The sequence below is a fragment of the Halioglobus sp. HI00S01 genome, from assembly GCF_001635445.1.
GTDB lineage: Bacteria > Pseudomonadota > Gammaproteobacteria > Pseudomonadales > Halieaceae > Halioglobus > Halioglobus japonicus.
Genome location: NZ_LWEE01000001.1, coordinates 173,015 through 230,685, shown reverse-complemented (window position 1 = coordinate 230,685; position 57,671 = coordinate 173,015). Strand labels below are relative to the sequence as shown.

The window sequence follows — 57,671 nt, the reverse complement described above, 5'->3', positions numbered from 1 at the left end:
CACTCTTTCACGCCCGGGAACTTGAACAGCGCCACTTCCACTTCCGAGCAGTACACGTTCTCGCCGCCGCGCAGCACCATGTCTTTGGCGCGGTCCACGAGGAAAATAAAGCTGTCCTCGTCGACATAGCCGATGTCACCGGTGTGCAGCCAGCCGTCGACAATGGTCTCGGCCGTGGCGTCGGGGCGGTTCAGGTAGCCCTTGATGACTTGCGGACCGCGAATGCAGATTTCGCCGACCTCGCCGGCGGGCAAGGGGTTACCCTCGGTGTCCACGGCGCGCACGTCAAACACAGGAACAAAGCGTCCGGCAGCGCCGGGCTTATCTTCGAGGAATATGCCGAAGCTGGCGGCGACGATGCCGCTGGTCTCAGTGAGGCCATAGCCCTGTGCGGGCGAGGCATTGCGGCCCTTTTTGGCCACTTTGTCCACCAGGTCAGCCTGGACCGGCGCACCGCCACCACCGAACATCTGCAGGCTTGAGGTGTCGCGCTTGGCGTAATCCGGGTGGGCGATCATCTCGCGGGTCATAATTGGCACGCTGGAAAAGCTGGTGATTTTTTCCGCTTCAACGATGCGCAGGGCTTCCCCCGCATCCCATTTGTACATGTGCACCAGTTTGCCGCCGAGGAAGGTTTGTACCTGGGCGCCACAGTTATTGGTGGTGACGTGGAACAGCGGTGCGGCAATAATCGACGCCTGTTGCTCCGGCGGCGGAGTGAGCTGCGCATCGGGGTCGGCCGCCGCACGCAGTTTGCCCACTGCCGTGACCTGGCTGAGATTGCCAAAGATTGTGGACACAATATTATTAGCGCAACTGCGGTGGGTCAGCTGGGCGCCTTTGGGGCGTCCGGTTGTGCCCGAGGTATAGAAAATACAGACGTCGTCATCGGGATCAATCTGGGCGTCGGGCATTTCAGCCGGGGCAGCCACCACGGTCTCCCAGGGCGTGGCCCATGCAGGCGTCTCGGCGCAGCGTACGGTCACTACCTGCATATCGGGGAACGCATCGCGAATCGGTGTGAAGCGGTCCAGACGCTCCTGGTCGCAGATCAGCATTTTAGTGTTGCTGTCCTCCAGCCCGTACTGTAACTCATCGGCCACCCACCAGGCATTCACCCCCACGGAGACGGCACCTACGCAGGCGATCGCCCAGTAGCTGAGCATCCACTCCGGGTAGTTGCGCATGGCAATCGCTATCCGGTCACCTTCCTTGATGCCGTTAGCGCGCAGCCAGTTGGCGATGCGGGCTACTTTTTCATGGGCCTGGGTGTAGGTCAGGCGTTCGTCGTTGTAGACCAGGTAGTCTTTGTCGTCGTGACCGGCAGTGGAGAGCCAGAATTCGCGCAGGTTGGCCGGAGCATGGGTCCATACTTTCAGGGTCTGGCCGCGCACCTCGGCTTCGGAGATGGCAAACATCTGATCGTCGGCGGTGAGCTCTTCGATGGTTTCTTGCAATACGTCGTACATGAGAATGTCTATTTACCTTTTTGGGTCGAGTTGTTGCCACAGCATTGCCGCGGTCGAATCGCAGAGTTTCTTCAGAGAGGTGGTATCCGTAAATACGCCGTCCAGCAGGAGTCGACTAATGCCGTGCAGGGTGCCCCAGTACATTTGCGAGAACTGTACCGCGTCCACCTCGGCGGCGATCAGGCCGCGCTGCTGGCCTCGCTTGAGGCGTTCGATGTCCTGGCGAAGCACGCCGCGGGCCGTTGATTTGAGTGTAGGAGTAAGCTTGCCGGAGCGCCAGAAATCACTGCCGTACATCAGGTCGTAGTATTCCTGATTGTTGCGAGCGAAATCCAGATAAGCTCTGACCAGGGCGCGGGTCAGCACTTCGCCACCCTGGCCGCGATGTTTGTCGCGCACGTCCTGCATGGTCTGGTTAAAGCGGGCAAAGCCCTCTTCGGCAATCGCACACAGTAGCGATTGCTTGTTTTCGAAGTGATTGTAGGGGGCGGTACGTGAGACCCCCAGATTGGCCGCGAGGGCGCGCAGTGACAGTGCGCTTTCGCCTTCTTCGCGCAGGATACGAGCGGTTTCATCCAGTAACGCCTGTTTCAGGTCGCCGTGATGATAGGCTTTTTTGTCGCTTGAGGGTGGCTTGGCCATAGGGGGTCCAGAGAATTCACTGTGCCACGCTATCACTGCATATTGACAGCGTCAATATGCGCCCGGGGCTTTGGCTTCCGGTACCACGCGAGGTCGCGATACCACTGGGCTGGTAGTGCCAATCTCTATTCAGGTGCTGGCCGCGCGTCGCAACTGGGTCAGCTCTGCCATGATGGCGACAGCAATCTCCAGCGGTGTCTTGCTGCCAATAGGAAGGCCCACCGGCGCGCGTAGTTTTGCAATGGCGCGCTCTTCCAGTTCCAGCGCTCGCAGCCGCTGCAATCGTTTCTCGGTGGTACGCACCGAGCCCAGCGCGCCGATATACCAGGCGTCCGTCTGTAATGCTTCCATGAGCGCCATGTCATCAATGCGTGGGTCGTGGGTCAGGGTGATGACGATAGAGAAGTGGTCGGCAGCATGTTCGCGCACGATGTCGTCGGGCATACCCTGCAGCAGTGGTACATCCGGCCCCATCCATTGGTCGAGCATGGCCTGGCGGGTGTCTGTGACCAGCACCTCGTAGTCCATGGCCAGGGCCAGTTCCGCCAGTGATTGAGCCAACTGGCCAGCACCCACGAGCAGCATGCGCATCCGTGGGCCGAAGCACTGCCGCAGGCTGGTTTCGCGCAATGCCAGGTGAGTGAAGTGGGGCACTTCCCCGGTGGTGCTGATGCCGGTATCGAAGTCCAGGTGACGCTCGATGCAATGGCGCTGGGTAATTGCAGCCAGCGCAGCGTCCAGCCAGGGCAGATCGGCGTCACCCAGTTGCTGTACCAGCACATAGAGGCGCCCACCGCAGGGCAACCCCAGCTTTTCGTTCTCCTCCGGCGATACGCCATATTCGATAACGCGGGGCAGGCTTGCGGCCAGGGCGCCGCCCTGAATACGTTCCAGCAAATCTTCCTCGACGCATCCCCCCGACAGGGAACCCACTAACTCGCCATCGGCGAGGCAGGCGAGCATGGAGCCCACCGGTCTCGGCGATGATCCCACTGCCTGCACAATGGTGCACAGCCAGGGCGAGCGTCCATCTGCGCACCACTGCCGGGTGCGCTCGAGAATATCCAGTTCAAGCGTGCGCATGAAAGGTAATCGCGCTCCCGTTTAAACCGTGAACTGTTTATTGAACGGGAATTCGCGCACGCGTTTGCCGGTGGCTGCAAAGATGGCGTTGGCAATGCTCGGCGCAACAGGTGGTACCCCGGGTTCGCCCACGCCGGCCGGGAGCGCTTCGCTGGGGATGATGTGGGTTTTGATCACATCGGGAGTCTGATTGATCCGTGCCACGGGATAGTCGTGAAAATTTGACTGCACGGCTGCACCGTCCTCAAAGGTGATTTCTCCCATTAGCGCCAGACTGAGACCGAAGATCATGGCCCCTTCCATCTGCGAATGTACGCGATCCGGGTTTACGACCGTGCCCGCATCGATGGTAGTGTGCATTTCCAGCACGCGCAGGCGTCCGTCCTTCACTTCGACCTTGCAGGCCACGGCGACATAAGCAAGGAAGCTGCGAGCGGCGGCTAGTCCCCAGCCTTGTCCTGCGGGTAGTTTTTCGCCCCAGGGCAAGGTCTCCGTCAATGCCGAAATCGACCGCTTGAATCGCGCCGTGTCGTAGGGATACTCCTCCAGGCTGCGGCCGTAGTTGCCGAATTCAAGGCCTTCTTCTGCGAAGGTAATATGGCGGTCCTCACCGATGCTTTCGAGCCAGAAGTCGCGGGGGTCTTTGCCTGCGGCGTGAGCCAGCTCGTCCATGAAGGAGCCGACGCCGAACGCGTAGGGAATGTTGTATACCGAGCGCAGCCAGCCAATGCGCATATGCGCTGGCGCCTTGTGACTTTCGATGCGCAGATTGGGCACCGCAAAAGGCACGGTACCGAAGCTCTGGCCCAGCGAACCACCGCTCTGGATGTCGACGCTGGCGTCGAAGGTGGAACTGATGGAGGGGGTGGCCTCACGGGCCAGCCAGGCTGAGAGAACGCCGCTATTGTCGAGACCGCCTTTGAAGTGTTGGGCCGAGCAGGAGTGGAAATAATCCTGATGAATATCATCTTCGCGGGTCCACACGACCTGCACGGGTTTGCCGGTGGCCTTGGCCAGCAGTGCCGCTTCGACACTGAAGTCCGGCTTGGATTTACGTCCGAAGCCACCGCCTAGCAGGGTAACGTGCACTTTGACCTGCGCCGGTTCCAGTCCCAGGACGTCGGCCACAGTGCGTTGGGTTGATTGCGGGGTTTGGGTGCAGGCCCAGATCTCACAGATGCCGTCGTGGATATGGGCGGTGGCCATGGGCGGCTCCATTGAGGCGTGTGCCAGATACGGCGCCTTGTAGGTGGCCTCAAGCGTTTTTTCCGCAGCCTTCAGGGCGGCATCGGTATCGCCGCGCTCGCGCTGGACAACGCCCGGGCCGCCACTGACTGCACGGGCAAGACCTTCGAGGTAGCTGGCTGAATCGTAGCTGCCGTGCTCACCGGTATTCCATAGCACATTGAGTTTGGATCGACCCTGCATAGCCGAGTAGGTATCTGTGGCGAGTACAGCCACGCCTTCCAGCGCATTGTAGGCAGACGGGAGAGGGCTGCCCTCCATCTTGATGACATCAACAACGCCCGGGAGCTTGCGCGCCGCCGCCTCGTCATAGCTGACGGCCTTACCCTGCAATACCGGGGTGCGCTCGATGCTCGCAAACAGCATACCGGGTACGCGCACGTCCACGCCGTAAGTGGTATTGCCGGTGCAGATATCGTCGAGATCGACAATGGGCACGCTCTTGCCGATGTAGCGGAAATCCTGTTTGTCCTTCAGCGTCAGACTGTCCAGCGCCGGCATTGACAGGCTGGCCGCCGCTGCAGCTAATTCACCAAAGCCCAGCGAACGACCGTCACGGTGATGGACCCGATGCTCACGGGCACTCACGTCGGAGAGTTTGGCCGACCACTGGTTGGCGGCGGCCTGTTCCAGCATGGCTTTCGCGGCTGCGCCCATCTGGCGCATGATGTGATAGAAGTTGCGTATCGAGCGCGAGCCATCGGTGTTCTGGCTGCCGTAATCGGCGTTCGCCAGGCCCTGAATGACCTTGACCTGCGCCCAGTCGGCTTCCATTTCGTCGGCGACAACCTGGGGCAGGCTGGTGCGAATGCCCGTGCCCATCTCCGAACGGTGAGCAATGATTTCTACCGTACCGTCGCCTTGCACGCTGACGAACAGGTTTAGCGACTGACCGGCGGGCTCATCAAGCACGCCTGCCAGCGCTGTTGCAGGCAGGCTGCCCATAAGCACCATGCCGGAACTGGTTAAACCGGTCAGTGCCAGAAATCGGCGCCGGGAAATTTTGCGAATGCTGTCCATTACTGGTCACCTCCCATGTCCGCTGCGGCCTGCTTGATGGCGCTGCGAATGCGCGGATAGGTGCCGCAGCGGCAGATGTTGCCTGCCATGGCTGCATCAATCTCCGCGTCGGTAGGGGCGGCATTGGTCGCCAGCAGCGCTGCGGCCGACATGATCTGCCCGGACTGACAGTAGCCGCACTGGGGTACATTCTGGTCTTTCCAGGCTTTCTGCACCGGGTGCGAAGCGTCGGTTGCCAGCCCTTCAATGGTCACGATCTGTTTGCCTTCAGCGAAGGACACGGGAATAGAGCAACTGCGCAACGGGCTGCCGTCGAGGTGCACGGTGCAGGCTCCGCACAGGCCCTTGCCGCACCCGAATTTGGTGCCGGTCAGGCCGATATGGTCTCGCAGGGCCCAGAGCAGGGGCATGTCGGGAGAAACGTCCAGAGTGTGAAGCTGGCCATTTATGGTTAATTTCATGGTGGTATTCCAATGTGGTTCGGTGAGCGACCGATGTCGTGGTGCGAATTATAGTACTTTGCCGCGCTTAAAGTGGGCTTAAGGTTGTCATTCGGTTGAAAGCCCGCGGCGATCTGCCTACCTTAAAGAGGTTACTGGCAATAAATATAACGAGGTAGTAGCAGTGTACGATTTGATTATCCGTAACGGTAGTGTGGTCGACGGTACCGGCCAGCCCGCATTTAGCGCCGATGTGGCGGTGAAGGACGGTGTCATAGCGGCCGTCGGCGAAGTGGCTGGCGACGCGGTTCGAACCATTGACGCCGCCGGCAGAATAGTCACGCCGGGCTGGGTCGATGTGCACTCCCATATGGACGGCCAGGCTACCTGGGATCCACTATGCAGTCCCGCTGCCAACCATGGCATTACCACTCTGGTGATGGGCAATTGCGGCATTGGTTTCGCGCCCTGCAAACCGACCGACGAGGCCCGCGACCAGCTGGTATCGGTGGTCGAAGACGTTGAGGACATCCCCGGCGCTGCACTCCACGAGGGCATTGAATGGAACTGGGAGACCTTTCCTGAGTATCTCGATGAACTGGACAAATTCCCCCGTGCCGTAGATGTGGCTGCCCAGGTGCCACATTGCGCAGTCCGAACCTACGTCATGGGCGATCGCGGCACGCACAACCAGAAAGCCACCCCCGAAGATGTTGAGCAGATGGCGCAAATCGTCAAGCAGGGTATTGAAGCCGGGGCCCTGGGCTTTACGACTTCCAGAACGGAGCTGCACACCACCCGCCACGACGAAGTCATGCCGGGTACATACGCAGATGAGGCGGAGCTGCTGGGGATTGGCAAAACCATCGGCGAGCTGGGCAAAGGTATTTACGGGGTGGTGTCCGACTGGACCAACTGGGAAGAAGAGATGGAGTGGATGAAACGCCTGTCTATCGACAACCAGTGCAAGGTGAATTTCGTACTGTTCTTCCGCGAGGAGGATGATTGGCCCCGGGTCCAGAAGCAGCTCGCTTATGTGCGCGATGCCCAGCGGGAAGGCGCACAATTGATTCCCCATGTAGGCGCGCGGCCCGTCAATATTCTGTTGAGTTGGGAAGGTACGATCAATCCCTTTAGTTTCAATCCCAGCTATGCAGAACTCTCGATTTTGCCGGACGCAGAGCGCATTGAGCGCCTTAAGGATCCGGAGGTTCGTGCCGCCATTTTGTCCGACGAGCCGCCGCTTATGGGCGATGACTTTATGGATACGATGATTGCCGGCTGGGACAAGCTTTATGTACTGGGAACACCTCCCAACTATGAGCCAGGGCCGGAAGATTCGATTGCGGCCAAAGCGCGTGAGGCTGGCGTAGACCCTGCCGCCTACGCCTACGACGCCATGATGAAGCGCGACGGCAAGAACGTACTGTTTTTCCCCTGCTTCGGTTATAGCGCGAATGATCTGAGCCGCCAGGTGGCCATGCTGGAAGATCAGGATTCGGTGATCAGCCTGGCTGATACCGGCGCGCATTGCGGTGTGCTGTGTGATGCCAGCGTGCCGACCTATCTGATCTCGTACCTGACGCGCGATCGCAAGCGCGGCAAGCGCTTTGATCTGGAGTGGGCGGTGAAGCTGCACACTCACGATACCGCGCGCTGTGTAGGGCTTGAGGACCGCGGCACGCTGGAGGTTGGTATGAAGGCTGATATCAATGTCATCGACTACCAGAACCTGCAACTGCATGCCCCCGAAATTGTGCACGACTTGCCGGCCGGGGGGAGGCGTGTGTTTCAGGGGGCCGATGGCTACGATGCCACGATTGTCAGCGGTGAGGTGGTCATGGAGAACGGCGTGGCCACGAGTGCCCGCCCGGGCAAGCTGATCCGCGGTTCGCAGGCGCGGCCAGTTGCAGCCTGATAGTCCGTTAATGACACGCCACCTGAGGGAGAGACCGCATTGAGTATTGCCACTGAATCCCGCGCTGCCCTGCGCGAACTCATCGATACCCTGGAAGAAATCGATGCCCGCTGGGCCGGCGAGGAATGGAACCTGTTTTCTCCCGACGACGTTGTGGGTGCGCATCGCAATCTTATGCATTTACTTGAGGGTGGGCTGGTGGGCCATTTTGAATATGATCCGCTCAATCCGCAGTTTCGCCGCATTGTCACGCCGTCGCGGAAATTCACCGGCGACAATGCAGATGCCCTGTACTTCGATGCGCCGGTGACCGACGCGGGGCAGTACCGCGTAGTGGGTGAGATGGATGGCGCTGTTTATGTGTCCATTACCATTGAGGCAGGTACGGAAAGTGGCAGCATGGGCACCGGAACCGCAGGTGTCATCAACAGCGAAATGTTTGACGTCAATGACGGCCGGTTCGAACTGTTCCTTGGTGGTGAACCCCGCGACCGGAACTGGCTTCCGCTGGACAATGCCTCACGTATCACAGTGCGCTACTACTGGGAGGAGGAGGAGTCCGTGGCGGCCGATCTCAGTCGCGAGCCACAGATTGTCATCGAGCCACTGCACGAGGTGGCTCCGGCGGCTCCGCCGAGCGACGCCAGTGTGGCAGCCGGTATGCGTCGCGTGAGTGAATTTCTCAGGGCACGCACGCTGGGCATGTTGCCCATGGCCCAGCGTGAGCAGCCCGAGTTTGTCAGCATTGTGCCCAATGAATTTCCGCCGCCGGTGAAACCGGGTGCGTTTGCGCTTGCGGCATTCGACGCCGCTTATTCCATGGCCCCTTATTACCTGGAAGATCACCAGGCGCTGGTCATCACCGGTAAGTGGCCTGAATGTATTTTTGCCAATGTGGTGCTGTGGAATCGATTCCAGCAAAGCTACGATTTCGTCACACGTCAGATCTCCCGCAATCGCAAGCAGACAGAGCTGCAAGCCGATGGCGGTTTCCGGATGATTATCGCCCACCGAGACCCTGGGCTACCGAATTGGATTGATACTCAGGGTACCCCACTGGGGTTGGTGTTCTGGCGATTTATGTTGCCGGAAGGGGAGATCGAAACGCCTCAGGCGGAAGTGGTGGACTTTGCCGATATTGCCTTGAGCACAGGTTGAGCAACAGCGCCTTCGGCGGGTAATGGGCCGTACTGGCCATTGACAGGTCCGCTATGGCGTTTTACAAACAAGGCATCCAGATAACAATAAGTAAGGATGGTGTATGCAACGGTTAGTGTGTAAGCGCAGTGTTATGGCAGCGGCCATCACTGCGATGTGTGTTACTCCTGCGACGGTCATGGCGCAGGGCGCCGCGCTTGAAGAAGTGATCGTTACCGCCGAAAAGCGCGAGCAGTCGCTGCAGGATGTTCCCATCTCCATTGTGGCACTCAATAGTGAGGCGCTGGCTAACCAGGGCATTGATGAACTCGATGACCTGAGCACGAATATTCCCAACCTGTACGTCAACAACTTCAATAACGATCCGGTTGCCGTGCGGCTGTTCATCCGCGGCATTGGCCAGAACGATGTTCAGCTCACTCAGGACCCCTCCGTCGCGCTGTACCTCGATGGTGTGTATATCGGCACAACTTTCGGTGCCGGTTTCGAGGGCGTCGATCTGGAGCGAATCGAAGTATTGCGCGGCCCCCAGGGTACGCTTTACGGGCGCAACGCGACGGGTGGTGCGGTTAACCTGATCACCCGGCGGGCGAACCCGGAACAGTTTGAGTTTCATCAGACGTTCACCGCCGGCAATCTGGATCTGTTTAAAAGCCGCACCTTTATCAACGTGCCATTGGGCGACCGCTTCGCCGCCAAGGTTGGTTACATCATGACCGACCGCGACGGCTACGTAGAAAACACGGGTGTGGGAGAGGACTTCGGCACTGAGGATCGCGAAAGCGCGGTTATCGATCTGCACTGGGATGCCACGGATACTCTGGTATTTGACTATCGCTATGAAACAGCGGAGATCGCCGACGCCGGGCGCATGGAGCAGTCACTGATCGCCGGACAGGAACAGGAACTGCCGCCGGGCGTGCCAGATCTGAGCTTCTTCACTACACCGGGTACTGTGTCTGATGATCGTCAGGACAAGGTCGAGTCACTGTGGCAGAACGGCCCGACGGATCTGGATATCAATGCACACACTCTGCACGTTGACTTGGAGTGGGGCGATGTTTTCACCCTGCGCTCGATAACCGCGCAGCGTGACATGGAATCTTCAGTGCAGGCCATTGTGCTGCCGGACTGGCGAGTCAATCTGATACCGGGCGGCGGCTCCGTCAGCACCATGATTAACGACATTGAATTTGAACAGTTCTCCCAGGAGTTTCAGTTACTGGGTAGTTGGGACAATGTCGAACTGGTTACCGGGCTGTACTACTACGATGATGAAGGTACCCACGATTCCAGCGGCAGTGCCACTCTGGGCCTGCCCGGGCCCGAATTCGATATCACCTTTACCGACAATACCTCCATGGCGGTTTTCGCCCAGGCGACTTGGAGCCCGGAAGCGCTGGACAGTCGCTGGCACTTTACTCTGGGCGGGCGCTACTCCGATGACGAGCGCGAAGCGTTCCGGCGCAACACGCGCTCAGCAGATTTTGCGGAAAGTGCCCCCGACGGTGCCAGCTACAAACGCGACTTCAGCAACTTCAATCCCTCTCTTACCGTGGCCTGGGACGTCAGCGATGACGCCAATGTCTACGCCAAGGTGGTCAGTGGGTACAAGTCGGGGGGAACCTCCACGCGCTCTGCGAATGCCGACCTGTTCCGCGCGGGCTTCGATGAGGAGGACGTTTTGTCCTACGAGCTGGGCCTGAAGGCCGACTTTTTCAGTCACCGGCTGCGCTTTAATGGTGCGCTGTTCTATATGGATATCGACGGCTCACAGACCAGTATCCAAACGGGTAGCACCGCCGGCGAGCGCGATTTCCTGCCCGTGGATGGCAACGTGATCCAGGGCGTGGAAATGGAGCTGACAGCGGCGATTTCTGAAAACCTCATCGGCAGCTTTAACTATGGTTACCTTGATACCAGCGTGGGCGAGGACTTTGTCGACAGTGCCGCGGGTGTTTTTTATCTCACCGATCGCTATTCCTATGCGCCAGAGAACAGTGTTTCTGCCGCGCTGGATTACGGGCGGGATCTGGCCAATGGCACTGTACACGCTCGTCTTGGCTTTTCCTACCAGGATGAAACAGTGAGCTCGGTCAATGAACTCGACCTGACCGACCAGGATGATCGTAGCATCTGGGATGCCAGTCTCGGTTGGTCAGGTATTAGTCTGGGAAGCCTTGCCGGTGAAGCCAGTGTCATGCTGTGGGGCAAGAATCTCACGGATGAAGAGTACGTGATTGTGTCCGCCGCTTCCTGGGGGTTCGTGGGTTCCAACTACACTGGCACGTTCGGTGATCCCCGCACGTATGGCGTGACATTGACTTGGGACTACTAGCGGCGTTTGCGCCGCCAATGGCGCGATGCTAACTTGCTCAGGCGAGTATCAAGGAGCGCCGCATGAGCGAGGAGGAAACGGTCAGAAAGGAAATCCACGAGGAATTTCCCGAGGAGCATCCTGACCCGCTGATCCGTCAGCTGCATCATGTTATCCGGGTGGCGGTTAAATTCATGTCGGTGCTGATGGCTATCGTCATTCTGCTGGGCGTCGCCGATGTGATCTGGGTGCTATACGAGCGCCTGAGCACACCGCCCTATGGACTGCTGCAAGTTGCGGATATCTTCCAGGTATTCGGTGCCTTCATGGTGGTGCTGATTGCCATCGAGATATTTATCAACATCCGGCTTTACCTGGGTACCAATACATTGCCGATCAAACTCGTGCTGGCCACCGCCCTGATGGCGATTGCGCGGAAAGTCATTGTGCTCGACCTGAACAACGTCGACGCTATCTATGTCTTTGGTATTGCTGCAGTGGTGCTGGCGCTGGGTGTGACCTATTACCTGGTTGGTAGAACGTCAAAATACTTTGCCTCAGACTCCACCGTATCCTCAGACTGAATCTGGCCGCCGGTTCCGGCGGCTCGAAAGACGGCGCCAACCGCAGTAAAATGTCGCTGTTTACCTGATTCTGGATCCACTATGCGTTACTTCAAGCTTTTCTCTGGCCTGGCGGCCGGACTGTTGTTAACAGGCCAAACTCTGGCCCAGGGGCCCACACCGGCCCAACTGGCCAAGTCAGAGGAGTTGGCGCAGTGGGCGCTGGGGCAGCACCTCGGCTATGAAATCGTCGAATCGCTGACCACGGAAGTGGGCCCACGGCTCGCCGGCACCGAGGCGGAAGAGCGGGCCCGGAATTGGGCGGTGGCCAAACTCAAAAAGCTGGGCTTTAAAAATGTTCGGGTGGAGTACTTCGACCTTCCTGTGTGGGAGCGCGGGCTGGAGCGAGCTGAAATCCTTGAGCCTTACCCGCAGCCGCTGGTCATTATTGGCCTTGGTGGCAGCACCTCAACAGGGCACCAGGGCGTTGAAGGCGATGTCGTCGGCTATCCCAGCCTCGCCGCTCTCAGAGCCGCTAAAGCAGACGAGTTGAAGGGCAAGATTGCTTATATCGGCGAGGTTATGACCCGCACCCAGGATGGCTCAGGCTATGGCGTGGCGGGGCAGAAACGCCGTGAAGCCGCCTATGTTGCCAAGGAGAAGGGCGCAGTTGCCGTGCTGATCCGCAGCGTCGGGACTACCAGCAATCGCTTCGCCCATACCGGACAAATGCGCCGGGTAACCAGTCAGCCGATTCCTGATGGCGTCCCCGCGGCGGCATTGGCCGCCCCCGATGCCGACCAGTTGGAGCGCATTCTAGACAGCGGCGAAACCGTTCGAATTCATTTTTTGTTGACGCCTGAGAGCCGTCCCGCGGGGCGCTCGGGCAATGTCATTGCCGAAATTCCCGGCAAGAAGAAACCAGAAGAGATTGTGCTGCTTGGCGCGCACCTGGATTCCTGGGATATGGCCACCGGCGCTGTGGATGACGGCGCTGGTGTAGGTATTGTGGTCGCTGCGGCGAAGCACCTGATGGACGAGACCAAGCGCCCTGATCGCACTGTGCGGGTGGTATTGTTTGGCGCCGAAGAAGTCGGTCTGGTGGGGGGGAAAGCGTATGTGGAGGCCCATAAGGACGAGTTGGCCCAGCATGTGATTGCCTCCGAGTCAGACTTTGGCGCCGGCCGTATCTGGCGCTTCGAAACGCGTGCCGGTGAAGGCCGCATCGAAGCCGCGCAGGCGCTGGGCCACGGCGTGAAGAAGCTCGGTGCTGCGCCCGGCGGCAACACCGCCAGTGGTGGCCCGGATCTGTTGTTTATGCGTCAGGCCGGTGTTCCCGTGGTCACGCTCAAGCAGAATGGCTGGGACTACTTCGACCTGCACCACACGCCCAATGACACCCTGGATAAGATCGACCCCGACGATCTGGCCCACAACGTGGCGGCCTGGTTGAGTTTCGTATACCTGGCGGCAAATACCGGCGAATACTATCGCTGAGTAACACCGCGGTCGGGCTAGTCCAATCTGTTGGACCGGCCTGCTACCGGCCCCCGCGTATAATCTCTCGCTGATTTGCAGGAGAGAATAACTATGCAGCGTTTAGCAGGTAAGGTCGCCATTGTCACCGGTGGCGCCAATGGTATGGGTGAAGCGACAGTGCGTACGTTCGTCGAGAACGGCGCCAAGGTTGTCATCGGTGATATCGCCGAGCAGCAGGGACAGGCCCTTGCCGATGAGTTGGGAGACGCTGCGGTCTTCCTGCGCATGGACGTGACCTCAGAGGCAGACTGGGCTGCAGCGGTTGTCGCCGCCGAACAACTGGGCACCCTCAATGTCCTGGTAAACAACGCCGCAATTCTGCACATTGCCTCGATCACTGATACCACGCCGGAAGACTACATGCGGGTGGTGAGCGTTAATCAGCTCAGCGCCTTCCTTGGAATCCGGGCGGTGATTCCTTCGATGAAGGCCGCGGGTGTCGGTTCCATCATCAATGTATCCTCCATTGACGGCTTGCATTCGCAAGCGGGTATTAGCGCCTATTCCTCGACCAAGTGGGCTCTGCGCGGTCTGACCAAGTCGGCAGCGATTGAACTGGGCCAGTACAATATTCGTGTGAATACCGTTCATCCCGGTGGCATCTTTACCCAGATGGGCGGCAAGGGTGCTATTGAAGAAGAAGACATCAATCGCACCATCTACAACAAGATGCCGATTCCCCGGGTGGGACAGCCGGAAGAAGTCGCGGCAGTCACTCTGTTCCTGGCCACGGATGAGGCCAGCTATAGCACCGGGTCTGAATTTGTCGCCGATGGCGGCTGGTTTGCCGGTCAACTCGGCAATGGGATGCCCACTGCCTGATCAGAGCTGGTATTCCAGCCGCAGCCCGTAGGTTCTCGGCGGGGTGAGCTCGCTACTCACTCCCAGATTGCGGCTGACAGTACCCGGCCGCTCTCGAAATACCCAGTTGCGTTCATCGCGTAGGTTTCTGACCCACGCGGTGACCGTCCAGGTGTCCCAGCTGAGTCCCAGTTGCGTGTCCCAGCGGTCCCAGGCATCCACAAGATCGTATTCATCCAGGTTAAATGGCGACATGTACTGTTCACCCACATACATGTAGTTCAGCATGTACTGCATGTCTATGTCGTTCCAGGTCCAGTTGAGTAGCGCATAGAGATTGAGCTTGTGCTCGGGGGTTAGCGGAAACGTATTGCCCTCGAGGTTCTGCTCATCGGTGCACAATGGATTCTGGCTGTTGCCCTGGGCCAGCGGCCCCAGCGCACAGGCGTTGGCATCCTTGGAATAGAAATCACCGTAGCGGGTCCGGTTGTAGGACCAGTTACCGCCCACGCTGATCAGTTCACTCAGCTGGCTGGCGGCTTCCAGTTCAAGCCCCCAGGCGGTGGCCTCCTCGGCATTTTCAAATGTCCGCACGCCCACGCCATTCACGACATCCTGACGGATGACTTGCAGATCCTGATAGTCGTAGTAATACGCCGCTCCGGACAGGCGCAGCTGCCCGTCGAGCAGTGCACCTTTATAACCGACCTCAAAAGAAAGCAGGTCCTCGGGCGCGACCTCGTCCACGTCTGTGGAGGCGGTGGGTTTCATCAGGTTGAACCCACCGCTGCGATATCCCGTGGCCAGGGTGGAGTAGAACAGCTGGCCGGGGAGGGGACGCCAATTCAGCCCAAGGCGCCAGTCGACGCTATCCCAGTCGTCCTCGACATCTCTGGAGATATAGCCGTCGCCGACCCACTGAACGAAGGTGGTATCGCCGCCGCGCTTGTCGTCCTGTGAATAGCGGAGGCCCGCAGTCAGGCTCAGCGCATCAGTAAAGTCCCAGTCTGCCTGGCCATAGGCCGCTTTCGATGTGGTAATCAGTTGCGACTGGCCCTCGTAAAGCCAGTTCTCGTCGCTGGTATTGCGGCCCACCAGGCCACCGAGAAACTGGTAGACCGCCATCATGTCGTCGTTTTCTTCCTCGACGGCAAAGTACTGGTTTTCATCGCTGCGATAATAGTAAAGACCAGCCACAAAATTGAGGTTGCCGGGCAATTCCGAATACAGCTGTAAATCGTGTGAGGTGAAGTCGGCTTGTTGGCCAATGGTATCGGTCATGCGCGGGCTGGTCTGGCTGATGCCGGTGAGCGCCGATACCGGCAGGCCGAACAGAAACAGATTGTCCCAGTTGAAATTCGACAGATCGCCATTTATCGCATCGTTGTCGACGTAGCGGTCGTATTCGTACTCTGAGTAGGCAGCGAGGTACTTAACGCGGTAGTCGCCAAAGGCTACCTCATTGAGTAGCCAGGCACCCTGGGTATCGGTCGCTTCAGAGGGCGTTACATCTGCCTGGGTTTTACTCTCGTCGCGCACCGCGGCGTTGGGCTGCGGATAATCCTGATGAGGATTGACAAAGTTCTGGCCGGGAAATGTGCCCGGTAGGTTGAGTACGGCACCGGTGTCGATGTCAGTAACGGGTTGCACGTAGTCAGTGCTGAAGTCCAGGGGGCGGTAACCAATTGAGGGGGTGCGGTCGAGTTTGACCTTGGTGGCCTGAATTTGTGAGTACCAGTTGTGAGTCCAGTGGAATTTGAACGAAGCCCGCAGTGTCTGGGTGTCACGGTCATCAAACTCTTCGCCCCGGGTGACCTCTTCCTGATAGCCGTCGCGGGTAATCGTCGACCCTGAGACAACCATGGAGAGCTGGTCGGTAATTGGGCCGCTCATCACGCCCTGCAGTACCTGATAGTCGTAGTTGCCAAGTTCGGCAATCACCTTACTGCGCCAGGTAGGGGTAGGGCCCATGGTTACCAGCTTGATGGCGCCACCCACGGCATTGCGGCCGTAAAGCGTGCCCTGTGGGCCGCGCAGAACCTCCACGCGCTCCAGATCGAAGAGGTTGTTGTATTCCATCAACCCGGCTTCAGTGTTGTAAACACCGTCGGTATAAATCGCGACCCCCGGGTCTGAGCCCAGCGCGTTGTTGGGGCGACCCACACCGCGCAGGCTGATTTTGCTTGGGGTGCCGGTAATGCTCAGGGAAGGCGTGCGCGATGCGAGGTCCTGACCGTTGTCGATACCAAAGTTGTCCAGCGCACTACTGTCATAGGCGGACACGGCCAAGGGAGTATCCATTAACCCAGTGGCGCGTTTGGTGGCGGTGACCACCACCTCTTCGAGTATTTGCGCAGCGATCGGGCCACTGGCAAGAGAGAGCGCTAGACTGAGCAGAACTGGCGGTAATGTTGTACGTTTCATACAGACTTTTTGTTGTTATTTCAGCCTGAGATAGTAACCGAATTCTGCATCGCGCGGGAAGTTAAGAGTCCTGTCGTTTGATTGCCTGCCCGTCGCGCAGGCGTTCGAGGCCGCGCACGGCTACCCAGTCGCCCGGCTGCAGCCGTCAATAGTTGTGAGACGGATAACCGAGCATACCCCTCAGCCTGAAAACGGGACTAGAGATAATCTGTCGGTTTCTCGTACTATACGGTCGTACAGTGAGTTGCAGGCATACACCCCGGGAGGTTTAATGCTGTCCAAATTCGATGACTATCCAATCCATCAGACCGCTGAGCCGGTGTTTCATACCGCCAGTAGCGATCGCTTCCAATACGACCGCTTCTGGTACAACGCCCATGCGCTGGATGGCAGCTTTTACTTCGGGGTCGGGCTTTGCCGTTACCCCAATCTCGGCATTCTCGACGGCAGCCTGAGTCTGGCAATTGATGGCCGTCAGTATGCGTTTCACGGTTCGCGTCGTGCGCCCCAGGAGCCTACTGAACTAAGCATTGGCCCTATGGAGTTGCAGATTCTGGAGCCCATGGGGCGTCATCGCCTGGTGATTGGCGAGAACGAAACCGGCATTAGCTGTGACCTGACTTTTACGCCGCGCACGGCCTGTATCGAGGAAGGCCGCCAGACATTGCGCAACGAGCGGCACATCGTGATGGATGCCACTCGCCTGGATCAATTCGGCGCCTGGTCGGGTTGGATCCGCTATGACGGCAAGGGGCTCAAAGTGGATGGCGCGACCACCTTCGGTCTCAAGGATCGCTCCTGGGGAATTCGCCCGGTGGGCGATGCCTATACCGGCGGAGCCCCCATGGCAGACTTTCAGGCCGTGCATTTCAACTGGTTGCCCATTTTCTGGGAAGACCACTGCAGTTTGGCAGGCTGGTTTGAAGACGGCGAAGGCCATCAGTGGCATACAGACCAGGGTTTCCTGCCGCTCTATGCCGGAGTGGAAGATGTGCCCGGCACCAACGATCCCGGCACGCGACTCTGGCAGGGCAAGGTGCAGCATAAACTCGACTTCATTCCCGGTACTCGTAGAGCGCGCAGCGGCGTGATTACCATGCACCACAAGTCGGGCGAGAGTATGGAGATCAGCGTGGAGCCGGTGCTGGTGCATCGCATGAAAGGCCTGGGCTATCAGCACCCCGAGTGGGGACATGGCAAATGGCACGGTGAGCTGGTGATTGGTGGCGAAAGCTGGACTGACGCGGAGCTCGACCCCCTGGCACTGGAAAATATCCACGTACAACAGATTGTGGTGGCGCGCTGTGGCGACAAGGTTGGCCACGGTGTGCTCGAGCAAATGCACATTGGCCCCTCGCCGACACACGGATTTGACGACTGGTTCGACGGAGCCAAATAGTGTGGATCGCGGCTTGGCCGCGGTTGCTGAGGTGCTTTAGAATGCCCATTGGTAGAAGAAGCCTGCTCCAATGGCCATGGACAGAATGACGGCGACAAAGGCTGCGACCAGCGCATTGCGGAACAGTGACTTCAACAGAATAACCTCTGTCAGACTGGCCCCTGCGCTGCCAATAATCAGTGCCATTACCGCACCCAGCCCCATGCCTTTTGCCGCGAGGGCAGCGCTCAGGGGGATGACGGCTTCCGCGCGGATGTAGAGCGGTATGCCGATGACCGCGGCGACAGGGATCGCCCAGGGGTTGTCTTCGCTCGCGACACTGGCGACCAGGTCTGAGGGCATGAAACCGTAGATAAAGGAACCGACCGCGATGCCGCCCGCGAGGTAGGGAAGGACTTTCTTGAAGTCAGCCCAGGTGGCATCCCAGATGAGCCGCCACTTACTGGGCACTACCTGCTGAGCGCCGCAGCTGGCGCTGCATCCGGAAGCCTGGGGTGCCATATAGGCCTCTGCCTTGATGTACCGCTCGAATCCCCGCTTCTCCAGGACAATACCGGCCATAATCGACGACACCATGGCAATGGCGAAATAGGTGGTCGCGACCTTGATACCGAAAGTCACCACAAACAAGCCGATGATGATCGGGTTTAGCAGCGGCGAGGCAAACAGGAACACCATCATGGTGCCAAAGCCGGCCTGTGCGCGCAGCAGTCCCTTGAGAAAGGGAATGGTCGAGCAGGAACAGAAGGGCGTAATTGCACCCAGTAAAGCGGCGATAAAGTAACCGCGACCGCCCCGCGAGGCGAGGATGGACTGAATACGCTCCGGTCCCAGGTGATGCTGCAGTAATCCCACGCCGTAGCTGATGATCAGGTACAACAGGGTCAATTCCACACTGAGGAACAGGAACATGTGTATGGCTTCTTGAAGCATTTGCATATCAAATGTCATGGGTTTAATATCTATAATTCTAGAAAAATCGAAATATAGTGATGCCGTGTTCTCTTGTCAAGAAATTTCTAGTAATATCGAATTATGAAAAACAACAAGACTCTCTCCCTCGAGGAGGCTGCCAAGGCGCTCAAAGAGCTGGGCCACCCGGCACGGCTTTCCATTTATCGGCAACTGGTGCGAGCGGGGGCCGATGGCACGCCAGTGGGCACTGTGCAGGCGCAACTGGATATTCCTGGCTCAACGCTTACCCATCATCTTTCGGGGCTGGTATCCGCGGGGCTGGTGACGCAACGCCGTGAGGGACGAACGCTTCATTGTGTGGCGCAGTATGAAGAGCTCGACGCGCTCATCGACTACCTGCAGGAAGAGTGTTGCGCCGGCAGTTGACGGCGCATCCGAGGCCTAAAGAAAGCCGGGATGAACGCCCGGGAAAAATTGCGCTACGGCAAACCCGGGCATGGAGTGCTGTGGATAGCTTTTACTGGTATTGGATTCATGCAGTACGTGCAGCACCAGGCCTTCCTCGTCCTTCATCGCGTGCCAGTTGAATTGCTCGATCGCCTGGAGAATAAAGGTCGCGTCCTCTGACCAGTTTTTGTCTGGAAAAGGAATTTGCTCGGCGACGTGTCGCCGGTAGGCATAGCTGAAGCCATAACCCCAGTACGCCTCTTTGTGGACTTGTGTCTTGCTCAGGTCCTTACGTGCCAGCCCAGAGGGCCCGTAGACCAGATCTGGCAATAGTCATCTTCGCTGCCCAGGTCCCAGTAACCCAGCTTGCGGTAAACGCTGCTATACAGGAAGAAACCACTGAGTTTGACCAGATCGTGGCCCTGCTCGAGTGCTTCGACCATGGTTTCCACGTACGTTGGCGCGTAAAAGTCATCGTCGTCCAGGTGGATGATGATGTCGCCTTGAGCTTCTCCAATCAGGAAATTACGCTTTCTGCCGATGCTCATGTCACCCGGCTGGTGGTAATACCTGATGCGCGTATCGTCGCTTGTCGAGAGCGTTTCGCTCGCAGCGTCGCTGCTATCGTGAACCAGCCACTCGATGTTGGAATAGGTCTGGTTTATGAGAGTCTGCGCTTGCAGCGAGAGACATTTTTCCCGGTCCAGGGTCGGGGTGATAAGGCTTACAAGGGGTTTGGTGGAACAGTACATGGGGCACCGCAAAAAGATCCGTTTAATGTGGTGAGGTCAAAGTTACCCTTCTCCGAGGTATTTGTCAGAATCAAAGTTTTTTACCGCTTCCGGATTCAGCACCACAATGACACTCAATATCATGCCGTTGATGAAGCCCTCTGGGAACGCAATGAGCGCTATCATAGGCCAGTTTTCCAGCGCGCCTCGGACGTAGCTGGTCTGGCCGGCCATGCTGAGGATGAACAGGCTTGCGGCGACCAGTGCGAATGAGGCGAGCACACCGCCGCCGAACCCTGCGCCCAGCAAGTAGATAAACAGGTTGCTCTGGGGGCGTTCGCTGAGCCACTGCACCAGCAGTCGGGTAACCCCTGCAGGCACGACGACATTTACCAGCCACGCCACTGGCGCACCTGCCAGCGGTTGCTCAATTAACAGTGCGTGAACGCCACACGCTATGGCGCCCACCATCAGGGTAAATCGCAAACCAATAAGCAACGTAACGGCTGTGACGCCCAGTAAATGCAGCCAGAGACCGTCAAAGGTGCGCACCGAGATCATCCACAGTGCTACCAGCCCCAGCAGGCTGCCCAGTACCAGGTGCTGACGCAAGGGAACGACAAGTGCTCGCCACTCGGCCGTTCGCACCAGAGCAGCCAGCCCAATGGCTGCCAGAATCGTCGCCGCCCAGGCGATTTCGTCGGGTATAAGGGCGATATCCAGATACATGAGCTAGTACGTTACCTTGCCGCGCAGTGATTTCACCTGGCCGCGTTTTGTCTTGCTGTCCATACGTTTACGTTTGGCGGCGCGGCTTGGCTTAGTGGGGCGGCGGGTTTTTTGTACCACTGCGACAGAACGGATCAGCGTTTGCAGACGCTGCAGCGCATCCTCGCGGTTCTTTTCCTGGGTTCGGTAGCGCTGGGCCTTGATGACTAAAACGCCCTCGTTGTTAATGCGACGATCACGTAGGGCCAGTAGCTTCTCCTTGTAGAACAGCGGTAGTGAAGAGGCATTGATGTCGAAACGCAGATGAATAGCCGAGGACACCTTGTTGACGTTCTGGCCGCCGGCGCCCTGGGCCCGGATCGCCTGCATGTCGATCTCCTCCAGTGGCAGGTGGACCTGATTGGAGATGGCCAGGGTATTGTCGCTAGGCGATTGGGTCGTCATGACTGCGTTGTGATCCGGGGTTTAACAAACTGCGCCGCGCGGTGTTTGGCGCCTAAAATGAACGTTAAGTAATACGGTGGTATTACATTTTATGGCATAGTGGACTCTTGATGCTCCCCGGAGGGATTTCCCCAATGCGCAAGCTGATAATTATGCTGTCCGCTGTGCTGCTGCCAATGACAGCCGCGGCGAATGACCGTCCTAATATTATCATTATGGTCGCCGATGACCTAGGCTGGGCAGACGTTGGCTTCCACGGTGGCGACATTGATACGCCGTCGCTGGACCGAATTGCCGCCGAGGGTGTGGAATTGAGTCGTTTCTACACGACCCCGATTTGCTCGCCGACCCGGGCCGCACTGATGACAGGCCGCGACCCGATTCGCCTTGGCGTCGCTTACGCGGTGATCTGGCCCTGGACGAATGCGGGCATTCATCCCGAAGAACATTTTATGCCCCAGAGTTTCCAGGCGGCCGGCTATCAGACGGCCATGGTGGGCAAGTGGCACCTGGGACACTCGCTGCAGGCCTATCACCCGAACGAACGGGGCTTTGATCACTTCTACGGTCACCTGCATACGGAAGTCGGCTATTTCCCGCCCTTTGCCAATCAGGGCGGTAAAGACTTCCAGCAAAACGGTGTCTCCATCGAAAAAGATGGCTACGAGTCGTACATCCTCGCCGATGAGGTATCGCGCTATATCCGCGATCGTGAACAGGACAAGCCCTTCTTTATCTACATGCCGTTCATTGCACCGCACACACCGCTGGAAGCCCCCGACGATCTGGTGGCCAAGTATGCTGACCTGGAGGACAAGCGCGGTCCGGCACGCAGTCGCAATACCGATGAGTCCCGCAAGATCAGTCGCCTGACCGGCCAGCCCAGTGCCAGACCTATGTTTGCCGCCGTGGTGGACGGCATGGATCAGGCCATCGGCCGGGTGCTGGACACCCTGGACGAGAAGGGGATTGCCGACAATACCATTGTGTTGTTCTTCAGTGACAACGGCGGCGCGGCTTACGCATCCGGTGGCGCCGATAACGCACCGCTGCGCGGCGGCAAGGGCGAAACCTGGGAGGGAGGCATCCGGGTGGTATCGCTGCTGCGTTGGCCTGCTGCGCTCGAGGGTGGTGCCAAGATGGATCAGATCATGAGTGCTATGGATGTTTTTCCCACGCTCGCTGAGGCTGCTGGTATAACGCCGGGCAATGAGCAGTTTGAACTCGATGGGCGCAGCATGTGGCCCGCTATCGCCGACGGCGAGCGTCAGCCTCGTGAAGACCTGTTGTTCTTCACCTCGGAAACCCCGATTCGCGGCCGCTTCATGTTCACGGCGTTCAACGATCACTGGAAGCTGGTGCAGGAGGTGGAGCAGGGGCTATTGTCAGCCACGGTGACCAATCATCTGTTCAGGATTTCCGAGGATCCGAATGAGTACAACAACCTGGCGAGTGAATACCCGGAGGTTGTGGAGGAACTGGCCGGTGAAATTCACTACTGGCGCACCCTTTACCCTGTCGCAGGTACCCGCTCTGAACTGGTGCCACCGCCGGGCTGGCGCGCTCCCAAAGACTGGGCGACTTATCCGCGCCCCATTGAAGAGACTCAGGATACATCGGCCCCGGGGATGCCGCCGCCCTATGCGCTCAAACCCCTGGACTGGCAGCACGGTGAAGCTGGCAGGCTTATTTACAACTGCGAGCCGTATAAGTTTGCTGGCGGCGGCCTTTGCAAGTAGTGAGCGAGCGGGTTAGGCCTGCTCCAGATGGCGGTCAATCACGGCGATAAAATCATCCCCGTACTTGTCGAGTTTGCGCTCGCCGATGCCGCTAATGCGCCCGAAGGCGGTTTTGGAGCGCGGCAGGACAACGCACATTTCCTGTAAGGTGCGATCGTGGAAGATAACGTAGGGTGGCACGCCCTGTGCTTCCGCCAGTTCCCTGCGGCACTCGCGAAGGGCTTCCCACAGTGCAACGTCGATGTCTTGAGGCAACGAGGTGCGGGTGGTTTGCCGGGCGGTTTTTTTCTTCACATCGCGACGCAGGTCTATCCGCTCTTCGCCCTTGAGCAGTGGCCGGCACTGCTCCTCAAGGCGCAGCGCCCCGAAGCGTTCCAGATCAACACTCAAATAGCCCCGTGCGACCAGTTGGCGAAACACCGAGCGCCATTGATTATTGTCGAGATCCTTGCCGACCCCGTAGGTGGGCAACTGGTGGTGATCGAACTGATAGATTTTCTCGCCTTCGCTGCCGCGCAAGACATCCACCAGGTGATTCACGCCAAACCGCTGACCAGTGCGATACACCACTGACAGGGCTTTTTGCGCGGCTTCCGTGCCGTCGAAAGTGTCTACCGGCTCCAGGCAGGTATCGCAATTGCCGCAGGGCTGTTTGAGATCGTCGCCGAAATACGCCAGCAGACTCTGGCGGCGGCAACTGGTGATTTCGCATAGCCCGAGCATGGCGTTCAGCCGGTGCTGCTCCGCGCGCTTGTGGGTCTCGCTGCCCTCGGAGCTGTCGAGCATCTGCCGCAACTTGATGACATCTTGCAGGCCGTACACCATCCAGGCGTTGGCGGGGTCGCCGTCGCGCCCGGCTCTGCCGGTTTCCTGATAGTAGGCCTCGACGGTTTTCGGCATATCGAGATGAGCGACGAAGCGCACGTCCGGTTTGTCGATGCCCATGCCGAAGGCAATGGTTGCCACCATGATGATGTTCTCTTCCCGCAGGAAGCGCGCCTGATAGTCAGCGCGAATCGAGCTGTCCAAGCCGGCGTGATAGGGCAGTGCGTTGAAGCCCTGCTCCTGCAGCCAGAAGGCGGTGTCCTCGACTTTCTTGCGCGACAGGCAATACACAATGCCCGCGTCTTGCGGGTGTTCCTCCCTAAGAAAGCCCAATAGCTGCTGACGGGCGTTGTGTTTGAGCGCAATGCGGTAGCGTATGTTGGGCCGATCAAAGCCGGCGATAAATTGGCGGGCTTCGCCGAGATCCAGGCGTTGAATGATTTCTGCGCGGGTACGCTCGTCAGCGGTGGCGGTCAGGGCGATACGCGGAATGGCCGGAAACCGTTGATGTAACAGGCTCAGCTGGAGGTAGTCGGCGCGAAAGTCATGGCCCCACTGGGACACACAGTGGGCTTCGTCGATGGCGAACAACGCGATTGGTGCTCGCTCAAGTAGTGCCAGGCTGCGTTCCTGGTTAAGCCTCTCGGGGGCGATGTAGAGCAAATCGAGTTCACCGCGCAGCAGGTCTTCCTCAACCTGCATGGCCTGTCCTGGATCCAGGGTGGAATTGAGGTAGGCGGCACGTACGCCGAGCTCCCGCAGTGCGCTGACCTGGTCCTGCATAAGGGCAATCAGCGGAGAGATCACGATGCCACAGCCACTAAGGGCCAACGACGGAATCTGGTAACAGAGTGATTTACCGCCGCCAGTAGGCATGAGTACCAGGGCATCGCCGCCGTTGATGACGGTGTCGATGATCTGGTCCTGGGGCGGGCGGAATTGGTCGTAACCGAATACGGTGTTGAGCAGGGATAAGGCGTCTTTCATGGCCGCGCAGTATACCGCTTTTGGCCGCGCTCGCGGCCATCATTTAAGCTGACGGGGGCTCGTTCAAATCCTGGGGCAGTTCCACCTGGAGGCTGCTCAGGGCGAGGACCGCCTGGGTGCGCGAATGTACGCCGAGTTTGCGAAAAATTTCAGTCATGTGGGCCTTAATCGTGGCTTCCTTGACGTCCAGCGCATAGGCAATCTGTTTGTTGAGCAAGCCCTCTACCAGCATAGACGCCACCCGGAACTGTTGTAGTGTGAGACTGGCCAATGCCTCCGCAACGTCCAGTGACTGCAGGCTGGCGCCGTCCGCTCGCGCGTCCAGCCCCGGGTGCAGACCACGCTCGCCGGCGATGACGCGCTGGATACAATCCTGCATATCAGTGATACCTGCCGATTTGGACAGGAAGCCTGCGGCGCCGTGGTCGATTGCCCGGCGCACGGTTTCGGGGTGGGCATTGGCGGAGATCATAATGACCGGCGTGGCTGGCTTGTGGCCCACGAACCACGAAAGCGCTGAAAAACCCAGCGCTCCCGGCATATGCAGGTCCAGCAGCAGCAGGTTGAGGTCGGGGTGTTGTTCCACCTGGGATTGCAGCTCGGCGACATTGGCTGCCTGATGGAGAGTGGCTTCGGCAAACAAGGGCCCAAGCACCTGCTGCAGGGCGCTGCGGAACAGCGGGTGATCATCGGCGATCAGAATGGAGTGCGGTGCATTGCTCAAAGGAAATACGCCTCGACTTATTATTGTATTTAGTTGTACGGTCTATCACCGCTTGTGTAAAGCAAAAAAACCGGGCCGTGGTCCGGTTCAACACATCGGCCCCAGGGGGGCTTGAGGGTGAGAAACACACTGCGAAGTTTAGGTGAGTGGTTGCGGCGCAACATTCAGTTACAGCGAGGGTAAGCCGGGTAATAATCTCATCGAGGATTTCCTGGTGCCGTCACTCATTCCCGTGTCCGACGGCTCAGCCGATTCTTATAGCTCCAGCAATTTACACGCGAAAACCTCTCGATTCTTCCTCACCACGGCGACCGATACTGATGTGGGCAAGATATCCACGCGCGTAGAACTCGACTTCCTGTTGGGGAACAGCGGAGATGAGCGTATCTCGAACTCCTGGAATTCTCGCCTGCGCCACGCGTTTGTGAGGTGGAACTACGACGAGGGCAAGTCGCTGCTGGCGGGGCAGACCTGGTCGACGTTCTTTAATGTGGGCGCCCTGCCCAACCAGATCGATTTCGTTGGCCCGGTCGGTACCTTGTTTAATCGCCAGCCCATGGTGCGTTGGACCAGTGGCGGCCTAAAGCTCGCGGCCGAGAATGCCACCACCCGCCTTAACTATGCCGTCTCTGACGGGAAGGGCGGATTTGGCCTGTCGGCCCCGGTAGATAACTTTCATGCGGGTATCCCGGATCTGGTCGCTCGGTACAACGGCAAGGCCGGTGACCTGAATTGGAGTGTAGCGGGGATATTGCGCGAGTTAAGCTATGACAGCAGCAGCGCCGCTGATGCCCAGATGGGCTACGGGCTGAGCCTGTCGGGCAAGTGGCTGCTGGGCGAAGACGACTTGCGCTTTATGATGAGTTACGGCGATGCGCTGGGTCGTTATCTGGGCCTGAATGCCTTTAACGATGGCTATGTGAATGCCGACGGTGATATCGAAAACCTCGATCAATGGGGAGCTCTCTTGTCATACCAGCATTTCTGGAATCCAGAGTGGTCCAGTTCGTTCACGCTGTCGATGGCTGCCGCGGATAACCCGGATGGCGGCGATTTTGCCCCAGCCGGCTCGCTGGGGGGGAATACCAGTCGGCGCACGCGTCGCTGTGGTATCACCCGGCGCCGAAGTACTCTGTGGGCGGCGAACTCATTTACGCCACCAAAGAGCTGGAAGACGGCCGCGATGGCGATATGAGTCGCCTGCAGTTCGCCGTGAAGTACGCATTCTGAATGCGTCGACCAAGGTCTAAATGATTAACCTGGCTGTCTTGGATAGTATCTGAGGCAGCATCAAACGATAAAAACACCACAGGAGGTGTGCGATGTCTCCACTTAATGAAGATCAGGCGAAGGAGTACTGGCGCCGCAACGTGGCCTTAATGGTCAAGTTGATGGTGATCTGGTTCGTCGTCAGCTATGGCTGCGGCATTATCCTGGTCGATGTCCTCAATACCATCCAGATCGGCGGGTATAAGTTGGGCTTCTGGTTTGCCCAGCAGGGTTCTATTTATGTGTTCGTGGGGCTTATTTTCTATTACGCCAAAAAAATGGGCGACCTGGACCGTGAGTTCGGCGTCGACGAAGACGAATAGGAGCCCGGGCCATGGAACTTCAAACAATGACTTATATCGTAGTGGGCATTACGTTTGCCCTCTACATTGGTATCGCGATCTGGGCGCGTGCTGGATCCACCAAGGATTTCTACGTCGCCGGTGGTGGGATTAACCCAGTTCAAAACGGTATGGCCACGGCGGCAGACTGGATGTCGGCGGCCTCCTTTATTTCGATGGCGGGCCTGATTGCCTTTATGGGTTACGGTGGCTCGGTATTCCTCATGGGATGGACCGGTGGCTATGTGATCCTGGCGATGCTGCTTGCACCCTACCTGCGCAAATACGGCAAATTCACCGTGCCGGAGTTTATCGGCGATCGTTTCTATTCAAATGCGGCTCGCGCCGTGGCGGTGGTCTGCCTCATCATCTGTTCGGTCACCTATGTGATTGGCCAGATGAAGGGGGTCGGTGTGGCGTTCTCACGTTTCCTGGAAGTGGATTACGATACCGGCCTGTATGTGGGAATGACGATTGTATTCTTCTACGCCGTACTCGGCGGCATGAAGGGGATTACCTACACCCAGATCGCCCAGTACTGTGTACTCATTCTGGCTTACACTATCCCCGCTATTTTCATCAGCCTGCAACTGACCGGTAACCCGATTCCGCAGTTGGGCCTTGGTAGCACCATGGTGGGCACTGATGTCTATCTGCTCGACCGCCTCGATCAGGTCGTGATGGAGATTGGGTTTAAGGAATACACGACTGATGTGCGCCTCAGTGGGCTCAACATGTTCGCCTACACACTGTCACTGATGATTGGCACGGCGGGGCTGCCGCACGTCATTATTCGCTTTTTCACAGTACCCAAGGTCAAGGACGCGCGGTCCTCCGCCGGTTGGGCGCTGGTGTTCATCGCCATCCTCTATACCACGGCGCCCGCGGTTGCCGGCATGGCTCGCCTGAATCTCATGCAGACGATTGAGCCTGAGCCCGGTAACTACCTGGCCATCGATGAGCGCCCGCAGTGGTTCAAGAACTGGGAGACCACCGGTCTGCTGGGCTTTGAAGACAAGAATGGCGACGGTCGCATTCAATACAGCGCCGACCCTGAAGTGAACGAGATGACCAAGGTCGACAATGACATCATCGTGCTCGCCAATCCTGAGATTGCCAAGCTGCCAAACTGGGTGATTGCCCTGGTGGCCGCCGGTGGCCTTGCCGCTGCACTATCGACAGCTGCAGGACTATTGCTCGCAATATCTTCGGCAATCTCACACGACCTGCTCAAGGGTATGGTTGCGCCGAATATCAGTGAGAAAACCGAGCTCAACGCATCGCGCGCCGCCATGGCCGTGGCGATCGCCGGTGCCGGTTATCTCGGTCTTAATCCGCCGGGCTTTGCGGCCGGTACGGTGGCCCTGGCCTTTGGCCTGGCAGCATCGTCCATCTTCCCCGCGCTGATGATGGGTATCTTCTCCAAGGGTATTACCAAGGAGGGCGCTATCGCCGGTATGGTGGCGGGTATCGGCATCACCCTGTACTACGTGTTCCAGCACAAGGGCATCATGTTTATCCCCGGTACTGCTTGGGTGCAGCCTGGTGGCGAGAACTGGTTCATGGGTATCGAGCCCAACGCCTTCGGCTGTGTCGGTGCGATCGTCAACTTTGCAGTGGCCTATGGCGTATCCAAAGTCACTGCTGCTCCCCCGCAAGAAGTGCAGGAACTGGTCGAACACATCCGTGTGCCGGTGGGGGCCGGAGAGGCCACTGGCCACTGAATCATCCAGCGTCCATCTTGATGGAGGTGCCGATAGGCACCTCCTTTTTCTGTCACTTTTGCCCAATCTACATTCGATGACGTTCCCACTAAGTGTGGATCGTGCAACAGTGAATCAACCGGCGAATGAGAGATAACCCAGGCAATGTTGAGTAACAAGCACGTTGTTATCGCCATGATCGTGGCCCCCATTCTGGCAGTCCTCGCCTGGATCGCGGTGGGGCAACTGACGGGCGAGCAGCCTCGGGCCGCGGTGGAGGGGCAATCCTATCCTTTGGTTGAAAAGAGCAACTGCCGCTATGCGAGTGGTGCCTGCGATCTAGAGAACGAGAGTTTCAAATTGCGTCTCACTATTCAGGACGGCGCTTCCGGGCCGGAATTTCTGCTCAGCGCATCCCACCCGTTGGAGGGGGTTGTTCTGGCCGTCGCTGCGACAGAAGTCGAGGGAGCACCAGAGGCTATGCGTGCACTGGATGGTCAGGGTCTCAGCTGGCTGATGCCTCTGCAGCGGACCCCCCAGCCCACTGACAGGATTCGGTTGGTCGCTCGTGCCGATGGCAGCAGCTTTTACGCCGAGGCCTCAACGGCGTTCCTGCAGCCGGCCCAGTAGGCAATCCAAATGTCTGGCCACTACCAAGATAAGCAGGCAAACCATCAGCAAGACGATATAACGCCTCCGGAGTTGGAGACGCCTGAGCTGGTCTCACTTGCGGAATTCATTCAGCAAACGCTTCCGTTCAATGCGCTGGACGAAGCGCTCTTGTACCCAATAGTGGGTAAAATACTCATTCAGTATCACTGTCAGGTAGACAGTTTTACGGCCGCGAACCCCGAGCGCGGTTTGCGCATTCTTCGCAGTGGCGCGGTCGAGTTGCGCGACAGCGACAATAAATTGCTTGACCGATTGGGGGAGGGCGAGAGCTTCCACATAGCGGGTCTTAATGCCGAGTGGGGTGAGGTTATCGCCACGGTTATCGAGGACGCTCTGTTCTATCTTGTTCCCGACGACATCTACCGTCAGCTGCGCGATAGCGATCGCAACTTCGATCGCTATTTCTCCGGGCAGCGCAATCGGCGCTTGCGACGCGCCGCGCGCTACCAACCCGAGCCCAATACCATGATGCAGTAAGTGAGTACGGTGATGAGCACCGAATTGCTGACGGTTCTGCCTGATGACACGGTACAGCAAGCGGAAAAAGCGATATCCCAGCGGCGTGTATCCTCCGCTTTTGTGGTGGAGAATGACACGCTGCTGGGCATTGTTACTGATCGGGACTTGCGGGTTCGATTCGTCGCCGAGGGCCTGCCTACGGACACCCCGGTGCGCGAGATCATGTCATCGGATATCGAATGGGTTGATGGATCGACCACGATCTTTGCCACCACGCTGTTGATGACCCAGCGCCGTTTCCACCATTTGCCGGTCAAGATTGATGGCCAGACGCGCGGCATTAGTGCTGGTAGGCGCCCTTGCCGTGCACCTCGAGCGACTGGCGGCGGGTGTCGTATCTGGTCGTCGATGCGGAGATGTCGTCGCTGGACGCGGCCACCGGAGAGCTGCTCAGTGTCGGTTGGGTCGTGGTCGAGAGCGGTTCGATTGTGCTGGGAATGGCAGAGCACCATCCGATCCGGGTTGAACGCTCCGTCGGCCAGAGTGCGACCATTCACTACCTGCGAGATTTCGATCTTATTGACGCCGCTAGTGTCGATCGCATCCTGACCCACTTCCTTGAGGTTGCTGCGGGTAAGGTACTGGTGTTCCACAATGCGGCACTGGACCTGGCGTTTTTGAACAAGATCAGCCGGCGTTACTTTAATGCGCCGATGTTGATGCCGGTCGTCGACACGCTGGCACAGGAGAAATTACTGCTGCGGCGCCGGGACGCACCTTTGTTGCCAGGTGCGCTGCGTCTGCAGGCATGCAGGGAACGCTATCAGCTGCCACACTTTCACGGCCACAATGCGCTGTTGGATGCCCTGGCAACCGCTGAATTACTGATTGCACATGCCTCGCATCGCAGTAGGAACGGAATGCTATCTTTGCGGTCTATGATGTAGCGTCTGCATGGCAGGCGATGGTCAGATTTACAATTCTTTCGCTTTTTTCAATCTGTAAATTATCGATCTCACGTAAACTAGCTATCTTTTTGAAAGGCGCACCCGGGACGGGCGTGCCGCTTTTGAGTGTCTGGAATGCCCAAACTAGCCAAAAACCTGCTGTTGCCACTGGTAGTGATCGCCCTGGCAGCCTTGATTGCTTTTCTTATGGTCAATAGCCGGCCAGATCTGCCCCGACGTGACCGCGTAGCAGCGCTGCCACATGTCGATACGGTGGTGGTTGAGCCCGGGCCCGTGGCGGTGCAGATTCACTCGCGGGGTATTGTGACGCCGCAGCACAGTATTGAGTTGGTGAGTGAGGTTAATGGCAGAGTGGTCTGGGTTGATCCCGGCTTCCTGCAGGGCGAGGAGGTGACTGCTGGCCAAATTTTACTGCGCATAGATCCGATTGATTACGAGGTGGCCGTGTCTGAAGCCAGATCGGCGGTGGCCACCGCGGAGTTGGCACTTCAAGAAGCGACCGTGCTGGTACAGAAAGCCTCGATGGCGGAGGCAGAAGCCAGAGTGGCTGCTGCCAAAGAGCGCTTGCGTCAGGCCGAAGTCGATCTGGCCAACACAGAAATTCGAGCCCCCTATAACGCGGTAGTCGATGTAAAGCGTGTGGATCTGGGGCAGTACGTGACGATGGGCGCCGCGCTAATGGAGCTGCTAAGCACTGATATTGCAGAGGTGCGTCTGCCGATTTTGAGCTCTGACATCGCGTTTGTACGCGCAGGGTCTGGTCAACCCATCACCTTGACCGCGTCTTTCGGTACGCAGCAGCTGTCCTGGGAGGCACAACTTGCACGTGTCGAACGGCGGGTCGACGAGCAGACCCGGGTGTTTTTTGGCGTGGCCCAGGTACGCAACCCCTACGATGTGAGTCTGCATGAGCAGATACTGGCACACGGTTTATTTGTAGAAGCCGTATTCCCCGGCGATGCCGTGCAGGATGCGGTGCGGCTGCCGCGTTCCGCCGTGCACAATAATGCCCACGTATACCTGGTGGAGGAGGGCAAGCTGGTGCGGCGCTCCGTGGCCGTGTTGCGGCGCGAGGGTGACGCGGTGGTAATCGGTGATGGCCTGGACAGTGGTGACCGGGTGGTATTGAGTCGTCTCGACCTGATGGTTGAGGGCATGGCGGTCGAAGCGAGTGAGTAGTATGCAGCCATCAGAGGAGACGGGGGCAATCGCCTGGATGGCGAACAACCCGGTGGCCGCCAACCTGCTTATGCTGGTGGTGTTTATCGGCGGCCTGGCGGCGATAAACAACCTCACCAAGGAAGTCTTTCCTACGTTTCCTACCGAGCTGGTCACCGTTACCGTTCCCTATCCAGGCGGTGCCACCGAGGAAGTGGAATCGGGCATTGTGCGGGTGCTCGAGGAAGAGTTGCAGGACATTGTTGGCGTAGAGGAAATTACCTCTGTGGCCCGGGAAGGTGCCGGTGTCGTGACGGTGGAAATGGAGACCGGTTCGGATATGGCCCAGGCTCTGGTGCAGATTAAAACCAGGGTAGACGGCATCACCTCGTTTCCCACCAATGCTGAAGAGGCGGTGGTGGAAGAAGTACTGGCGCGTACCCGGGCGATGAATCTTACCCTGTACGGCAACCTCGACGAGCATCAGCTCAAGGAGATGGCCGACGATATGCGCGATGAGTTGCTCGGGCTGCCGGGGATCACCCAGGTGGTCGTCGTGGGCACGCGCAATTATGAAATTGTTATCGAGGTGTCCGACGAGGCACTGCGGCGTTACGACCTCAGTTTTGATGATGTCGTCAACGCGATACAGGTGCGCTCGCGAGACCTGCCAGGTGGCAGACTGCGCACCAGCGAAGGATCTATCACCCTGCGCTCGGTCGGGCAGGCCTATACAGCCGAAGAATTCGATCGCCTCAACCTGATTACCCGGGTCGATGGCACGGTGCTGGAGGTGGGTGATGTGGCCACGGTTATCGATGGCTTTGAGGACCAGCCGATTCTTAACCGGCTCAATGGCCAGCCCTCGATCACCCTGCAGGTGGATCGAGTCGGCGACCAGGACGTGCTGGCAATGACTGACAACCTGCGTAAATTTGTCGATAGCAAACTCGACGAGCTGCCACCGGGTGTGGAGTTTACCGCCTGGGCGGATCGCAGTGAGATTCTCAAGGGGCGTATCAACCTGATGCTGAATAGTGCCTTTCAGGGTGCGATTCTGGTGATGATTACCCTGGCGCTGTTTCTCAATACGCAGCTCGCCTTCTGGGTGATTCTGGGCGTGCCGTTCTCGTTCCTCGGCGCGCTGCTGGCGATTGATGTGCTCAATATCGGTATCTCGATCAACGTAATGTCGGTGTTCGGCTTTATCCTGGTGCTGGGTATGCTGGTGGACGACGGTATTGTCACCGCCGAGAGTGCCTACGCGCAGCTGGAGGAGGAGCGCAAGGGCGTTGACAGTGTGGTGCGCGGCGTCCGGCGAGTGACCGTGGCCACCGTGTTTGGCGCGTTGACCACCATGATTGCATTCTCGCCGGCCTACGGTCTAACCGAGGGGATTGGCCGGCTTTTTTCGGTGATTACGCCGATTGTGGTGTTCAGTTTGTTGTTTTCCCTTATTGAAACCAAGCTGATCCTGCCCGCCCACCTCCGCCATATTCGCATCGATCACGACAGCGAACCCGGCCGCGGCCCGCTCGGTTGGCTTCAGCGCGCCCAACGTCGCTGTACCGAGGGCATGGTCAATTTCAGCGAGAATGTATACCGGCCGGTGCTGCAGCTCGCAGTGGAATTTCGCTATGTCACGGTGGCGATCTTTATCGGCTCGCTGTTGATCACCATCGCCCTTGTGCCCTCGGGCATTGTGCGCTTCGTGTTTTTCCCCAACGTGCCGTCCAACAGCGTTAATATCGATTTGCAAATGCCCAATGGCACGGCCTGGCAGCAAACCCATGAGTACGCTCTGAACATTGAACAGGCGGCCATGGCCATGAATGATCGCTACCGGGAGGAAACCGGCGAGGCCGACGGCGTGATAGTGGAGCTGCTGACCACCTCCAGCGCCGATACCGAGGCGCGGATTCAGGTAGAGCTGTTGCCGAGTACCGAGCGCGATATTACCTCCATGCGCCTCGCCGGCTGGATACGCGAGGCGCTGGGCGAAGTCAGTGGCGTGCAGTCGCTGACTTTTGATTCCAACGCGGGGCCGGGCGGGTCACCGATTGACGTGGAGTTGTCGGGCGACGATCTTGACGAGATGCGCTCTGCCGCACAGGCCCTGAAACTGGCGCTGGTGGATTTTGACGGCGTTTCCGATGTTCGCGATACCTTTGATGCCGGCGGCCCGGAACTGGATATCCGGGTGACGCCCGAAGGCGAAGCCCTTGGTCTGGGGCAAGTAGAGCTGGCCCGCCAAGTGCGCCAGGCGTTCTTCGGTGCAGAGGTGCAGCGTATTCAGCGCGAGCGTCATGAAGTGCGGGTTTACGTTCGATTGCCGGCCCAGGAGCGAGGATCCCTCGACGCATTGCGGCTGCTCTGGATCGATGTGCCGGGCCACGGCAAGGTGCCATTTGATGTGGTGGGCGAGGCGGTCGAGCACACTGGCATTAGCGTCATTAATCGATTTAATCGTCAGCGTGTCGTGAATGTGCGGGCCGATGTCGATCGCACCCTGGTGGAGCCGGGCAAGGTCAACGCTGAAATCGTCACTGAGATTCTGCCGGATGTCCTGGCTCGCCATCCCGGTGTGAAGCACCGGCTTGCTGGTGAAGCCGAAGAGCAGGCGGAAACCACCAGTTCGCTCGAGCTGGGCCTGGTTGTCATCCTGCTGGTGATTTATGCCGCGCTGGCGGTACCGCTACGCAGTTATACGCAGCCACTGCTGATTATGGCGGTGATACCGTTCGGGATTACCGGGGCCATTCTGGGGCACCTTATTCTTGGGGCAGATGTCAGCATGCTCTCTGCCATTGGCATACTCGGGCTGATCGGCATTGTCGTTAACGATAGCCTGGTGCTTGTCGATCACGTGAATCACCGCCTCAAGGATCGCGGCGAGTACTGGAAAGAGGCGGTGATTACCGGCGCTGTGCGCCGCTTCCGTCCCGTGGTGCTTACCTCAATGACGACCTTCCTCGGCCTACTGCCGATTCAACTTGAGACAGCCATCCAGGCGCAGTTTGTGAAGCCCATGGCGACCTCGGTGGCCTTCGGCGTGTTGTTTGCCACTGGTGTCACGCTGGTACTGGTGCCTGTACTGTATTTTGTCGGGCGCGATATTCGCGACTTGTTTGTCGGGCCGGAAGCACAAGGACAAGAGGTGAACGTATGAAGCTGACGCCGTTTCATCTGGCCGTGCAGGTGCGGGATATCGAAGAGGCACGCCGTTTTTATGGTGAAGGTCTCGGCTTTGCCGAGGGACGCAGCGCCGAGCAGTGGGTGGATTTCGATATGTTCGGGCACCAGTTTGTGGTGCACCACAATCCCGCACTGGGGCTCGACGGGCAGATCGCCCAGATCAGCAATGCCGTCGATGGCCACAGTGTGCCGGTACCGCACTTCGGTGTGGTGCTGGGATTTCCTGACTGGGAACAACTGGCGGCGCGGGCCCGGGCGCTCGTGGATAACTTTATCATCGAACCTTATATCCGCTTCGAAGGGCAACCGGGCGAGCAGGGCACGATGTTCTTTGCGGACCCTTCGGGGAATGCGCTGGAATTTAAGGCGTTTCGGGATATCGAAGCCGAGTTGTTCGCTACCTAGGCTTCAGTCGCTGGCCAGAAAAGGCGCGCGCCGCCTGAATTGTCCATCCTCGATTTCATCCAGCGCAAATCGGGCCAGCGCCCCCGCCTGGACCCGCCAGCTCGGTGGCGTCGAAAGCGACATATCCGCCACGTTTTCACCCATGGCCGATTCGATTAGGGGACACCGCAGCAAGGTCCATGGGATTGGGCTTTCTGCCAGCAACTCATACTCCCGCTGTCGATCGGCCGCCAATGTCGGATAGCGCCACAGCGCCAGTCGCCTCATCACCTTCCCGCTGAAATTGCGCTCATCGACCGATAACTTCACAGCTGCACCACTGACGACCAGGTACGGCCTCGTCGCCGTATTGCTCATGGCCGCAATCACGTTGGACGTCGTCCGGCTGTTTAGATTTTCAGGCCCGTTCGCGCCGGGGCCAATGGCACTGATAACGGCGTCACTGCCTTCGAGCAGGGTGGCAATAGTCGACGGATCAAGGGCGTCACCGACCACAACTTCAACCCGATCGGACAGGTAGGTGAACCTGTCGCTGGCGCGGCTGAGTAAGCGTATCCGATAGCCTCGAGCCAGGGCCTCGCGCAGCAGATAGCCCCCGGTCATGCCGGTGCCGCCGAGCAGGGCGATGGTTTTCTCTCTGGAGACGGGCGCGCTGGCTGATTGAATTGACGCGGGGTCGAGTCGGGTTTTTGTGGGGGCACAGCCCACTACGGCGAGAGCCAGCAGGAGCAGGCCCAGGCTGCGGCGGACGCGACTAATCCAGTTTGAGTTCATGCCAGAACATGGCCGCCGCCTGGTCACAGGCCGGGCCCATGGCTTCCCGATCGAGGTAAATGCCGTCGATGAGCAGACGGCTCATACCGTGTAGCGTGCTCCAGCTCACCTGGGCGTAGCGCAGCGGGTCGAGGTGCACCGAGACCGCGCCCTGTTCGAGCCAGTGGCGCACCTGTTCCAGGTACATTTTAAAGGCGCTGTAGGCCTCCTGCTTCAGGGTTTCGGTAATCCCGGGGGACTTCCACAGCCGGCTGCCAAACATCAGGTCGTAGTATTCGACGTTATCGAGTGCGAAATCCAGATACTCGCGCACGAAGCGCTGTAGCCGCTGTTCCGAAAGATTGCCGGCATCCAGGCTCAGGACTTCGATGTAGCGCCGGAAGCCCTCTTCAGCAATGGCACAAAGCAGTTCCTGTTTGTCTTTGAAATGGTGGTAGGGGGCCGTGCGCGAGACGCCCACCCGGGCCGCCAGCTGGCGCATGGACAGCCCCGCTTCGCCTTCTTCACGCAGCAATTCTGCGGCGGCATCGAGCAGGCTACGGCGCAGGTCGCCGTGGTGATAGCGCGTCTTTTCAGTCATGGGGGCATCATACATTTAATCTTGACAGTGTCAAAATTGAGGCTAGAATGGCTTGTCATAACTTGACGGTGTCCAGATGGGCCCATTGCCACACGCTTGGAGAATTCACATGTCCGCATACCCCAAGATGCTAGAACCCCTTGATCTCGGCTTTACCACGCTGCGCAACCGCGTGCTGATGGGGTCGATGCACACTGGCCTTGAAGAGGCCCCGGATGGCCACGAGCGTATGGCCGCGTTTTTTGCCGAACGGGCTCGAGGCGGTGTTGGGCTCATTGTTACGGGCGGGTTCGGCCCGAACAAGCGTGCCGCGACCCACGAGCACACCAAGATGCTGTCCTCTGAGGCGGACTGCGCAGACCACAAGATCATTACCGATGCTGTGCACGCCGAGGGCGGCAAAATCTGCATGCAGATTCTGCACACGGGGCGCTACGCCTTTAACGAAAATCCGATCGCGCCTTCGGCAGTGCAGGCGCCGATTAATGTGTTCAAGCCCAAGGCCGCGACGGAAGACGAAATTGAGCAGCAGATTGAAGATTTCGTCCGCATGTCAGTGCTCGCCCAGAAGGCGGGCTACGATGGCGTTGAAATCATGGGTTCGGAAGGTTACTTCCTGAACCAGTTCCTGGCGGCACGCACGAACCACCGTGACGACGAGTGGGGCGGCAGCTATGAAAACCGTATGCGCCTGCCGGTAGAGGTCGTGCGCCGGGTACGCGAAGCTGTGGGCGAGGCGTTTATCATCATTTACCGCTTGTCCATGCTCGACCTGGTGGAAGGGGGCAGCTCGACCGAGGAAATTATCCAGTTGGGCAAGGCGGTGGAACAGGCCGGGGCGACGATTATCAATACCGGTATTGGCTGGCACGAGGCGCGCATTCCGACCATTGCCACCAAGGTGCCCCGTGCTGCGTTTACCTGGGTGACTGCACGCTTCCGCAAAGAATTATCAGTGCCAGTGGTGACATCCAACCGGATCAATACACCGGAGGTGGCTGAAGAGGTCCTGGAGCGCGGCGATGCGGACATGGTCTCCCTGGCGAGACCGTTCCTGGCGGACGCGTTCTTCGTCCAAAAGGCGGCCGAAGATCGCGCCGATGAGATTAATACCTGCATCGGTTGCAACCAGGCCTGCCTCGATCACGTGTTCTCCGGCAAGATGACCAGCTGTCTGGTTAACCCCCGCGCCTGCCACGAGACTGAGCTGGTGATTGAGCCGGCGGCCGAGAAAAAGACCTTTGCCGTGGTCGGTGCCGGCCCTGCTGGATTGGCCTTTGCCACCACTGCTGCCAGCCGAGGCCACACCGTAACCCTGTTCGATGGCGCCGATGAAATCGGTGGTCAGTTCAATATCGCCAAGCTGATCCCGGGCAAGGAAGAATTCTACGAGACTCTGCGCTATTTCCGGGGCGAACTGGAGCGTACCGGGGTTAACGTGCAACTGGGTACCCGGGTATCTGCTGATGACCTTGCCGATGGCGAATTTGACGAAGTGGTTCTGGCGACAGGCATTACGCCACGTGTGCCCGAGATTGAAGGTGTCGATCATCCCAAGGTGCTGAGCTACCTTGATGTGCTCAGGGACAAAAAACCAGTGGGTGAAAAAGTTGCCGTTATTGGCGCTGGAGGCATTGGTTTTGATGTGTCGGAATACCTGACTCACGGCGAAGAAACGCCCTCCACCAACATCGAGCAGTTTATGCAGCAGTGGGGTGTGGATATGAACCTCGAGGCCCGCGGCGGCATTGAGGGTATGCAGGCAGTGGTGCCGCCTTCACCGCGTCAGGTAAGCCTGCTGCAACGCAAGGCCAGCAAGGTCGGCGGCGGCCTGGGTAAAACCACGGGCTGGATTCATCGCGCGGGTCTTGAGCAGAAGGGCGTGCGCATGATGCCCGGCTGCGAGTATCACAAGATTGATGACGCGGGCCTGCATATCTCCATTGGCGGTGAAGCCAAGGTACTGGAGGTCGATAACGTCATTCTTTGTGCCGGNCAGGAGCCCAACCGCGAACTGGCGGCAGGCTTGAATGGCAAGCCCGTGCACCTTATCGGCGGTGCCGATGTGGCAGCGGAGCTGGACGCCAAGCGCGCCATCGATCAGGGCACCCGCCTGGCCGCAGCCGTGTAAAACGTTGCAATCTTTTGCACTCCATCGGCGAAGGTCTATGCTTATCACGAGATAATATAGAACTGACGCCGTTGGAGTTTTGCCATGGCACTCGCCCAGGCAATCATGACATCACTGTTGGATGCTGACCTGTCTGGGTCGGAGCTCGCTCGCGACTTTGAAAAGTCCATGGGTTTTTTCTGGCAGGCATCCCATCAGCAGATCTACCAGGAGCTGCGTAAGCTGGCGGAAAAGGGCTGGCTTAACAAGCGCGAGGTCAACCAGAGCGGTAAGCCCAATAAAATTGTCTACGGGTTGACCCTGGCCGGTCGCGAGGCCCTGGCCGACTGGGTGTTCGGCCCTACCAAGGTGCAGCCCACCAAGGATGAGCTGCTGCTCAAACTCTATAATCTGACCGAAAACAATGTGGAGCACCTGGTCGGTGAGATCAGCCGCCGCCGCGAAGAGGTGATGCAGCGCTTGTATCTTTACGAGGCCATTCGTCGACGTCACTACGATGCGCCCGAAGAATTGCCGGTGCGCCACAAAGGTGTCTTTCTCGCCCTGCAATCGGGTATTCACCAGGGCGAGCAGTTTCTGACCTGGTGCGACGAAGCACTCGCACTGCTGGCGACGGTGGAAAAGGCCCCTAGCTAGACGCCAGAAAATCCAGTGATTGCTTGTGCATATCCCTCACTGGCGGGCAGTGACGTGAAATCCCCCACAGTAGCCGCGGCAGCGCTAGCAGATGGCTGCCAATAACCGGCTTGCCGCTGTTGAGGATGGCGACGGAGATATCCCGCTCGGGATCGGCCCAGCAGAAAACGTTCGACAGGCCCAGGTGGCCGTAGGCGTAGTGGCTGTTCTTGCCATAGATTCCGGCGGGGCTGCCGCCGAGCATAAAGCCAGGGCTGTAGCGCATGGGCACTTTAAGTGAAGCGTCGATCTCGGCTTTGCCCGCTTCCTGGATGGCGCGGTGCACCGTTAGCGGCTGCATGATCTGTTTGCCGTCATACCTGCCATAGTCGAGCATCATCTGGAAAAAGCGGCTCGCCTCTTCGGCAGTAGCGTACATGTTGCCCGAGGGTAGGACGGCGCTCATGAACTCGTCGGAGTTCGTCACTTCCATGATTTCCATGTAGTCCAGACCGAGCACGTTTTTCAGGGTCTCGCCGATATAGCCTCCCAGGGGCAGGCCGGTGAAGCGGTTCTCAGCGGCGCGGGGGATATCCCGTGCGGTCAGGCCGTAGCGGAAGTAACGCATGCCCATGGGTTTGCGCACATGAGCGTCCAGGTACTGGGAAACCGTTTTGCCGGAGGTGCGTCGAATCAATTCATCCAGCAGAAAGCCGCCGGTAATGGCGTGATAGGCCGAGGTGCGACCCAAGGGGTCGATCGGATCTGCGGCGCAAATGGCCGCCACTGCGGCTTTGCGGTCGAACAGCAGTGACGGATCGACGTTTTCGCCGAGACCGGGCACGCCGGCGCGGTGGGCCAGCAGTTGATAGATGGTGATATAGCCTTTGCCGTTCGCTGCGAACTCGGGGATGTAATAACTGAGCGGGTCCATGAGGTGGATTTTGCCCTGCTCCTCAAGCAGGTGGACGAGCATTGCGCTAACCGACTTGGAGGCCGAGAACAGGCAGACCGGCGTGTTCACGCTGGCAATCACAGCATCATCGCTGCGTGCGTCGCCACGCTGGTAGCCGAGGCTGCGGTTCAGCACGATCTTGCCACCGCGGCGAATACACAGGCTGAGCAGTGGATGCATGCCGGTGCGGAACAGTCTGAGCGTGTCGTGCCAGATGGCGTCAACGCCGGCCTGGGACAGGCCGACGTCTTGCGGGTCGGTTTCGTTGGCGGAGTCGATATCGATGAGCAAATCGATATCGTCCGGTAACGGGGTGCGGTTAAAGCGTGCTTCCAGGCTCTTGCGGAGCATGCGCATGGCTGATCTCCTGTGCGTCAGCGATCAGCTTACTCCTCTTGAGCTTTGCATAAAAGGAACATCACAGGTGTAGCAGTGATTCCTCCAGATCCATGACGGATCCCGCGCCGGCCACGGCTGCTCGCGCATGTGCTTCCGCTCTGGGCAGAATGCGTTGGAAGTAAAAACGTGCTGTGGCGAGTTTGGCGGTGTAGAAGTCGCCGTCTTGTTGCAGGGCAATCTCCGCCATTTGGGCCCACATATAAGCGAGGGCAACATAGCCACCAAACAGCGTGTAATCAACACTTGCGGCGCCGATTTCATCGGCGTTTCGCATGGCCTTCTCGCCAACCTGCATGGTGATCTCACCCCATTGGGCGTTAACGGCAGCCAGCGGCTCAATAAATTCGCTCATGGCGCTTTTGCCGGCCTGGGCTTCACAGAATTTGTGAATACGCTTGGTGAAGTTGCGCAGCAATTTGCCCCCAGACCCCATGACCTTGCGCCCGAGCAGGTCCAGTGACTGGATGCCGGTGGTACCCTCGTAAATGGTGGCAATGCGCATGTCGCGCAACAGTTGTTCCATGCCGTGTTCGCGAATGTAGCCATGGCCGCCGAACACCTGTACCCCGAGATTGGTGACCTCGACACCGGTCTCGGTGCAGAAGGCTTTGGCGATTGGTGTCAGCAGCGACATGAGGTCGTCTGCCTCTGCGGCCTGTTCTTCGCTGCCGTACTGCGTCAGGTCGTTAAGACGCGACAGCCAGTAAATAAACGCGCGCGAGCCTTCGATCAGGGCTTTCTGGGTCATCAGCATGCGCCGTACATCCGGATGGGCGATGATCGGATCGGCCGGCCCGTCGGGATTCTGCACGCCAGAGAGGGCGCGCATCTGCAGGCGCTCGCGGGCGTAGGCGAGGGCGCCCTGGAATGCCGCTTCGCCCAGGCACACACCTTGCAGCGCAGTGCCGAGGCGGGCGGTATTCATGATCTTGAACATCACTTCCAGACCCCGATTCTCCTCGCCCAGCAGGAAGGCGGTAGCGCCGTCGAAGTTCATCACGCAGGTGGCGCTGCCCTTAATGCCCATCTTGTGCTCGATCGAGCCGCAGTGAACTGCGTTGCGCTCGCCGAGGCTGCCGTCGTCGTTGACCATGACCTTGGGTACCAGGAACAGGGAGATACCCGAGGTACCTTCAGGAGCGCCTTCCACACGTGCCAGCACGGCGTGAATAATATTCTCGGTAATGTCCTGCTCGCCGCCGGAGATGAATATCTTGGTGCCGGTAATGGTATAGCTGCCATCGCCGTTGGGGGTTGCCTTGGTGCGTAGGAGGCCGACGTCGGAGCCGCAGTGGGACTCAGTCAGGCACATTGTGCCCGCCCACTCCAGCGAATACAGCTTGGGCAGGTAGGTGGCTTTCTGCGCTTCGGTGCCGCCGGCGCGTATGCAGGTAATGGGAGCGTGGGCCAGGCCCGGGTACATGCTCCAGGCGTAGTTGGCCGCGGCGGTCATTTCAGTGAGCAGGGTGCTCAAGGAGCCTGGCAGGCCCTGGCCGCCTTCGTCCGTGGGAATGGACAGGCTCTGCCAGCCCGCTTCGCCGTACTGGCGGAAGGCCTCGGCGAAGCCATCCGGCGTGCTGACCTGGCCGTTGTCGAAATCGCAGCCCTGTTCGTCGCCGTTGCGATTGAGCGGGGCGAGCACGTTCTCGGCAAATTTGGCGCCACCGTCGACAATGGCGTCCCATAGGTCTTCAGTCAGCGGTTCACAGCCGTCGAGCTGCTCGTAGTGATCCATACCCAACAGTTCCTTGTTAACAAAGGCCATGTCGGTCAGGGGCGCGCGATAGTCAGGCATTACTAAATCCGTGATGTTTTCGGGGGGCGTACTACACCAGTTCGCGAATGCTGCAGCAATGCTCCCTCGGGCCAATAAAAAATGTCACAATGATCAGCGATCATCCGCCATCTGCTGGTCAGGAATCCAAGGAGTTTTAAGGAATGAATGTAGTCATGATTGGTGCCGGCTATGTCGGGCTGGTGTCCGGGGCCTGTTTTTCGGAGTTTGGCGCCAGTGTCGTGTGTATCGATCTCGACGCGGAGCGCGTCGAGCGATTGGCGGCGGGCGAAATGCCCATTTATGAGCCAGGCCTCGAAAACCTGGTGGAGCGGAATCTCAATGACGGGAGGCTGCAGTTCGGCACAGACCTGGCAGCAGCGGTGAGTGAGGCCGATCTTGTGTTTATTGCCGTCGGTACACCGACCCGGCGCGGTGAGGGCTATGCGGACCTCAGCTACGTGTACCAGGCCGCCCGCGACATAGCGCCTCACCTGAGTGGCTATACCGTTGTTGTGGACAAATCCACGGTGCCCGTGGGTACCGCGGCGGAAGTGAAGCGGATTATTTCGGAGACCAACCCGGAAGCCGATTTCGATGTGGCCTCTAATCCGGAATTTTTGCGCGAAGGGGCGGCGATCGGCGATTTCATGCGGCCCGACCGGGTGGTGCTCGGGGTTGAGTCTGAGCGCGCCGAGCGAGCGCTGCGCGAGCTTTATCGGCCCCTCAACTTGATAGAGGCGCCCATTCTGGTGACGGACCTGGAGAGCGCCGAGCTCACCAAGTACGCTGCCAATGCCTTTCTGGCCACCAAGATCAGCTTTATCAATGAAATCTCCCAGCTTTGTGAAGAGGTGGGGGCCGACGTACACGCGGTGGCCAAGGGCATGGGGCTCGATGGGCGCATCGGCAAAAAGTTTCTCCACGCCGGTCCGGGTTATGGGGGCTCCTGTTTTCCCAAGGACACTCTGGCTCTGGTGCGTACAGCCCAGGAGTACGGTGTGTCCTCGCGCATTGTTGAGGCGGTAGTGGAAGTGAATGCGGCGCAAAAAGCCCGCATGGTGACCAAGATTCGGCACGCCCTGGACGATACGGTGTCGGGTAAGCGTATTGCGGTTTTGGGACTGACCTTCAAACCCGGTACCGACGACATGCGCGACGCCCCGGCCCTGACGATTCTGCCGCAGTTGTTGGACCGCGGTGCCGATATTATTGCCCACGACCCCCAGGGCATTGATGAGGCTCGCGAGCTGCTGCCCCCGCAGGTCAGCTACAGCGATGATATTTATGCCACGATAGAAGGCGCCGATGCGGTAGTGTTAATGACTGAGTGGAACGCCTACCGCGGCCTGCATTTCAAGCGGGTTCGAGAGCTGATGCGGGGCAATGTCTTTGTCGATCTGCGCAATGTCTACGAACCACAGACCATGCGTGACCATGGTTTCCACTATGCCTGTGTGGGCCGCGAGGCCTAGAGATTAAGCTGATAGTTGCCCAGGTGGATACCGTGGGTACCGGGGGGTAGGCTGGAGGCAATCGCCACAGGCTCGCCTCGACTGCGCCCCGACGCTTCCTGTAAATCCACCAGCTTTGGTGTGTCGTACTCGCGTTTACGCGGGTCCAGCACCAGGATGATTTTGGGCAGCAGGCGACGGGTGCGGCTGTCCGCTACTACGATGCCGACCTCACCGCTGGTCAGTTCCACCAGGGTGCCCGCGGGGTAAATGCCGATAGCCTGGATAAAGGCCTCCACCAATTCGCTCTGGAACAACTGGTCGCGCTCCTGGTAGAGCTCGCGCAGGGCATCTGCGGGTGCCTTGGCTGGCGCGTAGGGTCGCTCTGAGGTCATGGCGTCGTAGGCATCGACAATCGCCGCGAGGCGGGCAAAGGGGGGAATGTTGTCGCCGCTCAAGCCGCGCGGGTAGCCGCTGCCATCCCAGCGCTCGTGGTGGAAGCCCACCATGTCGAGTACATCCTGATTCTGAATGCCGCTTTTTTTCACCAGATGCACACCGTGGGCCACGTGATGCCGCACTTCGCGCATTTCCTCCGGCGTCAGGGTACGCTCGGCCCGCAGTAATTCCGGGTCCACCAGCAGCTTGCCCACGTCCATCAACATGCCGCCTACGGCGAGCGAGCGCAGATCGTGGCGCTGCATACCGAGCTGGCGGCCCAGGGCAATCGCCCAGATGGTGGTACTAATGGAGTGGTGATAGCTGTACTCATCGTGCTGTTTCAGTCGCCCCAGCCACAGACAGGCATCCGGGTTGCGACTGATACTGTCGATGAGAGGGCTGGCAACTTTCTTGATCCGCACCGCATCGATCTTGCCGCGAACCGCTGCCTGGTCGTAAATGTCGCTGATGTCGACCACGAGCTTGTCCAGCGCGGCCTTGGCTCGCGGGTGCTCGTCTTTCCAGTCGTTGGCGTCGCGGTAGGGGGTGAGATTGCGGCCGGTAAAAATAGCGTCAAGTGGGATGCGGTTGCGCCCCACCTGGCCCTGACGGGCTATCTTAGGGGAAATGTAGCGACTCTTGCGCGTATCGATATAGACGAAGTTGCACAACTCGCGCACCTGGCGCAAGTCATCGTCTGATTCGAGGAGAAACCCCTGGGTATAGAACGGTGTTCCCAGCCACGGCCTGTCCAGTCCACTGACGAACATGCCTAAGGCGAGATCGGAAACACTGACTTTCAGGGTTTGGAGCATGGCGCCCAGCCCAACTCAACTACTATTGCAGCATTGAACATATCCCATGGTCCGGGGGATGTCCGTTAAAACCTCGACATTTCTGCAATTACTGCGAAACAGGTCAAAAAAGCAGCAAGGGGTTAAATTTGGCCAATATTCGGCTAGCGGACGCTGGCGTGCCGCTGGCGGGCGAGGTGTACCGTTAACAGGCCGCCTGCAATGACCAGCGTACTGCCCAGCAGCGACCAGGCGTCGGGTACCTGGCCCCAGATAAGCCAACCCCAGAACCCGCCGAGCACCACAGCGAAGTAGTTGATCGGTGCAATATGGTGGGCCGGCGCCAGGGAGTAGGCGAGGGTATACAGGCGTAATGTAAAGTAGATGGCGACACCCACGTAAAGCATGGCCAGCCAGATCTGCCAGTCGAGCCCGCTGAAATCGCCGACGCTAAAGGGTGCGACGCAGGCCAGCGACAGCACAAAGTAGTAGAACAGGATGCGCGAGGCCGGCTCGGTGGGAGCCAGTTTGTGGGTGGCGACCATGGAGATCGCCAGGCAGAGCGCCGACAGGAATCCGCCGGCGTGCCACCAGCTCAGCCCTTCCGCGCTGGGCCGGAGAATCACGCCCACACCGATAAAGCCGATAATCAGGGGCAGCCACGAACTGGCAGTGATGCGCTCCTGACTCCAGGCCCACACGACCAGGGGCACGGTGAGTGGAGCGCTCTGGCGCAGCAACATGGCATCGACCATGGGGATGTTGTCGAGCGCCGCATAGAACAGATAGAACCCCAGTACCCCGACGGCGCCGCGAAACAGGTGCAGGCCTGCCTTTTGCGTGCGCAGATTGTGCAGTCCGGGGCGCAGGGTAATGGGCAGGCACAGTAACAGGCAGATCAGGTATTGCACGGTTACAATGGCTTCCGTGCTGGCTTGGCTGGAGGCGAACTTGGTGGCGACCGCTGCCGTACTGGCAATGGTCACCATGAGCAGGGACAGGTATATCGCCCGCCTGACGTTAGAGGGGCTTGTGGTCACTCGAGGCCCTGGTAGCGTTCTTCCCGCGCGTACTTACGCCGTTCTCCCTCGCCTTTATAGTCGTCGCTCAGGCCATTCATGGAGGCGCTGAATTTGGGGACCCACTGGCTGCCCAGACGTTGGGTCCAGGCCGTCAGCGATTCGCCCGGAGCGATGCTGGCGGTACGCAGTCGCAAACCGCCGACACTGTCACGCTCTGAGCTTGTCAGTGGGCGCATGCTGGCGACGGTCTCGCGGAGCTGTGGGCGGAACTTCTCCAGGCCCATGGCCATAATTGTGTAACTGCCTCCCGGGGTAGCAAAAAATACATAGTGCAGGCTGACCGGCGCCTCGCCGCTGCTGTCGGTATACGTGAGCTGGTGTCCAGGCCAGTCGCCGATGGTCACTGGGCGATTCATGTCGGGGCTGATTTCTGCCCGGTCGCGCATGCGGGTCACCAGAGCCGCTGCATAGCCTTCCGGGCTGAATTCGCCGGCGTTGGAACCCAGGGCAATATAGGCGCCTTGCTCGTCCTGCTCACCTGCGCCGACGAAGCGGGGCGTGTTCACTGTCTCCCAGCTTTCGGGGAAGGTGATGGTGAGATCCATATCGAAACTAAGAAACTGGTTGTCATCGACAAAGATGCCCTGCTGCGGATTCTGGGGGCCCCACCACATACCGTCCAGCGTCTGATACAACTCATCACGCGTGGCGATCGGTGCGGTGGTGGAATAGGTCAGGCCGGCGATGGTCTTGGCAATATCCTCAACGCGTTGCGGCGTCGTGGGATGGGTGTCCATGTAGTCAGCTTCGTGGTGCTCACCGGTAAGCAGGTACAGGGTGCGTTCGATGCCTTCCAGCGCAGCCGCCAGGGCGTGAGGGTCATAGCCCGCATCGGCAGCCAGACGCAGGCCGTACTCATCCGCTTCGGTTTCCTGCCCACGGCTATAGCCCGACAGGTAGACCTTGCCCGCGTGCTCGATCGGCGAGTTAATCATGTTGCCGAGATCCTCGCTGACCACGCCGACAGCGCGACCGGGCAGGGTGAGCAGGCCTGTGCTCAGCGAGCGTCCCATTTGGCGCACATGGTGGCGGCGGGTCACGTGACTGATCTCGTGAGCCAGTACGCCGGCGAGCTCATCTTCGCTGTTCATTTGCGAGAGCAGGCCGCGCGAGACATAAATGAAACCACCGGGTGTGGCGAAAGCATTGGGCTCGAACTGGTCCACAACGGCGAAATTGAACTTGTACGGGGTGTCTACCAGATGCGAGGCCAGGCGTTGTCCAACCTTGTTAACGTAGGCTGTCAGCGCGGGGTCGTGATACAGGCCGATCTGCTCGCTCACCTGCTGTGACATGGCCTGCCCGGCAGAGGTTTCTGCCTCGGGGGTGATCACGGTGGTGATGCAACCGCTGAGGCTGATGACCGCTGTGCAAGACAGCAGGCGTGACAGAAAGCGGGGAGAGAAAACGGCAGAGGCAGACATAGTTGTCATTCCGAATCGTTGCTTTGAGTGGCCTGCATTATCCCAGCACAATCTGAAGCGGTCCATGCTCGAGCGCAATCGACAGTTGTCGGTGTGATATAGCGGACGATGGTGCATAATGCCCTGCATGTATTTTCAGTACTTTGGACTCAACGAGGCTCCATTTTCCATCGCCGTCAATCCGCGTTATTTGTTTATGAGCGCGCGGCACCGCGATGCCCTGGCGCATCTGCTGTATGGAGTGGGCGCGGGCGGTGGTTTTATTCTGCTTACTGGCGAGGTCGGTACCGGCAAAACCACGATCAATCGCTGCCTGCTCGAACAGCTGCCCGAGGACACGGATCTCGCGATTATTCTCAACCCCGCGCTCAATGCTATGGAGCTGTTGGCTACAGCCTGTGATGAGCTGGGAATTGAGTACGATCGGGAAGGGCATACGCTGAAGAGCCTCACCGATGCCCTGCACGCCTACCTGTTGGAGAATCACAGCAAGGGGCGCAAGACCGTGCTGATGATTGACGAGGCACAACACCTGGATTTTGAGGTGTTGGAGCAGATTCGCCTGCTGACCAACCTCGAGACTAACAGCGAGAAACTGCTGCAGATTATTCTCATCGGCCAACCGGAACTGGCGCAGCTGCTCGCGCGACCAGAACTGCGCCAGCTAAACCAGCGCATTACCGCACGCTATAACCTGGAACCGCTGAACCTCGCCGAGACCGGCGCTTATATCCAGCATCGCCTGCAGGTGGCTGGCATGACAGCGGATCGGCAGATATTTCCACCGGCGGTGGTCAAGGGTATTTATCGGCAGACCCGGGGTATCCCCAGGCTGATCAACGTACTCTGTGACCGTATTATGCTCGGTGCCTATGGCCGCAATAAGAGCCGCGCCGATATGGCGATGCTGCGCCTGGCCACGCGCGAGGTCATGGGCGAAGAGATGACGTCGACATCGGCGGGTCGCTGGTGGCCCTGGGCGGGCGCCGCTGCGCTGATGGTCATGCTGTGTGCCGGAGGTTGGTGGTATTACGGGGAATTGGCCCAGACGCCAGCCCGAGCGCAGTCACCAACAGCCAATCAAACCATTCCGATGGCGGCGCCTGTGGCTACTGCCCCTGTCGAGGAGCCGATGGCCGAGCCTGAGCCTGAGCCTGAAGCCACGCCAGAGATTAACTGGCTCTTGGCACCCGAAGAGGCCGAGGGCCTGTTGTGGTCAATGCATTCGCGTCAAGCCTACCTCGGATCACTGTGTGAGTCTCGGCAAGAGCCTGGCCTGCGCTGCGGCGACGGCGTGGTGTCCACCTGGGATGAACTCACTATTTATGATCGCCCGATTCTGATCAACCTGGTGACGCCGGAGCGGTTTGCTGCCGCGGCCCTGTTGTTGGGCGTGCAGGGTCGCGAGGCATGGGTTGTGGATGCCAATGGCTCTGTGCAAAGCCTCGCACTCCCGGAGCTGGCACCGATGTGGGACGGCAATTACCGCTTTCTCTGGCGCGCCCCGGCTACCTTTGAGCAACCCCTGGCCGAGGGCGATGAAGGACCGGCGGTGGTTGATGTAGCGGCCCTGTTTGCACGTTTGGACGGGCAGTCACGCCCACTGACCACGCGTCGTTTCAATCGCGCGCTGACCCAGCGTGTCATCTATTTCCAGGAAGCGCGTGGGCTTGAGGCTGACGGTGTCGTGGGAGAACAGACCCTGCAGCAACTGAATGTAGCGCTGGGCATAGATCCAGTGGCCAGTGCCCTGCGCCAGCAATTGGCGGACGGCTCCGCCGCGCAATGAGGAACATCGCTTGTCACTAATTCTCGACGCCCTGAATCGATCGCGTACGGAGCAGGGCGCAGTGCCGAACATTGAAACCCAGCACAGTCATGCTGCCGAGCCGGGCGATGTACGCCGCTGGCCGGTGCTGCTGGCGCTGGCCGTTGCCCTGCTGGTGATTGTCATTTTACTGGTGGAGCGGATTACCACTGAAAAGCCAACGCAACCCGCGGCCGTCGTAGGCGAGCAGGCCCCCGTGGTGGTGCCGCCCGAATCGACAACGTCTGAATCCATGTCGATTAGCGGTGAAGCGACAGGAACCGTTCCGGTTGCAGCCTCACGTCAGCAGGTTTCCTCGGCGCCGCCGCCCAAAGTCAGTTCGCGTGACACCGGAGTGCTAACGGCGGCAACCCAACCCGCGGCTCGCTCTGAAGTGAGTGCGCTGTATGCACAGCAGGAACAGCCCGCGGCCGAACCCGATCCGACCCCCAAACCGGTTGCTCGTTCCACTACCCCAACGCCTGCGCTCTCGGTCGAGCCAGAACCGCGGATGGCTGAGCAAGAGGTGAATATTGAAGCGATGGTGCGTCAGGCGGAAGCTGAGTTGGAAAACGCACGCCTGGAAGAACACCCGGCACCGTTTCTGGAGTCCTTATCGCAACAGGTCAAGGACACTATCCCCACGCTGTACTACCAGCGTCACGACTACTCCGGTAAACCGGGACGGTCGCGTGTCACGTTGAATGGCAACCAGTTGGCGAAAGGTGGCAAGGTCGTTGGGGTCAGGGTCGACGAGATCCTCGCCGACTCCACCGTCCTCTCCTATCAGGGCACCACGTTTCGTCTGCGGGCCCTGAACAGCTGGGTCAATCTCTGATTACAGGCCCAGGTAGTTTTTCATAATGTCGAAGATCTCCGGCTGGCGCAGATAGGGCGGTACCAGGCCCTGGCCCTCGGCATTGGCGTATAACGGTACTGCCGCGCCGGTGTGTTCTTCCATCATGAAGTTGGTGGTTGCGTAGTTCACCATCATGACCCCTCCTTCCGGTGTCTCGATAAGCGAAACATAACCGGGGCTGTAGGTGGGAATGGGGTAGGCCGCAAACAGGCTGGGATGGGGAATCAATTGCGCGGCCTGGGAGTGGTCCGCCGTCACCAGGACCAGGGTATACGGGTGCTGCTCGGCGAATGCCAGGGCGCTGGCCAGTGCCTCATCGAGCTGCTCCACCTCACCAATCGACCCGCAGGGCTTGCGCTCGTGTGACTGCTTGTCGATAGAGGCGGATTCAATGGTCAGGAAAAAGCCCTTGTTATTGTCCGCTGCGAGGTGGGTGAGGGCCGCGTCCGTCATCTGCTTGAGTGTCGGAACACTGGCAAATTCCGGGTTGGGCTGGCATTCCATCGATTCTGGCAGCGTGACATCGCCGAGATACTGATGGACATGGTTGAGCAGGCTCGGCGCGGGCTGCTCTGAGGCGCGGCCGTCTTCGCCCTGCATTCGCACCGGCATGGTGCTCTCAGAGAACAGGCCCAGCAGGCGTTCTCCAGTTGGTGTCTTGCTCAACGCATCAGCAGTTTCGACGACATTGAAACCGTTGCTGCGCGCCAGGTCGGCGACCGAAAGCTGGCTGCCCTCTGCCTTGGGGGTGAAGTGTTTGGCGCCACCACCGAGAATCACATCCACGTCCGACTCGGCGAGTTGCTGGGAGATCGCTCCCGGACCACCATTTTTCTGCATGTCCTGCGGGCAGCCACCAATGTGAATGCCACTGAATTCGACCCGCTCGATCTGGTCGGGGTTCTCGCAAAAGCGCTGGCTGACGTGGGCGGCAAAAGAGGCCGGTGTGGCATCGGTCACGCTGGCCGTTGAGACAATACCGGTGCGGTAACCTGCCGCCTCGGCTATTTCGATAATCGTTGGAATGTCCTCGTCACTGCCGGCGGTGGTCGCCAGTCGGCCGCGGCTGGTCACTACGCCCGTCGCCAGGCTGGTCGCGGTATTTGCCGAGTCAGCCACGTAAATCGGCTTGCCGTTGACCCGGTCCTCAATGGTGAGAATCTGGGAGGCACCCCGCACAGGCATGGAGTCCAGCAGCAGTTCGCCTTGGGCGCCCTTGAGGTAGTTACGAGCAATGGTGACCTGCTGTTCATCCATGCCGTCGCCGATGATGAGAATCACCTGGCGAGGTTCCTGCGACGCGGTTTCCGCCAGCAACGGCGCCCCTGGGATGGCGATGGCAAGTGCGGCGAGTGCCGCAGACACAGCTTTGTTCATGCTCAATCCTGTTATTGGCAAGTCGTTGGACAAAATAGCGGCGTCATTGATAGCACAAAGCCTCTAGCGATGCCCAGAGCCTATGCGGCCTTTGCGTCCGAGAGCCTAGTAAATTTTACCGCTGCACGCATTTGGTGCTCGCGCACCGATATGGACGCCCGATGCTTAAATTTTGCCCCGATATGTGGCACGATTTGCGACCTGTCCGGTTCAGCTTCCGCGGGCTGCGGCAGAGGGGGTGGCGCACAGCGCCCGACAAATAAGAAATTAGAGGTGATTTCAATGAAGATGATGACCGCCATCATCAAGCCTTTCAAACTGGACGATGTTCGCGAAGCCCTGCACCAGATAGGGATTGCGGGCATGACAGTGGAAGAGGTGAAGGGTTACGGCCGCCAGAAGGGCCATACCGAGCTATACCGAGGTGCAGAGTACCTGGTGGAGTTTCAGCCGAAAGTCAAAATCCAGATCGCGATTGCCGATGCGCAAGTAGATGCGGCTATCGATGCGATTTGTGAAGCAGCGAGCACCGGCAAAATCGGCGACGGCAAAATCTTCGTCGCACCACTGGAACAGAGTATTCGAATCCGCACCGGCGAGACCGGTGAAGAAGCACTTTAAGGAGCGCGGCCATGCGTAATTTTTCCAAGCTGGCGGTGCTCGCCAGCACGGCGTTGGTGGCTAACACCGCCAGCGCCAGTGAACTTAACCAGGCGGATACCGCCTGGATTCTGACAGCCACCGCTCTGGTGCTGTTTATGACCATTCCCGGCCTGTCGCTGTTTTATAGTGGCCTGGTGCGCGCCAAGAACGTGTTGTCTGTGCTGATGCAGTGTTTCGCGCTGACCTGTCTCATGTCGCTGCTGTGGTTTGCGGTGGGCTATACCATTGCGTTCGGCTCAGACGGCGTGGAGCAGGGTGCCTTTATCGGTGACTTTGGCAATGTGTTCTTTGCCAGCATGACCATGGACAGCCTCAACGGCAGCATTCCCGCCACACTGTTCGCAACCTTCCAGATGACGTTTGCCATCATTACTCCGGCGCTGATTGTGGGTGCGTTCGCCGAGCGGATGCGCTTCTCGGCAATGCTGATCTTCAGCTCGATCTGGCTGCTGGTGGTCTATGCACCGGTATGTCACTGGGTTTGGGGTGGCGGCTGGCTGGGCAGCATGGGCTTGCAGGATTTTGCCGGCGGCACCGTCGTACACATTACCGCCGCTGTTGCCGCGATTGTCGCCGCCATGATGATGGGGCCGCGCAAGGGCTTTGGCACGGTGGCTATGCCCCCGCACAACCTGACCCTGACCGTCGCCGGCGCTGGCATGCTGTGGGTAGGTTGGTTTGGCTTCAATGCCGGTTCCGCCGTCGCTGCCGACAACAGTGCGTCCATGGCGATGCTGGTGACGCATCTGTCTGCAGCCGCAGGTTCACTAGCGTGGATGGCCATGGAATGGATTCGCCACGGCAAGCCGTCAGTACTGGGTATTGTCACCGGTATGGTCGCAGGCCTGGGCACCATTACTCCGGCGTCCGGTTCGGTTGGTCCTGCTGCGGCAGTGGTCATCGGCCTCAGTGCCGGTGTGGTGTGTTACTTCGCCACCAACTGGATCAAGAATACGCTCAAGATCGACGATAGTCTCGACGTATTCCCCGTACACGGCGTGGGCGGCATGCTCGGTACTATTCTGGCCGGTGTTTTCGCTTCACAGCAGCTGGGTATCTTCAGCGGCAATGGTTTCTCTGACGGCATTGACAGCATGGGCGGTCAGCTCATGGTGCAGGCCACCGGTGTGGTGGCAACGTTTGTTTACACCGCCGTTGTCTCCTGGATTATCCTCAAGGTTGTGGATGTCATGGTTGGCCTGCGGGTCGATGAAGAGGAAGAGACCCAGGGTCTCGACCTGGTGCTCCACGACGAGCGCGGCTACGATCTTTAAACCATCGCGATTAAGCAAGGGCGACCAACCGGTCGCCCTTTTTGTATCTGAGCGCGGTACAGAAAGCACGGGCTTGTTAAACTGGATGCGCGACCCGAACACCAGCGATCGGGTTTTGCCTATAGGGAATAGCGGCGGACAATAATGAAAAAAACTACATTGCCATTCCTGGCGATACTGGCGCTCTCGGCCTGTCATCGCGTCGAGGATCCAACGCTACAGTGGGAGCAGGCTGAACTGGCGCCGCCGATTGATCTGCCTTTGATCGTTGCCAATCCGCAGCGCGAGGTGTTTTTTGGCGATCTGCATATCCATTCCAGCTACTCTTTTGATGCCTATACGATGGGGGTGCGTGCCTTTCCCGAGGATGCTTATCGCTTTGCCCGCGGTGGGCAGGTGCGTCATGGTGTTGGGTATCCCGTGCAGATTGATCGGCCGTTGGATTTTGCTGCAGTCAGTGATCACTCTGAGTATCTAGGCATCGCCCGGCGTCAGGCTGAACTCGATGATCCGGGCAAAGTACAGGAAACCTACGACGAGGTGCTGGCGACGGCCCTTGCCGGGCGGGCCTGGCGCTATCTATGGCATTTCATGCGCGAGGGGATACGTTCTTCATCGGCGCAGGCGAGGGAGCGCAATTTCGGTGTGCCGGAACTGGCCCAGGCGAGTGTCAATGCCTGGGCGGATATCCGGCGCGCGGCCCAGGTGCATAATGCGCCGGGTCGTTTTACGACCTTTGTGGCTTACGAATGGTCCTCGATGCCGGAGGACCAGCACCTGCACCGGGTGGTGCTTTACGGTGACGATAAGGTACCCGGGTTGCCTTGGTCTTCACTTGAGTCGGAGAATCCTGAGGATTTGTGGAAAGAGCTGCAGCGCCAGCGCGATGCGGGTCATGAGGTGATTGCCATCCCGCATAACAGCAACCTCAGCAATGGGTTGATGTTCAGCGCCAGCCAACACAGCGGCGAACCTTATAAAGAGGCTCTGGCTGCGTTGCGTCGCAGTATCGAGCCGGTGGTCGAGATCTACCAGGTCAAGGGGCAGTCGGAAACCCACCCGGCGTTGAGTCCCGATGATACGTTCGCTGATTTTGAGTTGGTTGAGCAACCCGTGATGGCCTCGGCTCCGGCCAGGGAAACTCGGGGCAGCTATGCTCGCGATGCGCTGCGACTGGGCATGGAAATGAATCACGCGGCCGGGATTAATCCGTATCGATTCGGCGTTATCGGCAGCAGCGACAGTCACAATGCAACCAGTCCGGTTAACGAGGCGACATATCACGGCAAGTTGCCGCTGCTCGACGGTACTCCCGGCATCCGCCTGGGAGCGTACTCCAAAGACGTGCATGAGCAGACAACCATGCATCGCTGGAGTGCCATGGGGCTGGCCGCCGTTTGGGCCCCTGAGAACACTCGCAGTGCCCTGTTTGCCGCGATGAATCGCAAGGAGACCTATGCCACCAGCGGATCTCGAATCAGGCTTCGCTTTTTTGCCGGCGACTATCCCGACACATTGATTGACGCGGCGGATGTCATCGAAGTTGCTTATGCGCGGGGCGTGCCCATGGGTGGTGAACTGCACGTGTCTCATGAACGGCCGCCGGCGTTTCTGCTGTGGGCGAGCAAGGATCCCGAGGGTGCCAATCTCGACCGCATACAGGTGATTAAAGCCTGGACCGATGCGAGCGGCCAGAGTCACGAAGCTATCTACGACGTCGCAGCTTCCGGTGATCGTATGCGGCAGGCCGGTACAGAACCGCTGGCGCCGGTGGGTAATACGGTAGACGTTGCGCGCGCCACCTACAGCAATAGCATCGGTGCGACTGAGCTGCGAGTGCTGTGGCGAGATCCCGACTATCAGCCGGGCCAGCAAGCACTCTACTATGCACGCGTACTGGAGATACCCACGCCGCGCTGGTCGACTTACGACGCGGTTACGCTAGGTGTGCCGGCACCCGAACCGGGCTGGATACAAGAACGTGCAGTCAGTTCTGCAATATGGCTGCATCACGAGGGAGACGATACATGAATTGGTCGCATCACTACGCCACGATTAACGGCATTCGTATGCACTATGTGGAGCAGGGTGAGGGTATGCCTGTTGTGCTCTGTCATGGCTTCCCCCATATCTGGTTTAGCTGGCACCGCCAGATTGCGGCGCTGGCAGAGGCCGGTTACCGGGTGATTGCGCCCGATATGCGTGGCATGGGCCAGACCGACGCACCGCCAGAGCCCAGCGACTATGATGTGGAATCGATAACGGGCGACTTACTGGGATTGCTCAAGCATTTGAATATTGACGCGGCCGTCTTTGCCGGTCTCGACTTCGGTGCCTTTGCCATTTACGACCTGGCGTTACGCCATCCGGAACGCGTGGTTGCGGTGATTGGCCTGGAAAACCCAGCTGCTCCGCACAATCCCGAAGAAGCACCGCTCAGCGAATACCAGCGGATGGGCGAGCAACACTTCCTGCACATTGAATACTTCCGGGTGCCTCCTCGTGCGGATGAAGAACTGGCCGCACAGCCGCGACGATTCCTACACAAGGTATTCCATACCTTGAGCGGAGCGGGCAATTACTTCGATTGCTTCAAGCATCCGCCGGGCACGTCCTATATCGACGCCATGGCCGAGCCGCCAGCATTGCCCTGGCCGTGGCTGTCGGAAGTGGAGATGGAATTTTTCGTCAGTGAATACAGCCGCTCGGGTTTCACCGGTGGGTTGAACTGGTATCGCTCCATGGATTTGAAGTGGCAACAGCGTCGACCCTTCGAGGGAGTGCAGAGTGCTGTTCCCGCGTATTTTCTCGGCAGCGAACATGACGTCGACCTGGAGGGCTTTCACGGCGACGATCCAATCGAATTGATGCGTGCTATTTTTCCGGACCTTCGGGCGGTGAAGATGATTCCCGGAGCCGGGCACATGGTCCAGCTGGAGGCCTCGGCCGAGGTCAACGCCATATTGCTGGAATTTCTGGCAGATATTCACCGCCAGTAAGCATTGCCTAGTTCAGGGTCAGGGTGAAGTCGAGCTTGGCCATGGTGGATTGCTCCTGCTCAAGTTCGACGGCCGTCAGCGGGTGGCTTTCCAGCCAGCCTTCGGGAATCCCCAGTGACAGAGTGAGCTTATCCGCCACGATGCCGAAGGCGGGCAATGCTTCCAGGAACTCAACGTGTTTCAGGCACACCGCCAGGCGTAGTATGGCCAGCAGATACAGCATCTTCCGACGCTGTTGTTTGGGTAAATCCTCCAGCAGACTGGCGGGCAGTTTGCCACGCTGGCCCTGCGTAAGAATAGCCAGGCTTTCCTGCTCCTCCTGTGAAAAACCCGGGAGGTCTGCATTGCGCAGCAGATAGGCAGTATGCCGGTTGGCGTGTTTGTGGGAAATCGCCATGCCTATCTCGTGGCAGCGCGCGCCCCACAGCAATAAATCGCCATCCTCATCGCTGAGTTTCCAGGCCCCGCGGCAGGCGCTGAACAGCATGCCACAGCGTCGCTCGACAATGTCGGCGGTTTCCTGGTCGGCGCTATAGCGTT

General features: G+C 58.9%; 49 protein-coding genes and 1 pseudogene (2 of these 50 running past the window's edge). 28 read left to right on the top strand and 22 right to left on the bottom strand.

The window, feature by feature from the left end; genetic code table 11:
* The 5 genes from A3709_RS01030 to A3709_RS01010 form a co-directional block, all read right to left on the bottom strand.
* A protein-coding gene (locus tag A3709_RS01030; RefSeq protein WP_066048705.1) for a class I adenylate-forming enzyme family protein crosses the window boundary here: on the bottom strand, positions 1 to 1,469 show its 5' portion. Its footprint begins 238 nt before the window's first position; 1,469 of the gene's 1,707 nt are visible here — the first part of the coding sequence; the start codon lies at positions 1,467 to 1,469; its stop codon lies beyond the left edge, outside the window.
* A 12-nt stretch (positions 1,470 to 1,481) separates the two neighbouring features.
* Complete coding sequence (locus A3709_RS01025; RefSeq protein ID WP_082849792.1) at positions 1,482 to 2,111, bottom strand: TetR/AcrR family transcriptional regulator; 630 nt, start codon at positions 2,109 to 2,111, stop codon at positions 1,482 to 1,484.
* A 129-nt stretch (positions 2,112 to 2,240) separates the two neighbouring features.
* Complete coding sequence (locus A3709_RS01020; RefSeq protein ID WP_066048702.1) at positions 2,241 to 3,194, bottom strand: XdhC family protein; 954 nt, start codon at positions 3,192 to 3,194, stop codon at positions 2,241 to 2,243.
* A 21-nt stretch (positions 3,195 to 3,215) separates the two neighbouring features.
* On the bottom strand, positions 3,216 to 5,459 hold the full coding sequence (locus tag A3709_RS01015) for a xanthine dehydrogenase family protein molybdopterin-binding subunit (protein WP_066048699.1): 2,244 nt from the start codon (positions 5,457 to 5,459) through the stop codon (positions 3,216 to 3,218).
* Positions 5,459 to 5,920 (bottom strand): (2Fe-2S)-binding protein, encoded by a 462-nt coding sequence (locus A3709_RS01010; RefSeq protein WP_066048695.1) that lies wholly within the window; start codon positions 5,918 to 5,920, stop codon positions 5,459 to 5,461. The genes A3709_RS01015 and A3709_RS01010 overlap by 1 nt, the downstream gene beginning before the upstream one ends.
* A 163-nt stretch (positions 5,921 to 6,083) precedes the next feature.
* Between A3709_RS01010 and A3709_RS01005 the strand changes: the two genes are divergently transcribed.
* The 6 genes from A3709_RS01005 (at position 6,084) to A3709_RS00980 (ending at position 14,216) form a co-directional block, all read left to right on the top strand.
* The gene (locus A3709_RS01005) at positions 6,084 to 7,817 is read left to right on the top strand and encodes an amidohydrolase family protein (RefSeq protein ID WP_066048691.1); all 1,734 of its coding nucleotides are present in this window, start codon (positions 6,084 to 6,086) and stop codon (positions 7,815 to 7,817) included.
* A gap of 39 nt (positions 7,818 to 7,856) precedes the next feature.
* Positions 7,857 to 8,975 carry a hypothetical protein gene (locus tag A3709_RS01000; RefSeq protein ID WP_066048688.1) on the top strand — a complete coding sequence of 373 codons (1,119 nt, stop codon included), beginning with the start codon at positions 7,857 to 7,859 and terminating at the stop codon, positions 8,973 to 8,975.
* Between the two features lie 103 nt (positions 8,976 to 9,078).
* Positions 9,079 to 11,313 (top strand): TonB-dependent receptor, encoded by a 2,235-nt coding sequence (locus A3709_RS00995; protein ID WP_082849791.1) that lies wholly within the window; start codon positions 9,079 to 9,081, stop codon positions 11,311 to 11,313.
* A gap of 62 nt (positions 11,314 to 11,375) precedes the next feature.
* A complete protein-coding gene (locus A3709_RS00990; protein WP_066048682.1) occupies positions 11,376 to 11,876 on the top strand; it encodes a phosphate-starvation-inducible PsiE family protein in 501 nt (166 codons plus the stop codon).
* A gap of 81 nt (positions 11,877 to 11,957) precedes the next feature.
* Positions 11,958 to 13,352 carry a M20/M25/M40 family metallo-hydrolase gene (locus A3709_RS00985; protein WP_066048677.1) on the top strand — a complete coding sequence of 465 codons (1,395 nt, stop codon included), beginning with the start codon at positions 11,958 to 11,960 and terminating at the stop codon, positions 13,350 to 13,352.
* A gap of 93 nt (positions 13,353 to 13,445) precedes the next feature.
* Positions 13,446 to 14,216, top strand: coding sequence for a glucose 1-dehydrogenase (locus A3709_RS00980; RefSeq protein ID WP_066048675.1), 771 nt, complete (start codon positions 13,446 to 13,448; stop codon positions 14,214 to 14,216).
* On the opposite strand, the gene A3709_RS00975 is transcribed toward A3709_RS00980, so the two are convergent.
* Positions 14,217 to 16,619 carry a TonB-dependent receptor gene (locus tag A3709_RS00975; protein ID WP_066048672.1) on the bottom strand — a complete coding sequence of 801 codons (2,403 nt, stop codon included), beginning with the start codon at positions 16,617 to 16,619 and terminating at the stop codon, positions 14,217 to 14,219.
* 271 nt (positions 16,620 to 16,890) lie between these two features.
* On the opposite strand from A3709_RS00975, the gene A3709_RS00970 reads away from it, so the two are divergent.
* Entirely contained in the window at positions 16,891 to 18,018 is a 1,128-nt protein-coding gene (locus A3709_RS00970; RefSeq protein WP_066048670.1) for a hypothetical protein, read from the top strand.
* 36 nt (positions 18,019 to 18,054) lie between these two features.
* On the opposite strand, the gene A3709_RS00965 is transcribed toward A3709_RS00970, so the two are convergent.
* On the bottom strand, positions 18,055 to 18,957 hold the full coding sequence (locus A3709_RS00965; RefSeq protein ID WP_231871063.1) for a permease: 903 nt from the start codon (positions 18,955 to 18,957) through the stop codon (positions 18,055 to 18,057).
* 96 nt (positions 18,958 to 19,053) lie between these two features.
* On the opposite strand from A3709_RS00965, the gene A3709_RS00960 reads away from it, so the two are divergent.
* Entirely contained in the window at positions 19,054 to 19,359 is a 306-nt protein-coding gene (locus A3709_RS00960; RefSeq protein ID WP_066048664.1) for a helix-turn-helix transcriptional regulator, read from the top strand.
* 15 nt (positions 19,360 to 19,374) lie between these two features.
* Here A3709_RS00960 and A3709_RS22950 read toward each other — a convergent pair whose 3' ends face one another.
* Genes A3709_RS22950 through arfB form a run of 4 tightly spaced genes read right to left on the bottom strand, consistent with a single transcriptional unit; the run spans position 19,375 to position 21,284 of the window.
* Entirely contained in the window at positions 19,375 to 19,710 is a 336-nt protein-coding gene (locus tag A3709_RS22950; RefSeq protein WP_156507511.1) for a hypothetical protein, read from the bottom strand.
* Positions 19,662 to 20,132 carry a glycosyltransferase gene (locus tag A3709_RS22415; RefSeq protein WP_082849790.1) on the bottom strand — a complete coding sequence of 157 codons (471 nt, stop codon included), beginning with the start codon at positions 20,130 to 20,132 and terminating at the stop codon, positions 19,662 to 19,664. The genes A3709_RS22950 and A3709_RS22415 overlap by 49 nt, the downstream gene beginning before the upstream one ends.
* 42 nt (positions 20,133 to 20,174) lie before the next feature.
* Positions 20,175 to 20,840 (bottom strand): energy-coupling factor ABC transporter permease, encoded by a 666-nt coding sequence (locus A3709_RS00950; RefSeq protein ID WP_066048662.1) that lies wholly within the window; start codon positions 20,838 to 20,840, stop codon positions 20,175 to 20,177.
* 3 nt (positions 20,841 to 20,843) lie between these two features.
* Positions 20,844 to 21,284, bottom strand: coding sequence for an alternative ribosome rescue aminoacyl-tRNA hydrolase ArfB (gene arfB / locus A3709_RS00945; protein ID WP_066048658.1), 441 nt, complete (start codon positions 21,282 to 21,284; stop codon positions 20,844 to 20,846).
* A gap of 134 nt (positions 21,285 to 21,418) precedes the next feature.
* On the opposite strand from arfB, the gene A3709_RS00940 reads away from it, so the two are divergent.
* Positions 21,419 to 23,023 (top strand): sulfatase-like hydrolase/transferase, encoded by a 1,605-nt coding sequence (locus A3709_RS00940; RefSeq protein ID WP_066048654.1) that lies wholly within the window; start codon positions 21,419 to 21,421, stop codon positions 23,021 to 23,023.
* Positions 23,024 to 23,035: 12 nt separating this feature from the next.
* On the opposite strand, the gene recQ is transcribed toward A3709_RS00940, so the two are convergent.
* Both recQ and A3709_RS00930 read right to left on the bottom strand, forming a co-directional pair.
* A complete protein-coding gene (gene recQ, locus A3709_RS00935; protein ID WP_066048652.1) occupies positions 23,036 to 24,835 on the bottom strand; it encodes a DNA helicase RecQ in 1,800 nt (599 codons plus the stop codon).
* A 43-nt stretch (positions 24,836 to 24,878) separates the two neighbouring features.
* Entirely contained in the window at positions 24,879 to 25,559 is a 681-nt protein-coding gene (locus tag A3709_RS00930; RefSeq protein ID WP_066048650.1) for a response regulator transcription factor, read from the bottom strand.
* A 142-nt stretch (positions 25,560 to 25,701) separates the two neighbouring features.
* Here A3709_RS00930 and A3709_RS00925 point away from each other — a divergent pair, with 142 nt between their 5' ends.
* The 10 genes and pseudogenes from A3709_RS00925 to A3709_RS00885 all read left to right on the top strand — a co-directional run bounded on the left by A3709_RS00925 (position 25,702) and on the right by A3709_RS00885 (position 35,729).
* Positions 25,702 to 26,754, top strand: coding sequence for a DcaP family trimeric outer membrane transporter (locus A3709_RS00925; RefSeq protein ID WP_066048646.1), 1,053 nt, complete (start codon positions 25,702 to 25,704; stop codon positions 26,752 to 26,754).
* 127 nt (positions 26,755 to 26,881) lie between these two features.
* On the top strand, positions 26,882 to 27,151 hold the full coding sequence (locus tag A3709_RS00920; RefSeq protein WP_066048644.1) for a DUF4212 domain-containing protein: 270 nt from the start codon (positions 26,882 to 26,884) through the stop codon (positions 27,149 to 27,151).
* Positions 27,152 to 27,162: 11 nt separating this feature from the next.
* On the top strand, positions 27,163 to 28,893 hold the full coding sequence (locus A3709_RS00915) for a sodium:solute symporter family protein (RefSeq protein ID WP_066048641.1): 1,731 nt from the start codon (positions 27,163 to 27,165) through the stop codon (positions 28,891 to 28,893).
* Positions 28,894 to 29,037: 144 nt separating this feature from the next.
* Complete coding sequence (locus A3709_RS00910) at positions 29,038 to 29,502, top strand: hypothetical protein (RefSeq protein WP_066048637.1); 465 nt, start codon at positions 29,038 to 29,040, stop codon at positions 29,500 to 29,502.
* A 9-nt stretch (positions 29,503 to 29,511) separates the two neighbouring features.
* Entirely contained in the window at positions 29,512 to 30,021 is a 510-nt protein-coding gene (locus tag A3709_RS00905; RefSeq protein ID WP_066048635.1) for a hypothetical protein, read from the top strand.
* A gap of 12 nt (positions 30,022 to 30,033) precedes the next feature.
* Positions 30,034 to 30,333 (top strand): annotated as a pseudogene (locus A3709_RS24370) (CBS domain-containing protein); the annotation flags it as partial.
* 59 nt (positions 30,334 to 30,392) lie between these two features.
* The gene (locus A3709_RS24365; RefSeq protein WP_066048633.1) at positions 30,393 to 30,950 is read left to right on the top strand and encodes a 3'-5' exonuclease; all 558 of its coding nucleotides are present in this window, start codon (positions 30,393 to 30,395) and stop codon (positions 30,948 to 30,950) included.
* A gap of 135 nt (positions 30,951 to 31,085) precedes the next feature.
* Positions 31,086 to 32,150 (top strand): efflux RND transporter periplasmic adaptor subunit, encoded by a 1,065-nt coding sequence (locus A3709_RS00895; RefSeq protein WP_066048631.1) that lies wholly within the window; start codon positions 31,086 to 31,088, stop codon positions 32,148 to 32,150.
* A 1-nt stretch (position 32,151) separates the two neighbouring features.
* Positions 32,152 to 35,298: an efflux RND transporter permease subunit gene (locus A3709_RS00890; RefSeq protein ID WP_066048628.1), complete on the top strand. Its 3,147-nt coding sequence runs from the start codon at positions 32,152 to 32,154 to the stop codon at positions 35,296 to 35,298.
* Positions 35,295 to 35,729: a VOC family protein gene (locus A3709_RS00885; protein WP_066048624.1), complete on the top strand. Its 435-nt coding sequence runs from the start codon at positions 35,295 to 35,297 to the stop codon at positions 35,727 to 35,729. The genes A3709_RS00890 and A3709_RS00885 overlap by 4 nt, the downstream gene beginning before the upstream one ends.
* A gap of 3 nt (positions 35,730 to 35,732) precedes the next feature.
* Here A3709_RS00885 and A3709_RS00880 read toward each other — a convergent pair whose 3' ends face one another.
* Together A3709_RS00880 and A3709_RS00875 are read right to left on the bottom strand one after the other, a co-directional pair.
* Entirely contained in the window at positions 35,733 to 36,503 is a 771-nt protein-coding gene (locus A3709_RS00880; protein ID WP_066048621.1) for an NAD(P)-dependent oxidoreductase, read from the bottom strand.
* Complete coding sequence (locus A3709_RS00875; protein WP_066048837.1) at positions 36,484 to 37,083, bottom strand: TetR/AcrR family transcriptional regulator; 600 nt, start codon at positions 37,081 to 37,083, stop codon at positions 36,484 to 36,486. The genes A3709_RS00880 and A3709_RS00875 overlap by 20 nt, the downstream gene beginning before the upstream one ends.
* 109 nt (positions 37,084 to 37,192) lie before the next feature.
* Between A3709_RS00875 and A3709_RS00870 the strand changes: the two genes are divergently transcribed.
* Entirely contained in the window at positions 37,193 to 39,214 is a 2,022-nt protein-coding gene (locus A3709_RS00870; protein ID WP_066048618.1) for an FAD-dependent oxidoreductase, read from the top strand.
* 84 nt (positions 39,215 to 39,298) lie between these two features.
* Entirely contained in the window at positions 39,299 to 39,850 is a 552-nt protein-coding gene (locus A3709_RS00865; protein ID WP_066048616.1) for a PadR family transcriptional regulator, read from the top strand.
* On the opposite strand, the gene A3709_RS00860 is transcribed toward A3709_RS00865, so the two are convergent.
* Entirely contained in the window at positions 39,843 to 41,141 is a 1,299-nt protein-coding gene (locus tag A3709_RS00860; RefSeq protein ID WP_082849788.1) for a serine hydrolase, read from the bottom strand. The genes A3709_RS00865 and A3709_RS00860 overlap by 8 nt on opposite strands.
* A 61-nt stretch (positions 41,142 to 41,202) precedes the next feature.
* A complete protein-coding gene (locus tag A3709_RS00855) occupies positions 41,203 to 42,978 on the bottom strand; it encodes an acyl-CoA dehydrogenase C-terminal domain-containing protein (protein WP_066048612.1) in 1,776 nt (591 codons plus the stop codon).
* 143 nt (positions 42,979 to 43,121) lie between these two features.
* On the opposite strand from A3709_RS00855, the gene A3709_RS00850 reads away from it, so the two are divergent.
* Positions 43,122 to 44,432 (top strand): UDP-glucose/GDP-mannose dehydrogenase family protein, encoded by a 1,311-nt coding sequence (locus tag A3709_RS00850; protein WP_066048611.1) that lies wholly within the window; start codon positions 43,122 to 43,124, stop codon positions 44,430 to 44,432.
* Here A3709_RS00850 and A3709_RS00845 read toward each other — a convergent pair.
* From A3709_RS00845 to A3709_RS00835, 3 genes are all read right to left on the bottom strand, one after another.
* Positions 44,429 to 45,667: an HD-GYP domain-containing protein gene (locus A3709_RS00845; protein WP_082849787.1), complete on the bottom strand. Its 1,239-nt coding sequence runs from the start codon at positions 45,665 to 45,667 to the stop codon at positions 44,429 to 44,431. The genes A3709_RS00850 and A3709_RS00845 overlap by 4 nt on opposite strands.
* A gap of 143 nt (positions 45,668 to 45,810) precedes the next feature.
* The gene (locus A3709_RS00840; protein WP_156507508.1) at positions 45,811 to 46,686 is read right to left on the bottom strand and encodes a DMT family transporter; all 876 of its coding nucleotides are present in this window, start codon (positions 46,684 to 46,686) and stop codon (positions 45,811 to 45,813) included.
* Positions 46,683 to 48,152, bottom strand: a complete 1,470-nt coding sequence (locus tag A3709_RS00835; protein WP_066048604.1) for a M48 family metallopeptidase — start codon at positions 48,150 to 48,152, stop codon at positions 46,683 to 46,685. Before A3709_RS00835 ends, A3709_RS00840 begins: the two co-directional genes overlap by 4 nt.
* Before the next feature lie 118 nt (positions 48,153 to 48,270).
* On the opposite strand from A3709_RS00835, the gene A3709_RS00830 reads away from it, so the two are divergent.
* Both A3709_RS00830 and A3709_RS00825 read left to right on the top strand, forming a co-directional pair.
* A complete protein-coding gene (locus tag A3709_RS00830; protein WP_369795099.1) occupies positions 48,271 to 49,941 on the top strand; it encodes an AAA family ATPase in 1,671 nt (556 codons plus the stop codon).
* Between the two features lie 10 nt (positions 49,942 to 49,951).
* Complete coding sequence (locus A3709_RS00825) at positions 49,952 to 50,797, top strand: general secretion pathway protein GspB (protein ID WP_066048598.1); 846 nt, start codon at positions 49,952 to 49,954, stop codon at positions 50,795 to 50,797.
* Here the strand turns inward: A3709_RS00825 and A3709_RS00820 are convergent, their stop codons facing one another.
* Positions 50,798 to 52,195, bottom strand: a complete 1,398-nt coding sequence (locus tag A3709_RS00820) for an alkaline phosphatase (protein ID WP_082849785.1) — start codon at positions 52,193 to 52,195, stop codon at positions 50,798 to 50,800.
* Between the two features lie 282 nt (positions 52,196 to 52,477).
* Here A3709_RS00820 and A3709_RS00815 point away from each other — a divergent pair, with 282 nt between their 5' ends.
* The 4 genes from A3709_RS00815 to A3709_RS00800 all read left to right on the top strand — a co-directional run bounded on the left by A3709_RS00815 (position 52,478) and on the right by A3709_RS00800 (position 57,131).
* The gene (locus A3709_RS00815; protein WP_066048595.1) at positions 52,478 to 52,816 is read left to right on the top strand and encodes a P-II family nitrogen regulator; all 339 of its coding nucleotides are present in this window, start codon (positions 52,478 to 52,480) and stop codon (positions 52,814 to 52,816) included.
* Between the two features lie 11 nt (positions 52,817 to 52,827).
* Positions 52,828 to 54,132 (top strand): ammonium transporter, encoded by a 1,305-nt coding sequence (locus A3709_RS00810; protein ID WP_066048592.1) that lies wholly within the window; start codon positions 52,828 to 52,830, stop codon positions 54,130 to 54,132.
* 144 nt (positions 54,133 to 54,276) lie between these two features.
* A complete protein-coding gene (locus A3709_RS00805; RefSeq protein WP_066048589.1) occupies positions 54,277 to 56,163 on the top strand; it encodes a DUF3604 domain-containing protein in 1,887 nt (628 codons plus the stop codon).
* A complete protein-coding gene (locus tag A3709_RS00800; RefSeq protein WP_066048586.1) occupies positions 56,160 to 57,131 on the top strand; it encodes an alpha/beta fold hydrolase in 972 nt (323 codons plus the stop codon). The genes A3709_RS00805 and A3709_RS00800 overlap by 4 nt, the downstream gene beginning before the upstream one ends.
* A 7-nt stretch (positions 57,132 to 57,138) precedes the next feature.
* Here the strand turns inward: A3709_RS00800 and A3709_RS00795 are convergent, their stop codons facing one another.
* Positions 57,139 to 57,671, bottom strand: partial view of a Ppx/GppA phosphatase family protein gene (locus A3709_RS00795; RefSeq protein ID WP_231871062.1) — the final stretch only. The gene runs 976 nt beyond the window's last position; only the last 533 of its 1,509 coding nucleotides appear in the window; the start codon falls outside the window, past its right edge; its stop codon occupies positions 57,139 to 57,141.

What these genes read in the sequence shown, in the direction of transcription:
- A3709_RS00880 (WP_066048621.1), bottom strand. Translation starts at nt 36,503, where the DNA reads ATGAACTCAAACTGGATTAGTCGCGTCCGCCGCAGCCTGGGCCTGCTC.
- A3709_RS00860 (WP_082849788.1), bottom strand. Translation starts at nt 41,141, where the DNA reads ATGCGCATGCTCCGCAAGAGCCTGGAAGCACGCTTTAACCGCACCCCG.
- A3709_RS01015 (WP_066048699.1), bottom strand. Translation starts at nt 5,459, where the DNA reads ATGGACAGCATTCGCAAAATTTCCCGGCGCCGATTTCTGGCACTGACC.
- arfB (WP_066048658.1), bottom strand. Translation starts at nt 21,284, where the DNA reads ATGACGACCCAATCGCCTAGCGACAATACCCTGGCCATCTCCAATCAG.
- A3709_RS00890 (WP_066048628.1), top strand. Translation starts at nt 32,152, where the DNA reads ATGCAGCCATCAGAGGAGACGGGGGCAATCGCCTGGATGGCGAACAAC.
- A3709_RS00990 (WP_066048682.1), top strand. Translation starts at nt 11,376, where the DNA reads ATGAGCGAGGAGGAAACGGTCAGAAAGGAAATCCACGAGGAATTTCCC.
- A3709_RS22415 (WP_082849790.1), bottom strand. Translation starts at nt 20,132, where the DNA reads ATGTACTGTTCCACCAAACCCCTTGTAAGCCTTATCACCCCGACCCTG.
- A3709_RS00965 (WP_231871063.1), bottom strand. Translation starts at nt 18,957, where the DNA reads ATGCAAATGCTTCAAGAAGCCATACACATGTTCCTGTTCCTCAGTGTG.
- A3709_RS00915 (WP_066048641.1), top strand. Translation starts at nt 27,163, where the DNA reads ATGGAACTTCAAACAATGACTTATATCGTAGTGGGCATTACGTTTGCC.
- A3709_RS00855 (WP_066048612.1), bottom strand. Translation starts at nt 42,978, where the DNA reads ATGCCTGACTATCGCGCGCCCCTGACCGACATGGCCTTTGTTAACAAG.
- A3709_RS00885 (WP_066048624.1), top strand. Translation starts at nt 35,295, where the DNA reads ATGAAGCTGACGCCGTTTCATCTGGCCGTGCAGGTGCGGGATATCGAA.
- A3709_RS00800 (WP_066048586.1), top strand. Translation starts at nt 56,160, where the DNA reads ATGAATTGGTCGCATCACTACGCCACGATTAACGGCATTCGTATGCAC.
- A3709_RS00865 (WP_066048616.1), top strand. Translation starts at nt 39,299, where the DNA reads ATGGCACTCGCCCAGGCAATCATGACATCACTGTTGGATGCTGACCTG.
- A3709_RS00835 (WP_066048604.1), bottom strand. Translation starts at nt 48,152, where the DNA reads ATGTCTGCCTCTGCCGTTTTCTCTCCCCGCTTTCTGTCACGCCTGCTG.
- A3709_RS00910 (WP_066048637.1), top strand. Translation starts at nt 29,038, where the DNA reads ATGTTGAGTAACAAGCACGTTGTTATCGCCATGATCGTGGCCCCCATT.
- A3709_RS00960 (WP_066048664.1), top strand. Translation starts at nt 19,054, where the DNA reads ATGAAAAACAACAAGACTCTCTCCCTCGAGGAGGCTGCCAAGGCGCTC.
- A3709_RS00850 (WP_066048611.1), top strand. Translation starts at nt 43,122, where the DNA reads ATGAATGTAGTCATGATTGGTGCCGGCTATGTCGGGCTGGTGTCCGGG.
- A3709_RS00845 (WP_082849787.1), bottom strand. Translation starts at nt 45,667, where the DNA reads ATGCTCCAAACCCTGAAAGTCAGTGTTTCCGATCTCGCCTTAGGCATG.
- A3709_RS00820 (WP_082849785.1), bottom strand. Translation starts at nt 52,195, where the DNA reads ATGAACAAAGCTGTGTCTGCGGCACTCGCCGCACTTGCCATCGCCATC.
- A3709_RS00810 (WP_066048592.1), top strand. Translation starts at nt 52,828, where the DNA reads ATGCGTAATTTTTCCAAGCTGGCGGTGCTCGCCAGCACGGCGTTGGTG.
- A3709_RS00905 (WP_066048635.1), top strand. Translation starts at nt 29,512, where the DNA reads ATGTCTGGCCACTACCAAGATAAGCAGGCAAACCATCAGCAAGACGAT.
- A3709_RS01010 (WP_066048695.1), bottom strand. Translation starts at nt 5,920, where the DNA reads ATGAAATTAACCATAAATGGCCAGCTTCACACTCTGGACGTTTCTCCC.
- A3709_RS01020 (WP_066048702.1), bottom strand. Translation starts at nt 3,194, where the DNA reads ATGCGCACGCTTGAACTGGATATTCTCGAGCGCACCCGGCAGTGGTGC.
- A3709_RS01025 (WP_082849792.1), bottom strand. Translation starts at nt 2,111, where the DNA reads ATGGCCAAGCCACCCTCAAGCGACAAAAAAGCCTATCATCACGGCGAC.
- A3709_RS00950 (WP_066048662.1), bottom strand. Translation starts at nt 20,840, where the DNA reads ATGTATCTGGATATCGCCCTTATACCCGACGAAATCGCCTGGGCGGCG.
- recQ (WP_066048652.1), bottom strand. Translation starts at nt 24,835, where the DNA reads ATGAAAGACGCCTTATCCCTGCTCAACACCGTATTCGGTTACGACCAA.
- A3709_RS00985 (WP_066048677.1), top strand. Translation starts at nt 11,958, where the DNA reads ATGCGTTACTTCAAGCTTTTCTCTGGCCTGGCGGCCGGACTGTTGTTA.
- A3709_RS00875 (WP_066048837.1), bottom strand. Translation starts at nt 37,083, where the DNA reads ATGACTGAAAAGACGCGCTATCACCACGGCGACCTGCGCCGTAGCCTG.
- A3709_RS00975 (WP_066048672.1), bottom strand. Translation starts at nt 16,619, where the DNA reads ATGAAACGTACAACATTACCGCCAGTTCTGCTCAGTCTAGCGCTCTCT.
- A3709_RS00980 (WP_066048675.1), top strand. Translation starts at nt 13,446, where the DNA reads ATGCAGCGTTTAGCAGGTAAGGTCGCCATTGTCACCGGTGGCGCCAAT.
- A3709_RS00920 (WP_066048644.1), top strand. Translation starts at nt 26,882, where the DNA reads ATGTCTCCACTTAATGAAGATCAGGCGAAGGAGTACTGGCGCCGCAAC.
- A3709_RS00805 (WP_066048589.1), top strand. Translation starts at nt 54,277, where the DNA reads ATGAAAAAAACTACATTGCCATTCCTGGCGATACTGGCGCTCTCGGCC.
- A3709_RS00895 (WP_066048631.1), top strand. Translation starts at nt 31,086, where the DNA reads ATGCCCAAACTAGCCAAAAACCTGCTGTTGCCACTGGTAGTGATCGCC.
- A3709_RS00830 (WP_369795099.1), top strand. Translation starts at nt 48,271, where the DNA reads ATGCCCTGCATGTATTTTCAGTACTTTGGACTCAACGAGGCTCCATTT.
- A3709_RS00940 (WP_066048654.1), top strand. Translation starts at nt 21,419, where the DNA reads ATGCGCAAGCTGATAATTATGCTGTCCGCTGTGCTGCTGCCAATGACA.
- A3709_RS00995 (WP_082849791.1), top strand. Translation starts at nt 9,079, where the DNA reads ATGCAACGGTTAGTGTGTAAGCGCAGTGTTATGGCAGCGGCCATCACT.
- A3709_RS00970 (WP_066048670.1), top strand. Translation starts at nt 16,891, where the DNA reads ATGCTGTCCAAATTCGATGACTATCCAATCCATCAGACCGCTGAGCCG.
- A3709_RS00815 (WP_066048595.1), top strand. Translation starts at nt 52,478, where the DNA reads ATGAAGATGATGACCGCCATCATCAAGCCTTTCAAACTGGACGATGTT.